Origin of the sequence: Marinobacter excellens LAMA 842 (assembly GCF_001574445.1) — a bacterium.
Taxonomy (GTDB): Bacteria; Pseudomonadota; Gammaproteobacteria; order Pseudomonadales; family Oleiphilaceae; genus Marinobacter; species Marinobacter shengliensis.
The window spans coordinates 14977-72647 of record NZ_LOCO01000005.1 but is presented as its reverse complement, the minus strand read 5'-3'; the positions used below and the strand labels follow the sequence as shown (position 1 = coordinate 72647).

The 57671-nt window shown below is 60.2% G+C and carries 48 protein-coding genes and 1 riboswitch (1 of these 49 running past the window's edge); of the genes, 28 read left to right on the top strand and 20 right to left on the bottom strand.

The window, feature by feature from the left end; all coding sequences use genetic code 11:
* Both J122_RS27280 and J122_RS27275 read right to left on the bottom strand, forming a co-directional pair.
* Nucleotides 1-412, bottom strand: partial view of a 3'-5' exonuclease gene (locus J122_RS27280; protein ID WP_061331231.1) — the 5' portion only. It extends 311 nt beyond the left edge of the window; only the first 412 of its 723 coding nucleotides appear in the window; the start codon lies at nt 410-412; its stop codon lies beyond the left edge, outside the window.
* Nucleotides 405-2282, bottom strand: coding sequence for a putative nucleotidyltransferase substrate binding domain-containing protein (locus J122_RS27275; protein WP_061331230.1), 1878 nt, complete (start codon nt 2280-2282; stop codon nt 405-407). The genes J122_RS27280 and J122_RS27275 overlap by 8 nt, the downstream gene beginning before the upstream one ends.
* Before the next feature lie 139 nt (nt 2283-2421).
* Between J122_RS27275 and cobU the strand changes: the two genes are divergently transcribed.
* The gene (gene cobU, locus J122_RS27270; RefSeq protein WP_061331229.1) at nt 2422-2952 is read left to right on the top strand and encodes a bifunctional adenosylcobinamide kinase/adenosylcobinamide-phosphate guanylyltransferase; all 531 of its coding nucleotides are present in this window, start codon (nt 2422-2424) and stop codon (nt 2950-2952) included.
* Here cobU and J122_RS27265 read toward each other — a convergent pair.
* Nucleotides 2936-3535, bottom strand: a complete 600-nt coding sequence (locus J122_RS27265; RefSeq protein ID WP_061331228.1) for a histidine phosphatase family protein — start codon at nt 3533-3535, stop codon at nt 2936-2938. The genes cobU and J122_RS27265 overlap by 17 nt on opposite strands.
* A 4-nt stretch (nt 3536-3539) precedes the next feature.
* Nucleotides 3540-4598 carry a nicotinate-nucleotide--dimethylbenzimidazole phosphoribosyltransferase gene (cobT, locus tag J122_RS27260; RefSeq protein WP_061331227.1) on the bottom strand — a complete coding sequence of 353 codons (1059 nt, stop codon included), beginning with the start codon at nt 4596-4598 and terminating at the stop codon, nt 3540-3542.
* Between the two features lie 114 nt (nt 4599-4712).
* Here cobT and cbiB point away from each other — a divergent pair, with 114 nt between their 5' ends.
* The 11 genes from cbiB (at nt 4713) to J122_RS27205 (ending at nt 16692) form a co-directional block, all read left to right on the top strand.
* Entirely contained in the window at nt 4713-5672 is a 960-nt protein-coding gene (gene cbiB, locus J122_RS27255) for an adenosylcobinamide-phosphate synthase CbiB (RefSeq protein ID WP_061331226.1), read from the top strand.
* The gene (gene cobD, locus J122_RS27250) at nt 5669-6733 is read left to right on the top strand and encodes a threonine-phosphate decarboxylase CobD (protein ID WP_061331225.1); all 1065 of its coding nucleotides are present in this window, start codon (nt 5669-5671) and stop codon (nt 6731-6733) included. Before cbiB ends, cobD begins: the two co-directional genes overlap by 4 nt.
* 39 nt (nt 6734-6772) lie before the next feature.
* A riboswitch (cobalamin riboswitch) is annotated at nt 6773-6966 on the top strand.
* A 157-nt stretch (nt 6967-7123) separates the two neighbouring features.
* Nucleotides 7124-8953 carry a TonB-dependent receptor domain-containing protein gene (locus J122_RS27245; protein ID WP_061331224.1) on the top strand — a complete coding sequence of 610 codons (1830 nt, stop codon included), beginning with the start codon at nt 7124-7126 and terminating at the stop codon, nt 8951-8953.
* Between the two features lie 68 nt (nt 8954-9021).
* Nucleotides 9022-9873, top strand: a complete 852-nt coding sequence (locus J122_RS27240; protein WP_061331430.1) for a cobalamin-binding protein — start codon at nt 9022-9024, stop codon at nt 9871-9873.
* Between the two features lie 69 nt (nt 9874-9942).
* Nucleotides 9943-10857, top strand: a complete 915-nt coding sequence (locus tag J122_RS27235) for a FecCD family ABC transporter permease (protein ID WP_061331429.1) — start codon at nt 9943-9945, stop codon at nt 10855-10857.
* Nucleotides 10858-10880: 23 nt separating this feature from the next.
* Nucleotides 10881-11651 carry an ABC transporter ATP-binding protein gene (locus J122_RS27230; RefSeq protein ID WP_061331428.1) on the top strand — a complete coding sequence of 257 codons (771 nt, stop codon included), beginning with the start codon at nt 10881-10883 and terminating at the stop codon, nt 11649-11651.
* A gap of 159 nt (nt 11652-11810) precedes the next feature.
* A complete protein-coding gene (locus tag J122_RS27225; RefSeq protein ID WP_061331223.1) occupies nt 11811-13118 on the top strand; it encodes a cobyrinate a,c-diamide synthase in 1308 nt (435 codons plus the stop codon).
* Nucleotides 13119-13152: 34 nt separating this feature from the next.
* Nucleotides 13153-13764, top strand: a complete 612-nt coding sequence (gene cobO, locus J122_RS27220) for a cob(I)yrinic acid a,c-diamide adenosyltransferase (protein WP_061331222.1) — start codon at nt 13153-13155, stop codon at nt 13762-13764.
* Nucleotides 13765-15234 carry a cobyric acid synthase gene (locus J122_RS27215; RefSeq protein ID WP_061331221.1) on the top strand — a complete coding sequence of 490 codons (1470 nt, stop codon included), beginning with the start codon at nt 13765-13767 and terminating at the stop codon, nt 15232-15234.
* Entirely contained in the window at nt 15231-15932 is a 702-nt protein-coding gene (bluB, locus tag J122_RS27210) for a 5,6-dimethylbenzimidazole synthase (protein ID WP_061331220.1), read from the top strand. The genes J122_RS27215 and bluB overlap by 4 nt, the downstream gene beginning before the upstream one ends.
* 91 nt (nt 15933-16023) lie before the next feature.
* Entirely contained in the window at nt 16024-16692 is a 669-nt protein-coding gene (locus tag J122_RS27205; protein ID WP_061331219.1) for a DNA-3-methyladenine glycosylase I, read from the top strand.
* 30 nt (nt 16693-16722) lie between these two features.
* Here the strand turns inward: J122_RS27205 and cobS are convergent, their stop codons facing one another.
* The 3 genes from cobS to J122_RS27190 all read right to left on the bottom strand — a co-directional run bounded on the left by cobS (nt 16723) and on the right by J122_RS27190 (nt 19685).
* Nucleotides 16723-17484: an adenosylcobinamide-GDP ribazoletransferase gene (gene cobS, locus J122_RS27200; RefSeq protein WP_082780509.1), complete on the bottom strand. Its 762-nt coding sequence runs from the start codon at nt 17482-17484 to the stop codon at nt 16723-16725.
* Between the two features lie 99 nt (nt 17485-17583).
* Entirely contained in the window at nt 17584-19008 is a 1425-nt protein-coding gene (locus tag J122_RS27195; RefSeq protein ID WP_061331217.1) for an ATP-binding protein, read from the bottom strand.
* Nucleotides 18999-19685, bottom strand: a complete 687-nt coding sequence (locus J122_RS27190; RefSeq protein WP_061331216.1) for a response regulator transcription factor — start codon at nt 19683-19685, stop codon at nt 18999-19001. Before J122_RS27190 ends, J122_RS27195 begins: the two co-directional genes overlap by 10 nt.
* A 157-nt stretch (nt 19686-19842) precedes the next feature.
* Here J122_RS27190 and J122_RS27185 point away from each other — a divergent pair, with 157 nt between their 5' ends.
* The 8 genes from J122_RS27185 (at nt 19843) to J122_RS27150 (ending at nt 29152) form a co-directional block, all read left to right on the top strand.
* Nucleotides 19843-20553, top strand: a complete 711-nt coding sequence (locus tag J122_RS27185; RefSeq protein ID WP_197463806.1) for a thermostable hemolysin — start codon at nt 19843-19845, stop codon at nt 20551-20553.
* A complete protein-coding gene (locus tag J122_RS27180; protein WP_061331215.1) occupies nt 20537-22744 on the top strand; it encodes an AMP-binding protein in 2208 nt (735 codons plus the stop codon). Before J122_RS27185 ends, J122_RS27180 begins: the two co-directional genes overlap by 17 nt.
* Nucleotides 22731-23510, top strand: coding sequence for an SDR family oxidoreductase (locus J122_RS27175; protein WP_061331214.1), 780 nt, complete (start codon nt 22731-22733; stop codon nt 23508-23510). Before J122_RS27180 ends, J122_RS27175 begins: the two co-directional genes overlap by 14 nt.
* The gene (locus J122_RS27170) at nt 23510-24130 is read left to right on the top strand and encodes a tetratricopeptide repeat protein (RefSeq protein ID WP_061331213.1); all 621 of its coding nucleotides are present in this window, start codon (nt 23510-23512) and stop codon (nt 24128-24130) included. Before J122_RS27175 ends, J122_RS27170 begins: the two co-directional genes overlap by 1 nt.
* 79 nt (nt 24131-24209) lie before the next feature.
* On the top strand, nt 24210-25724 hold the full coding sequence (locus J122_RS27165) for a diguanylate cyclase (RefSeq protein WP_061331212.1): 1515 nt from the start codon (nt 24210-24212) through the stop codon (nt 25722-25724).
* Nucleotides 25725-25809: 85 nt separating this feature from the next.
* The gene (locus J122_RS27160) at nt 25810-26676 is read left to right on the top strand and encodes an MBL fold metallo-hydrolase (RefSeq protein WP_061331211.1); all 867 of its coding nucleotides are present in this window, start codon (nt 25810-25812) and stop codon (nt 26674-26676) included.
* A 7-nt stretch (nt 26677-26683) separates the two neighbouring features.
* Nucleotides 26684-28405 carry a SulP family inorganic anion transporter gene (locus J122_RS27155; RefSeq protein WP_061331210.1) on the top strand — a complete coding sequence of 574 codons (1722 nt, stop codon included), beginning with the start codon at nt 26684-26686 and terminating at the stop codon, nt 28403-28405.
* Nucleotides 28406-28492: 87 nt separating this feature from the next.
* Nucleotides 28493-29152 carry an energy-coupling factor ABC transporter permease gene (locus J122_RS27150; RefSeq protein ID WP_061331209.1) on the top strand — a complete coding sequence of 220 codons (660 nt, stop codon included), beginning with the start codon at nt 28493-28495 and terminating at the stop codon, nt 29150-29152.
* Between the two features lie 7 nt (nt 29153-29159).
* Here J122_RS27150 and J122_RS27145 read toward each other — a convergent pair whose 3' ends face one another.
* From J122_RS27145 to gdhA, 5 genes are all read right to left on the bottom strand, one after another.
* Nucleotides 29160-31289, bottom strand: coding sequence for a putative bifunctional diguanylate cyclase/phosphodiesterase (locus J122_RS27145; protein WP_061331208.1), 2130 nt, complete (start codon nt 31287-31289; stop codon nt 29160-29162).
* 198 nt (nt 31290-31487) lie between these two features.
* Nucleotides 31488-32018: a response regulator transcription factor gene (locus tag J122_RS27140; RefSeq protein WP_061331207.1), complete on the bottom strand. Its 531-nt coding sequence runs from the start codon at nt 32016-32018 to the stop codon at nt 31488-31490.
* Entirely contained in the window at nt 32015-33286 is a 1272-nt protein-coding gene (locus J122_RS27135; RefSeq protein ID WP_061331206.1) for a sensor histidine kinase, read from the bottom strand. Before J122_RS27135 ends, J122_RS27140 begins: the two co-directional genes overlap by 4 nt.
* Nucleotides 33287-33349: 63 nt before the next feature.
* Entirely contained in the window at nt 33350-35926 is a 2577-nt protein-coding gene (locus tag J122_RS27130) for a PEP/pyruvate-binding domain-containing protein (RefSeq protein WP_082780508.1), read from the bottom strand.
* A gap of 7 nt (nt 35927-35933) precedes the next feature.
* Nucleotides 35934-37283 carry an NADP-specific glutamate dehydrogenase gene (gdhA, locus tag J122_RS27125; protein ID WP_061331205.1) on the bottom strand — a complete coding sequence of 450 codons (1350 nt, stop codon included), beginning with the start codon at nt 37281-37283 and terminating at the stop codon, nt 35934-35936.
* A 251-nt stretch (nt 37284-37534) separates the two neighbouring features.
* On the opposite strand from gdhA, the gene J122_RS27120 reads away from it, so the two are divergent.
* The 7 genes from J122_RS27120 to J122_RS27090 all read left to right on the top strand — a co-directional run bounded on the left by J122_RS27120 (nt 37535) and on the right by J122_RS27090 (nt 49965).
* The gene (locus J122_RS27120; protein ID WP_156471719.1) at nt 37535-39559 is read left to right on the top strand and encodes a TonB-dependent receptor domain-containing protein; all 2025 of its coding nucleotides are present in this window, start codon (nt 37535-37537) and stop codon (nt 39557-39559) included.
* A 180-nt stretch (nt 39560-39739) separates the two neighbouring features.
* Entirely contained in the window at nt 39740-41353 is a 1614-nt protein-coding gene (locus tag J122_RS27115; RefSeq protein ID WP_082780507.1) for a BCCT family transporter, read from the top strand.
* A 163-nt stretch (nt 41354-41516) separates the two neighbouring features.
* Nucleotides 41517-42758, top strand: a complete 1242-nt coding sequence (locus J122_RS27110) for an efflux RND transporter periplasmic adaptor subunit (RefSeq protein WP_061331204.1) — start codon at nt 41517-41519, stop codon at nt 42756-42758.
* Nucleotides 42755-45913 (top strand): efflux RND transporter permease subunit, encoded by a 3159-nt coding sequence (locus tag J122_RS27105; RefSeq protein ID WP_061331203.1) that lies wholly within the window; start codon nt 42755-42757, stop codon nt 45911-45913. The genes J122_RS27110 and J122_RS27105 overlap by 4 nt, the downstream gene beginning before the upstream one ends.
* Nucleotides 45914-45952: 39 nt before the next feature.
* Nucleotides 45953-46603, top strand: coding sequence for an ABC transporter ATP-binding protein (locus tag J122_RS27100; protein WP_061331424.1), 651 nt, complete (start codon nt 45953-45955; stop codon nt 46601-46603).
* A gap of 6 nt (nt 46604-46609) precedes the next feature.
* Nucleotides 46610-48868, top strand: a complete 2259-nt coding sequence (locus J122_RS27095; protein ID WP_061331202.1) for an FtsX-like permease family protein — start codon at nt 46610-46612, stop codon at nt 48866-48868.
* Nucleotides 48865-49965, top strand: coding sequence for a lipocalin-like domain-containing protein (locus J122_RS27090; protein WP_061331201.1), 1101 nt, complete (start codon nt 48865-48867; stop codon nt 49963-49965). Before J122_RS27095 ends, J122_RS27090 begins: the two co-directional genes overlap by 4 nt.
* A gap of 4 nt (nt 49966-49969) precedes the next feature.
* Here the strand turns inward: J122_RS27090 and J122_RS27085 are convergent, their stop codons facing one another.
* From J122_RS27085 to J122_RS27055, 7 genes are all read right to left on the bottom strand, one after another.
* A complete protein-coding gene (locus J122_RS27085) occupies nt 49970-50890 on the bottom strand; it encodes a flagellar motor protein MotB (RefSeq protein WP_061331200.1) in 921 nt (306 codons plus the stop codon).
* A gap of 2 nt (nt 50891-50892) precedes the next feature.
* Nucleotides 50893-51669 carry a flagellar motor protein PomA gene (pomA, locus tag J122_RS27080; protein ID WP_061331199.1) on the bottom strand — a complete coding sequence of 259 codons (777 nt, stop codon included), beginning with the start codon at nt 51667-51669 and terminating at the stop codon, nt 50893-50895.
* Between the two features lie 63 nt (nt 51670-51732).
* Nucleotides 51733-52155: a YkvA family protein gene (locus J122_RS27075; protein ID WP_061331198.1), complete on the bottom strand. Its 423-nt coding sequence runs from the start codon at nt 52153-52155 to the stop codon at nt 51733-51735.
* Between the two features lie 56 nt (nt 52156-52211).
* Nucleotides 52212-52469 carry a TIGR03643 family protein gene (locus J122_RS27070; protein ID WP_061331197.1) on the bottom strand — a complete coding sequence of 86 codons (258 nt, stop codon included), beginning with the start codon at nt 52467-52469 and terminating at the stop codon, nt 52212-52214.
* 9 nt (nt 52470-52478) lie between these two features.
* Entirely contained in the window at nt 52479-54122 is a 1644-nt protein-coding gene (locus tag J122_RS27065) for a phytoene desaturase family protein (protein WP_227510083.1), read from the bottom strand.
* Nucleotides 54116-54604 carry a DUF6231 family protein gene (locus J122_RS27060; protein WP_061331195.1) on the bottom strand — a complete coding sequence of 163 codons (489 nt, stop codon included), beginning with the start codon at nt 54602-54604 and terminating at the stop codon, nt 54116-54118. The genes J122_RS27065 and J122_RS27060 overlap by 7 nt, the downstream gene beginning before the upstream one ends.
* Nucleotides 54601-55926, bottom strand: coding sequence for a DASH family cryptochrome (locus tag J122_RS27055; RefSeq protein WP_061331194.1), 1326 nt, complete (start codon nt 55924-55926; stop codon nt 54601-54603). Before J122_RS27055 ends, J122_RS27060 begins: the two co-directional genes overlap by 4 nt.
* Nucleotides 55927-56078: 152 nt before the next feature.
* On the opposite strand from J122_RS27055, the gene J122_RS27050 reads away from it, so the two are divergent.
* Nucleotides 56079-57191: an S-(hydroxymethyl)glutathione dehydrogenase/class III alcohol dehydrogenase gene (locus J122_RS27050; RefSeq protein WP_061331193.1), complete on the top strand. Its 1113-nt coding sequence runs from the start codon at nt 56079-56081 to the stop codon at nt 57189-57191.
* Between the two features lie 77 nt (nt 57192-57268).
* On the opposite strand, the gene J122_RS27045 is transcribed toward J122_RS27050, so the two are convergent.
* Nucleotides 57269-57671: type 1 glutamine amidotransferase domain-containing protein (locus tag J122_RS27045; RefSeq protein ID WP_197463819.1), on the bottom strand; the 403-nt coding region annotated here is incomplete at its 5' end.

The window sequence follows — 57671 nt, the reverse complement described above, 5'->3', positions numbered from 1 at the left end:
GGTAGTGGACCACGGGGATACGGCCGTTGAGGTGTTGGAACAGGGTGTCGAGTACGTCGGTAAGGTCCGGGGCGTGTTCGATTTCGCTGTGGGTGATGCCGTGGATGGTGACGGTGTCTTGCTGCAACGGCAGTTGCGGCCGGACGATCTGGTGCCAGGCTTTGCCGAGTTGAATGCCGCTGAGGGTAAAGGGGACCAGGCCGATGCTGATGATGGAATGGCGGTCGGCATCCAGGCCTGTGGTTTCGAAGTCGAGGGCGACCAGTGGCACCTCTTTAATGGGAGTTTGCGGGTCAGGGCACCCGGCATGGTAGAAAGCTCGGATTCGGGCATCCTTCGCTTTTTCCGCGGCTTTTCGGTAGTTGTCTGGCCAGTCCTGTTTGCTGTTCCCGCTTTTGATGCTGTCAGACATTCCTGGTGGCTCCTCCGGCGTTGTAACGGAAGCGCAGGAACTTCTGGGCGTTGCTGACGATCTGGAAGGCGTCTTTCAGATGACTGCGTTCGAACGGGGACAGGTCTTCCGGGCGTACGTTGTTGTCGGGTTCTCGCCCCTCTTCAATGGCCAGGGCCTGGTGGCGGATGCGGACAATGGAGATGAATTCCAGGGCATCGCGCAGGTTGCCGGCATCGTCTTCCAGCAGCAGCTTGGTTTTGGCAATGTCTTTCAGTCGCTCAAAGGAATTCTGGGAGCGGCTGCCGCATCCCAGGGCGTGTACGCGGATTAAATCGGATAATGGCGCTGTACCCCGGCGCTTGAGGTTGAATGTTTTCTGGTGCTTGCCGTCTTCCTCAAGCACGAAGGTGCGAAAGAAACCGAGCGGTGGTGTGCGGTTCAGGGCGTTCCTGGCCAGGAAGGTAAGGAAGCGCTGACTGCCGCTGGCTTTCTCTACAATCAGGGTTTTCAACTGTTCGGTGAAGTCGGTTTGCCCGTAAATGCCATCCAGGTCGAAGAAGATATTGCTGTTGAGCAGGGCTTCCGCCTTGGGATTTTCGATCCAGTCGGTGAAGTAACCTTTCCACACACTCAGCGGTTGCCGCCATTTCGGGTTGGTGGCCATGATATCGCCGGTGCAGTAGGTGTATCCACACTCGGCCAGGCCGTCGGACACAAACTTGGCAAGGGCGAGGAAATACTCGTCGTGTTCTTCGGGGATGAAACTGTCGTCCAGCACCATGGCGTTGTCCTGGTCGGTAACGACCAGCTGTTCATCCCGGGCCATGGAGCCCAGGGCCATGAAGCAGTAGGGAACCGGTGGCGGGCCGAGTTTTTCTTCACCCAGTTCCAGCAGGCGTTGGCTGAAGCTGCGACCGATACCGGCCATGGCGCTGCCGATCATGTGGGAGTTGGCATCTTCGTTGACCATGCGTACAAAGCTGTCGCGGACTTCCAGGCTGATTCTCTTCAGGCCTTTGACGTCGTTCTGGTGGTAGATGTTGCTCACCAGGTACAGGCTGCTCTGGCTTTCATACTTGACGATGTCAGACAGCGCAATCACGCCGCGCACTTCGTCGCCTTCCATCACCGGCAGGTGGTGCACGTTGTTGTGGAGCATGGTGAGCATGGCTTCGAAGATGAAGGAGCGGGCGCTGATGGTGATCAGCCCTTCCGACATGATGTCGCTGATCGGGGTTTCCGAGGCCAGGGCATGGGTAACCGCACGGGTACGTAGATCCCGGTCGGTGATGATGCCCTGCAATTTCGGGCGTTCGCCGCTTTCATCCATCAACAGCAGCGCCGATACGCCATTGTCTGTCATGATTCTGGCGGCTTCCTGCAGGCGAACGGTGGTCGGAGCGGAAACCGGTTCCCGGGATATCAGGCGGGTAACCTTGGCGGTCATCAGTTCGTTGGATTTCTCTCTACGCGAAACCGCCGAACGCAGTCGGCTGCGGTCTTCAATCTCAACAAAGTCAGCAAAGTTTTCGTCGGTTTCCCACAGATGCTGAAAGGTGGTATCCGGAATCTTGTAGATCAGGCAATCTTCGATGGCTTTGGCGGGGAACCGGACTTTCTTGTTCATCATCAATCCGAACTGGCCAAAGATTTCGCCCTCGCCCACGCGGTTGTACAGCTCACCGGAGCGGCGGAAAATCTCCACGGCGCCGCTGCGGATATAGTGGAGCCAATGATTGGTCTGGCCGAGTTCAAGTATCTGGGTGCCGGCGCGGTAGTAGGCCACCTCAATACCGCTGACAACCCGTTCAAGAAGTTCTTCAGGCATGTCATTGAACGGGGGGTATTGGGCAATGTGGTTGCGGATGTCCAACAGTTCTGCCTGCATGGGCTCTCCAGAGTGACTGAGTCTTGATTAAATGTTTGCGGTTGGCTGACCGGTTATTCCAGAGTCTGGCCAAACTATAGCAGCTGTCTGTTCACTTGGTGTACCTTGGCCACGGTGGGTAAGCACGAGAGAGTGTTTTATGGTCAACAAGTTACTGGTTACCGGTGGTATCCGGTCTGGAAAAACGGGGCTGGCGGAGCAACGGGCACGCGACGCCGGCGCAGACGTGGTCTACGTGGCTACCGCCACCGCCGGTGACGATGAAATGGCCCTGCGGATCCGGCGCCACCAGCAACAACGCCCGGCACACTGGCAGCTGGTTGAGGAGCCCGTTTACCTTGGCCGGGCGCTGTCAGACCTGGCTCACGGGCATGGTACCTCGCCGCTGGTTCTAGTGGACTGCATGAGTCTCTGGTTGAGTAATCTCCTGTTCGCCGACCGTTCGCTGTTTCAGCCTGAACGTGCCGCCTTTCTGACTGCCGTGGAAACTTATCCAGGCCCCTTGGTGATCGTCACCAATGAGGTAGGCCTGGGCACCATCGGCATGGACCCCCTCACCCGTCGCTTTGCCGACGAGCTGGGATGGCTCAACCAGGCACTCGCGCAGCGCTGTGATGAGGTGGTGATGTCGGTGGCTGGTCTGCCACTGACCCTCAAGGCTGGTGGCTGACCAGGCTGCGGAAGGTGCCAAACTCGGATTGGTCTACCTGAATCCGGCTGCGGCAGGCATAGGGTACGGAAAAGCCGGCAAACGATTTCTCCAGAGGAATGCCCAGCACGTTGGCCAGCACCATGCGAATAACGCCACCATGGCAAACCACCAGGATACGCTGACTCGCAAGTTTGTCCTGCCAGCGATCAAACCCGAGGGTGACTCGCTGGTAGAAGTCGGTAATGGCTTCACCGCCGGGCGGGTTGGAGTTTATGGGGTCCTGCCAGAAGCGGCTGAGATGGTCGCCATAACGTTCCTGGACCTGCCGCGAAGTTAACCCCTCCCAGTCACCAAATCCGATTTCCCGCAGGTCATCTTCGATGTGCAGGGGAATCCTGCGTCTTTGCGCGAGCTGTTCTGCAAACAGGCGGCACCGTGTCATTGGCGAGCTGACAATGGCATCCCAATGGTCGTGACCGTGTACGGCGGCTTCCATCTGCTGCCAGCCGACGGGGCTCAGCGGGTCGTCCTTGCTGCCCCGGAACATTTGCCCACCCTCAGGTTCGCCATGGCGCATCAGGTCGATCACGGTGGTTGTCATGGTTCTACTCCCTGGATTTTCCGCTGACGCCGGCGTCCGCAAAGCTGGCCATGTGGTTATGCAGTGCGCAGGCGGCCCGAAGCAAAGGTACGGCAACGGCGGCGCCGCTGCCTTCGCCCAGACGCATGCCCAGGTCCAGCAGCGGAGTGCCATCAAGCGCGTTGAGCACCGCGTCGTGGCCGGGCTCGGCCGACCGGTGCGCAAACATGAGCCAATCACGCGCTCCGGGTTGCTGTTGAACCGCCACAAGCGCGGCGGCCGAGACGATAAAACCATCCACCAATACCGGGATCTTGCGGGCTGCGCAGCCGAGGATGGCACCGGTCAACGCCGCAATCTCGAAGCCGCCGAGAGAAGTCAGCACAGACAAGGCGCTTCGGTCGTCGCCATGCCGGGCCAGTGCTTTGGAGACCACCCGGGCTTTGCGAGTGACTCCCTCGCTGTCAAGGCCGGTGCCCGGCCCGACGAGCCTCTCGGGTGGCAGGTCAAGCAATGCGCAGGCGAGTGCGGCGGCACTGGTTGTGTTGCCGATACCCATGTCGCCACCGATGAACAGCCGACATCCGGCGTTGGCCGACCGCTCGGCTGCCTGGTCGCCACTGGTCAGTGCAGCAGCTACCTGGCCCGGGCCAAGGGCGGATTTTTCGGCCATATTGGCAGTACTGGGGCCGATAATCTGGTGAATGACGCCGGGGAGCATGGGTACCTCTCCGACCGTGCCCAGGTTCACAACTTCCAGGCTGGCGCCGAGTTCCCTGGCCATAACGCTGATGGCTGCGCCACCGCCGGCGAAGTTGGCAACCATCTGGGCGGTGACCTCCTGGGGAAAAGCGGAAACACCTTCAGCACATACGCCATGATCACCGGCAAACACTACCATGCGGACAGGATCAACGGTTGGCCTGTCTGTGCCGTTCAGGGCTGCCAGGGTAATCGCCAGCTGTTCCAGTTGCCCGAGAGAGCCTGGCGGTTTGGTCAGAACCTGCTGTCGCGCTGCGGCAAGCGCGGCGTGTTCGGCTGAGGGGGCGGGGGGCGGTGTTAGCCAGCTTTGAGGCAGGGCCATGACGATGATTCCTTGTGGGCGGAAAACCGAGGATGGTTATACCGGGAGGCGAAGGTGTCAAGATCAGGCTCCACTCGGTTAGACTTGCCAGCATCTGATTCATGGAGCCCACATTTGGAAACGTTTCTGGTTGCGGTGTTGGTATGTGTCGCGGCGGTTGCACTGGACTGGTTGGTTGGTGAACCGCGCCGGTGGCACCCTCTGGCAGGCTTTGGCCGTTGGGCCTCGGTGGCGGAAGCTGGCCTGAATGGCCAGCCGCAGGCCGCCGCAAGGAGCCTGTGCCTGGGTGCGCTGGCAACCGCGATCGTCGTCACGCCGGTGCTGGCACTGGCTGTAGCACTGCAATTCTGGCTGGGCGGCTGGCTATGGTTGGTGGCTCAAGTGGCCGGCGTATGGCTCGCAATGTCGTTACGGGGGCTGGCGGAACATGGCCGGGCGGTGTCCACGGCATTGACTGCGGGCGACGGTGACCAAGCCAGGAGAGCGGTGGGGTGGATTGTCAGCCGGGATGCAGCGGCGCTGTCCGACGAGGGGGTGGCCGCGGCTGCCTCGGAATCCATGCTGGAGAATGGTGCCGATGCGGTGTTCTCGAGTCTGTTCTGGTACCTGCTTGCCGGGCTGCCGGGTGTGGTTTTGCACCGATTGATCAATACCCTGGACGCCATGTGGGGCTATCGCAACTCACGATTTCTTTACTTCGGCCGGTTTGCCGCCAGGCTGGATGACCTCATGAACTGGCTGCCTGCCCGGCTGACAGCCCTCACTTATGCGCTGTTGGGAAGTACCCGGGTGGCGCTCCGTTGTTGGCGTACCCAGGCAAGAGCCTGGGATAGCCCCAATGCCGGGCCAGTGATGTCGGCCGGGGCGGGCGCCCTTGGTGTGACCCTCGGCGGACCGGCGCCCTATGCCAACGGCATCAAGGAACGGCCAGTGTTAGGTCGTGGCCCCGGGGCTTCGGCAGCGACAATCGAAGGTGCTATTGCCCTGGTACAGCGCGGGGTAATGCTCTGGTTGTCGGTGCTGCTCGTCCTCGCCCTTGCCTGCAGCTGGGTGGTGCCTGGAGGTGCCGGATGACGGCTTTCGACCTTCCTGAATCCCCGGAGCATGGCGGGCGGTTACAGGCTGCAATACAGCGTTGGGGCATCCCCCGCGAGCAATGGCTTGATCTGTCCACCGGCATCAATCCGGTACCCTGGCCGGTGCCGGCCATTCCACCGGAGGTATGGCAAAGACTGCCAGAGCCGGACGATGGGCTGGAGGAGATCATCCGTTCCTGGGCAGGTGCGCCCGAGCGGGCCAGCTGCCTGCCGGTGGCGGGATCCCAGGCGGCGATCATGGCCCTGCCCGCCGTGCGCGCCAGGGTGCATGGTCTTGGTCGAGTGGCGGTGCCCGTGCCGGGATATCGCGAGCACGGTCATGCCTGGCGTCGCGCCGGTTTCGAGGTGGTGGCGATTCCTGAGCAGGCAATAGAGCAAGACGATCTGACCTGGCTGGATTCTGTGGACGTGGTGGTGTGGATACAGCCGAATAATCCGACCGGGCAGCTGGTCGATCCGGCCCGTCTTCTGCTATGGCACCAACGATTGCAGGCACGTGGGGGCTGGCTGGTACTTGATCAGGCCTTTGTTGAGGGAGAGCCCGGACACGGTTTGGAACCCTGGGCGGGCGCGCCGGGTCTGATACTTCTGCGATCTCTGGGCAAGTTTTTCGGCCTGGCCGGAATGCGCGCCGGGGCTGTGTTGGCTGAACCTGAGCTGACCCGTGCGCTGGCTTTTGAATTGGGCCCCTGGACCGTCAGTGGCCCGGCGCGTTACCTGATGGCAAGAGCTCTGGCTGACAGGGCATGGCAGATAGAGGCGCTGGGCAGGCTGCAGACGTCACGGCTGCGGATGGACGGCCTGCTCAGGAAATCTGGCATGCCAGCAACCAACGGTACGTTGCTGTTTCGCACGGTCCATCACGAAAACGCAGCACCAATAGCGGATGAGTTGGCTCGTCGTGCCATTCTGGTCAGGCGTTTTGATGAGCCGCCAGCCCTGCGCTTCGGTTTGCCGCCTGATGAGTCCGGTTGGCAACGTCTGGGAAGTGCGTTGTCTGAATTAACATATCTCATTGACCACCCCCACCCGGGTTGATAGTCTTGCCCGCAATTTCAGGTGCTCTGAGCGTTCCAACCGGACTGGCGATAGTCCGGCGAATGCAGTGAGTGAAACGGGAAGCCGGTGAGAGCCCGGCGCTGCCCCCGCAACGGTAATCAGGTGAAAGGCAATCCAATGCGCCACTGTGCCTCTGGCATGGGAAGGTGATTGCCCCGGAGCATCAGCTCCACCTGGAAGCCCGGAGACCGGCCTGGAATTTGGAGCCCATGAGTTCCAGACACCTACGTTGCGGAGGGCAGCGGCGGTGGGTGAACCGGCCAATGCAACTGATCGACGCCCCTCCACCCTCCGTCAATACAGACATTTCTCCTCCGCATGAATCAGTATCAACCGCACGGGTGAGTGCGGTGCGAAGCGAGTGAAGAAATGAAGCGTTCCAAAGTCTTGTCTGCCCTTGTGTTCATGCCTTTTGCCCTACCGGCGAGTGGTTCAGAGTCTGAAGCCGCCCCGGATACTCTTGAACCTATTGTTGTAACTGCCACGCTTGGCCCCCGTACGGTGGGCGAAAGCCTGTCTTCGGTGACGGTCATCGAAGAAGAAACCATCCGTCGTGAGGCGCCTGCCGAGTTTACCGATCTGCTGGCGGCGCAGCCCGGCATTGATCTGGTCACTAACGGGTCATTTGGCAAGAACACCAGTGTATTCACTCGTGGCACTGCGAATGATTCCACGGTCTTTCTGGTTGATGGTGTGCGCCTTCGTTCTGCCACCAGCGGTGGCGCGCCCTGGCAGTATTTTCCAGCTGATCTGGTCGAGCGCGTGGAAATCGTCAGGGGCCCCCGCAGTGCACTCTATGGCGCTGACGCGGTAGGCGGTGTCATTCAGGCATTTACACTGGATCCAAAGCACGGTAACAGAGGGTGGGTTGAAACCGGAGCAGGCAATTTCAACACCCAGAAAACCAGTGCTGGCGCATCGGCGACTCACGGCGCAACCCGGTTCAGCCTCAGCGGGCTGCACAAGGAGACCGATGGCACCAGAATTGTGAAAGATGGCGAGGACAAAGGTTTTCGCAATACCGCTGGCGTCGGGCGTGTTGTGCATGAATTGCCGAGCGGAGGAGAGGCCAGTTTCGTCATCATGCAGTCACAGGGCAATACTGAATTTGACGGTGGCAACACGGATTTTATGATCCGGACCATCGGCGTCACATTGAATAACCCTGTCAGTGATTATTGGGCTACGTCCATCCAGCTTTCAGAATCCGCTGACGAGCAAGAAAGCTTCCGTAGTGCCGGCGATTCTGTATTCAACACCAAAACCCGAACCGCACGATGGGAAAATACGTTCACCGCCGGCGTGCACGAGCTTGCGGTCGGGGGAGAGCTACAATCCGACGAAGTGAAAAGCACCATCGAGTTCGATGAGAACAGTCGCACCAATGCCGCGTTGTTCACCCAACTGCGCTTGAACTTCGGCCCTTCCGATATTCAGTTGTCATTTCGCGGCGACGACAACGAGGCATACGGTCGACAGGAAACCGGTGGCATTGCCCTTGGCCACTCGTTTGACCGTTCCCATCGGGTGCGGCTGAGTTATGGCACCTCTTTCCGGGCGCCCACGTTCAATGATCTTTACTATCCTTTGGAGATCTTCGATTTCGGTGGCAGTTATGCCGGCAACCCGGATCTCAAGCCGGAGGAAGGCGCGTCCGTGGAGCTGGGGCTTAGCGGTCGTTACCAGAACTGGTACTGGGATGCCGCTCTTTATCAGCTGGACGTAGAGAATCTGATTGAACTACAGAGCATCAACGGGGATCTCCGGCCTGCCAACGTAAGTGAAGCCCGTATTCGTGGGGCGGAGCTGACCTCCGGTCTTCGTGCGAACGGTTGGGATCTTGGGGTCAAGCTCACCTTGATGGATCCGCGAGATCGTGACACGGATAACCGCCTGCGTCGTCGCAGTCACCAATCGCTGCGGGTAGACCTGGACCGCCAAATGGGCGCCTGGAGCCTGGGAGGCACCGCTCTGGCCAGTGGTTACCGCTACGACGATGCGAATAATCAGAATCGGTTACCAGGTTACGTCACCTTCAACCTCCGTGCAGGATGGGAGTTTGCTCCGGACTGGACAGCACGGCTGACGCTTCAGAACGTTACGGATAAGGAATACGCGACGGCAACCCGATTTGATGGTTCAGGCTACCTGGCGGCGGGAACCGCAGGGTTTCTTTCGATTCGCTATGACTTCCGATAAAACTGCATAATCTTGCCGGGGAGGCGCCAGTGGGAAAGCTTAAGGGTGTGAGCATACTGCTCGGCTGGATGCTGCTGGCATCTCCGGCCCTGGCATCCTATGTCTGCGCCACGGATGATCTGGGCGAGGAGATATGCCTGGAACACCCGGCAAAACGCATTGCCGCACTTTCGCCTGGGGCGACAGAACTGGCATGGGCGGCGGGCGCCGGTGATCAGGTAGTTGCCGTGGTGGCTTACAGCGATTATCCCCCGGCAGCCCGAGAGGTCGCTTCAGTGGGTAGCCATACCCGCATGGATATGGAACGGCTGCTGGAGCTGCAGCCGGATCTTGTGATTGGCTGGGTAACCGGGAATCCGACGGAGCAGCTGGTCACACTCAAGAATATGGGCGTCCCGGTGTTCTCCATTGAACCCCGGAGTTTTGAAGCTGTCTCCAACACCATTGAGCGCATCTCCATACTGGCAGGTACTGAAGCAGAAGGCTTTGCAGAGGCGGAGCGATTCCGTCAGGGCATTGCCGACTTGCAGGAGGCGTACGCCAAGGCTGATCCGGTGCCGGTGTTTTACCAGGTTTGGGATGAGCCCCTGATGACGGTCAACAGCCAGCACCTGATCGGTGAAATGATTGAACTTTGCGGTGGTGATAACGTGTTTGGTCAGCTGGACCGGCTAGTGCCGAGGATCAGTGCGGAAGCGGTGATTGCGGCGAATCCCGAGGCCATTCTGGCGGGTGGAATGGGTGAGGAGAATCGCCACTGGCTGGCGCGCTGGCAGGCATTCCCCAGTATCACTGCGACAGAGCGAAACAACCTCTTTTTTATTCCGCCGTCACTGGTTCAGCGACCGACTCCGAGAATGCTTGAGGGAACGCAATTGTTTTGCGAGAAACTGGAGGTGGCCCGTGGCCGACGGCCCTAGTGGAGTAGCCGTGTGATACGCCCGATCACCCTGCCCCTCACCGTTCTAGCCGTAGCCGGGCTGATCGCCATGGTGATGTCGGTCGGTATTGGCAGTGTCGCAATTGCACCTGCGGATGTGCTGTTGGTGTTTCTGGGTGAGGGCTCCAACCTGCACCGTACTCTGATTCTTGAGCTCCGGCTACCCAGAACGCTGTCGGCCTTTGCCACCGGAGGTCTGCTGGCGGTGGCCGGGGCATTGATGCAGGTGCTGCTGCGTAACCCGCTTGCCGATCCCTATGTGTTGGGGCTGTCCGGGGGTGCCGCCGTGGGGGCATTGCTGGCGATGTTGGCGGGGCTCGGCGGCGCGGTTATCTCCGGTTCTGCCTTTGCCGGTGCCATGCTGGCCACCTTGATGGTGTTCGGGCTCGCCCACGGCACCGGCAGCTGGACGCCCTCCCGCCTTTTGCTCACGGGGGTTGTGGTGGCGGCTGGCTGGGGGGCGGTCATTACCTTGATGCTGGCCATCAGCCCGGCCAGAGAGTTGCCGGGCATGTTGTACTGGCTCATGGGCGATGTGTCCTACGCCAGGGCACCCTGGCCGGGGCTTGGCGTGCTGGTGCTCGTCTGTGCGCTGGTGGTGCCTCTTGGCCGCAGTCTGAATGTATTGGCCCGTGGCCCCATGCAGGCTGCTGCCCTGGGGATTTCAGTGCGCCCACTGGAATGGCTGATTTACATACTTGCCAGCCTGCTCACGGCCACGGCGGTGACCATGGCCGGAAGCATAGGCTTTGTAGGGCTGGTGGTCCCGCATATGCTTCGGTTGGTGCTTGGTAACGACCAGCGCCTGATTTTACCGGCCTGTGCGTTAGCCGGTGGCACACTGTTGGTGCTGGCGGATACCCTGGCAAGGGTTGTGATCGCTCCGGAGCAACTGCCGGTGGGTGTGATCACCGCGCTGTTGGGCGTTCCCACTTTCCTGTATCTGTTGTACCGGAGTCGCTGATGTCCGGTAATAAACGCTCCCCAATGCAAGCCTTGAGTACCCGGGAACTGGTCATCGATATTCCTGGCCGGGCCGACGGTTACCCTTTGGATCTGACAATAAAATCAGGTCAGGTTTGGGGCGTACTTGGGCCCAACGGGGCCGGCAAGACCACGCTGTTGCACACCCTCGCAGGTCTTCGTGCGCCCCGTGCCGGTGCTTTGTTCCTGAATGATGTGCCTACAACGAAGCTAAAGCGGAGAACCCTCTCCCAACAGTTGGGGCTGGTGTTCCAGGACCGACAGGATGGCTTCCCTGCAACGGTACTGGAAACCGCGCTGATCGGGCGTCATCCGTGGCTGGCACCCTGGCAGATGGAAGGGGCAGACGATCTGGCCATGGCCGAGAGATCACTTGAAGCGCTGGATGTCCTGCATCTGAAAAACCGCCTGGTCAGCACCCTGTCTGGCGGTGAACGCCAGCGAGTGGCGATTGCCACGCTGATGACACAGTCGCCCCACACCTGGCTGCTGGATGAACCGACAAATCACCTGGACCTGCACCACCAGGTGGCCGTCATGAAATTGCTCACTGACCGGGCGGCAGCGGGTAACGCCATTTTCATGTGCCTGCACGACCTGAACCTGGCTGCCCGCTGGTGTGATCATATTTTGCTGATGTACCCCAATGGCGAAACCTGCTGGGGCCCGGCAGAAAGGATGCTGGTGCCGAACGCTCTGGAACGTTTGTATAACCAGCAGCTGGCAACGGTGGAAGTTGATGGCGCGCCTTTTTTCGTGCCAAAACGAGACTAGCTCAGAAGTATCGCGAGGGCAGCGGAGCAGGGCTTTCCGGGACTGTCTGCAGCAGGGATGCTGCAGTCAAGCGTACAGGGATGTATTTACAGCGTGTCCCGGAAAGCCCTGCTCCGCTGCCCGTCTGCACCAAATTCAGACGACAGGGAACAGCAACACATGCCAGACAACAAAATCCCCGCCGCCATGATCACCGCCCCGGGTTCCGGCCAGGGCAAATCCATGGTTACGGCTGCGCTGGCGCGCCTGCATCGGAATGCGGGCCGTAACGTCCGGGTGTTCAAGCATGGGCCGGATTACCTGGACCCCATGGTGCTGGAAGTCGCCTCCGGTAACCCGGTTTACCAATTGCACCCCTGGATGACCGGCGAGGACGAGTGTCGGTGGCGGCTGGCCGAGGCCGCCCAGAGCGCCGACCTGATCCTGGTGGAGGGCTCCATGGGCTTGTTTGATGGCAGCCCCAGTAGCGGCGACCTGGCCAAACTGGCAGGCATTCCGGCCCTGCCCGTGATTGATGCCAAGGGCATGGCTCAGACCTTCGGCGCGGTTGCCCTGGGCTTGGCGAGCTTTGATTCCGAACTCCCTGTTCATCAGGTAATTGCCAACAAGATTGGCAGTTCCTACCACGGCGAGCTGTTACGGGAGAGCCTGCCGGATGGCATCAGCCTTTTGGGCGCGATACCCCGAAACGATGCCATGAATATCCCGGACCGGCACCTTGGGCTGGTCCAGGCGGCAGAAATGGACGACCTCAGTGATCGGCTGGATAGAGCGGCCGAAGTCCTGACATCAGCGGGTCTGGATGTACTTCCCAAGCCCGTACCTTTTCATTTTCAAGCACCACCGAGGCCAGAAACGCTGCTGACCGGGCGCCGGATTGCCGTGGCCAGGGATGCGGCCTTCAGCTTTATCTACCGGGCCAACCTGGATCTTCTCACAGCCATGGGCGCTGAGCTGGTGTATTTTTCGCCCCTGCACGATTCGGAAGTACCGATGGCCGACGCGCTCTGGCTGCCGGGCGGCTATCCGGAACTGCATGCCCGGAGCTTGGCGGAAAACCAGCCTATGCAATTGTCGATCCGCGCCTTCCATCAGGCCGGTAAGCCCATTCTGGCAGAGTGTGGCGGGCTAATGGCCTGTGCCGAAGAACTGGCAGACAAAGACGGCACGGTGCATGGCCTGCTGGGCCTGGTACCCGGGCGCGCTACCATGGCTAACCGTTTGACCGCGCTGGGTCTGCAAAGTCTGGAGACCCAGCTGGGCGGGTTGCGGGGCCATACCTATCACCATTCCAGTCTTGAGACCCCTTGGCAACCTGCGGCCAGGGCGAAGAAGCAGGCCGGCTCTGACGGAGAGGCGGTGTATCGCCACCAGAATCTGGTGGCCAGCTATTTTCACGGCTACTTCCCGTCGTCGCCGGCGTTGGTTGCCGCGATCTTTCGCGGCGAGGAAATCCGGTTTTCCTGATGAATACAAATGCGTGAACCCAAGGAGAGTCATCATGCGTGAACGCGCCAAAGACCCCGAACGCCATGCCAAGCGCATGGCCGCCAAACAGAAAATCATGCAGGAACGTATCGCCCGCGCCCAGAAAGAACAGGGCGTATTGCTGGTGCTGACCGGCCCAGGTAAAGGCAAGAGCAGTTCCGGCTTCGGCATGGTCGCCCGGGCCCTGGGCCATGGTATGAAAGTGGGCATCGTCCAGTTTATCAAGGGCGCTTTCAGCACCGGCGAGGAAGCGTTCTTCCGGAGCCTGCCGAACGTGACCTACCACGTGATGGGACAGGGCTACACCTGGGACACCCAGAACCGGGAACAGGATGTGCAGAGTGCGACTGAAGCGTGGAATATCGCAGCTGACATGCTCAAAGACGACAGCTATGACCTGATTCTGCTGGACGAACTGAATATCGCGCTGAAGTACGACTACATCGATCTGGACCGGGTGCTGGATGACCTGCAGGCCCGGCCGGAGATGCAGCATGTGGTGGTCACCGGCCGTGGTGCTCCCCAGGAACTGATCGACCTGGCCGACACCGTGACCGAAATGGGTGTGGTCAAGCACGCCTTCAAGGATCAGGGCATCAAGGCCCAGAAGGGCGTGGAGCTGTAAATGCCCACCCTGATGGTGCAGGGCACCACCTCGGATGCTGGCAAGACCACGGTGGTGGCGGCCCTGTGCCGCTGGCTGGCGCGTCAGGGGGTGTCGGTGGCACCGTTCAAACCCCAGAACATGGCCCTGAACAGTGCGGTTACCGTGGATGGTGGCGAAATTGGCCGCTCCACGGCGTTGCAGGCACTGGCCTGTGGTCTGGAGCCCCACAGTGACATGAACCCGGTGTTGCTGAAGCCCCAGAGCGATTGCGGGGCCCAGGTGATATTAAGGGGCAAGGTTCATGGCAATATGGATGCCCTGGATTACCACGCCTACAAAGCTGAGGCGATGAATTCGGTGATGGCAAGCTGGCGGGCTCTGAGCACCCGCTTCGATGTGGTCATCGCCGAAGGCGCTGGTAGCCCGGCGGAAATCAACCTGCGGGCCAACGACATTGCCAACATGGGCTTCGCCGAGGCCGCCGATTGCCCGGTGTTGCTGGTAGGGGATATCGACAAAGGCGGGGTTTTCGCCCAGTTGGTGGGCACCCTGGCGTTGATCTCCGACAGTGAACAAGCCAGAACGGCCGGATTTATCATCAATCGGTTCCGGGGTGACATTGCGCTGTTGGAGCCCGGGCTGGACTGGCTGGCAGAACACACTGGCAAGCCGGTGTTCGGGGTCTTGCCCTACCTGCACGGGTTGGTGATAGATTCCGAAGACAGTGTCAGTGCCGCCGGTACCAGCGAGGCCTGCGCCTTGAAAGTGGTGGTGCCGGTACTGCCCAGGATCAGCAACCACAACGATTTTGATCCGTTGCGATTGCACCCGGGTGTAGACCTTGTTTTCGTTGGCCCGGATGAGACCATTCCGCCGGCAGATCTGATTATCCTGCCCGGCAGCAAAAGTACCCGCCACGACCTGCAGTGGCTGAAACAGCAGGGCTGGCCCGAGGCCATCCAGAAACACCTGCGCTATGGTGGCAAGCTGCTGGGTATCTGTGGCGGATTCCAGATGCTGGGACTTCGGGTGGAAGACCCGGACGGGCTGGAAGGCGAAGTTGGCAATACCGAGGGCCTGGCACTGTTCGAGATGGTCACCCGCATGGTGTCGGGTAAGCAGCTCAGACAAGTGACCGGTCGACTATCCCCCGAGGTTACTGAAAGTGGTGTTACGGCGACAATGACCGGCTATGAAATGCACAACGGAGTCACCGAGGGCTCAGCGCTGGCCAGGCCTTTTGCGGAGCTTGATGGTCGACCGGATGGTGCGGTCAGCGCCGACGGTCAGATGGCGGGCACCTATGTGCACGGTCTCTTTGATGAGCCTGCCGCCTGCGATGCCATTCTGTGCTGGGCCGGTCTAAATACACAGAATGCGCGGTCAGTGGACTATCAGAGTCACCGTCTGCAGCAGCTCGACCGCCTGGCAGATCAGGTGGAACAGTGCCTGGACACGGACCGGTTAAGGAGCCTGTTGCAGTTATGAGCAACCAGAACGACCCATTCACGGATGCCCAACGTGAGGGGCTCTACCGGGCCATCTTCGAGCGTCGGGATGTGCGCTCGCAGTTTTTGCCGGATGCCATTCCGGATGAGGTGCTGGCCCGTATTCTGAGGGCAGCCCACCATGCGCCGTCAGTGGGCTTCATGCAGCCCTGGGATTTCATCGTTGTCGACAGCCTGGCGGTGCGCGGGCAGGTGCTGGCCAGCTTCAACGAGGAAAACGGAAAAGCCTCGGAAAATTACACCGGCGAGCGACAGCAAACCTACCGGACACTCAAACTCCAGGGCATTCTGGAGAGTCCGATTAATCTATGCATTACCTGTGACCGGACCCGCGGCGGGCCCCATGTGCTCGGCCGTAACTCCATCATGGAAATGGATCTGTTCAGCACCTGCCTGTCGGTACAAAACCTGTGGCTGGCGGCGCGAGCAGAGGGTATTGGTGTGGGCTGGGTCAGTATTCTGGATCAGGGAATACTGTCTGACATCCTGCAGCTGCCAGATCACGTATACCCTCTTGCGTATCTGTGCCTGGGGTATGTCAGCGAGTTTCTGGAGCAGCCGGAGCTGCAGGCCAAAGGCTGGCGTTCACGGCTGCCGCTGGAAGAGCTGGTGCATGGTAATGGCTGGGGTCAGCCTCTTGAGCATCAGCGTCTGGCAAGTTACCTCGCCGGCAAGTGAAGGGCACCGAAAAAGAACATGATCGTTTTCCTCACAGGTCCTGAATTGGGTACGATCAGACTCGATTTGGGGCTTCTGGTCAGGAGGTGAAATGAAATTTTCCGAGCTCTACCAGCAGGCACTGGCCCGCAAAGGCGGCGAACAGGCCCTGAAATCCATGCTGCCACCGGTCACCGAGAAGCAGCGCCTGGCCAAGATCAGCGACGACCGTTACCTTTCCGAGATCACCCGGTGCATTTTCAAGGCCGGGTTTGTCTGGCGGGTGATCGAGAATAAATGGCCGGATTTTGAGGCGGCGTTCGAAGGGTTTGTGCCCGCCTACTGGCAGCAGGTCCCGCCGGAAGTCCTGGAGCGGCTGGCAACAGACGAGCGGATTGTTCGTAACATGCAGAAGATCCGCACGGTTCCGGAGAATGCCCGGATGATCATGGATGTGGCGAAAGATCATGGTAGCTTTGGCCGGTTTCTGGCGCAGTGGCCGTCAACCGATCAGGTGGGGCTGCTGCTGTACCTGAAACGCAATGGCGAGCGTCTGGGGGGTAATTCCGCCCAGTATTTCCTGCGCCGGGTGGGGTGGGATGGCTTTATCCTGTCTCACGATGTGGTGACCGCACTGACCCGTGCAGGCATTCTGGATGCGTCTCCTGCCAGCAAGAAAGGGCTCACCCAGGCCCAGGAGGCATTTAATCGCTGGCATGAAGAAACCGGGATGCCCATCAGTCAGCTTTCCCGGATAGTGTCATTCACGGTGGATAACTGAGCATTGCCCAGAATCAATGACCGCCTGAGACTACAGAAACAGCAATAGCACCAGTTCACTTAAGACGACGGCCGCGCCCAGGGTATCGCCTGTATAGCCGCCAAGCTGCCTGCGCAGATAGCCTCCCCAGAGCAGGGCAGCCAGAAGTACGGCAGTGACGGTCGCGGGAATAAGCAACGGCTGCCAGAGTGATAACCCCGCTGTAAGCAACATTACAAAGCCGGCCGCCGCCAACAACCGGCTGCGGGAGAAACCGTCCGCCACCGGTTTGGATTTGCTTTTGTCAGGATCGGTGACATAGGGCAGGCAAGCCATCAACACCAGGGGTGTCAGGCGGGAAACCGCAGGTGACACCAGCAACGCGAGCCAGATCAATTGGGCATCGGCCAGCAGGGCCACTTTTAGCAGCAAGGCCATCACCAGCGCCACCGTGCCATAGGTACCAATGCGGCTGTCCTTCATGATCGCCAGCCGTTTTTCTAAGGTATAACCCCCGCCGAGAGCGTCAACACTGTCCGCCAGACCGTCCTCGTGAAAAGCTCCGGTGATAAACAGGTGCAGAATAACCACCAGGATAATGGCGACCACTGGGCTGGCGATCAGTGAAAACAGAAAGAAGGCGGCGCAATAGACCAATCCGAGCAGAAGGCCCACTAGGGGAAAATAGGTGCTGCTCTGATTCATGAGGCGCTGGGAGTAGTCAATCCGCACGAGCATGGGGATGCGTGTAAGGAAGCCGATAGCCAGCCAGAAGGCTTGCCATTCATGGGCAACGCGTGACCTAAGGGGCAAAGGGCGCCTCCATGTTTGAGCCAAAGCGCCATTGTACTTTAGAGCGCCATGAAGTGCTGCCTTGTACGGACGTTTGCTGGTCGGGAGAAAGTGACAGAGTCAGGACGGCGTGTGAATGAGGTCGCTTGAGGCAGGCAGCCAAACGTGTACACAGAGTCCGGGGTGTCCATCTGCTCTATCTAACAGCGTCAACTGGCCGCCATGGAGTTCAGCAATACGTCGGGCAATCGCCAGGCCCAAGCCCGCTCCGCCACCTGCGCGTTGATCCAGTCTTACAAACCTGCTCAGAGCGCGCTCCCGCTCCTTTGAGGGTATGCCTGGTCCCTGGTCGCATACCGAAATGGCATAACCTTCGCCCGCCGGCACCAGCTGGATGGAAATCACGGTATGTGCTGGGCTGTACTGGATGGCATTAGCCAGCACGGTACGCATCAGGGTGTTGATCAACGTGCTGTGGCATCGAACCAGGCCATTGCCGCTGGTTTTATCATCCAGTTCCGGCTCGATGTGCTTTTTCAGGGCCAGCGGGGCAATATCCGCGATGCTCTGTTCCAGCAATTCTGGCAGGTTGTGAATGTCCGGCATTGAGTCGGTGCCCGCGTCTACCCGGCTCAGTAGCAACATCTGTTCTACCAGGTGAACCATCCTGTCCACGGCACCGATCAGTTCGCTGAATTGTTCGGGGTTTTGCTCGCAGGCTTTTTCCAGGTTCAGCCGAAGCACGGTCAGCGGTGTGCGTAGCTCGTGGGCGGCGTCGGCGGAGAACCGGCGCTCACGCTCCAGTGCCTGGTTTAGCCGTTTCAGCAAACCGTTGACGGCCTGAACCAGCCCGGCAACTTCCTTGGGAGCCTGCCGGTCGTCCAGGGGGTGGATGCGTTCCGGGGCCATGTTGCGAACGGGCTTTTCCAGCCGGCGCAGGGGGCGGAAACTGATCTGTATGGCGGCTATTACCGCTAATGCCAGCAATGGCAGGGCCAGCAATAGAGGCAGGATATTGCCCAGCGCCAACTCCTGGCTCAGTTCTTCGCGGATATCCTCACGTTGCGCGGCGCGTATCCAGAATCCGGTGTCCGGGTCCTGCAGGGTAAAGGTGCGCCACCGATAACCGGTAGATTCGGCCCAGGTATAGCCGGGTGTAAGGCCTAAAGAATCGTCGGCATTCAAGGTGTCCAGCAACGGGGAGCCTCCGGGAGTCCAAACCTCAAAAGCCAGTTTTTTCTCGTACTTGTGGCCGGCTCCATCCGGCAGGATCTCATCCCGGTCTGACTCAAGCTCTGCTTCGGTCAGGCCAAGCCCGGGAAGCTGCAGGGTTTCTTCAAGGGTGTCAGAAAGCTGTTCCAGTGATTGGCTGTCGGCCAGGTGCCGGATCAGCCCCTGCACGATCCGGGTGCTTTGGGCCAGCTCCGCGTCGAACAGTTCTTCCAACTCGTGGTTACTCTCAACATAGCTCCAGCCGGCGGCGATCAGGGCGATCAGCAGCACGGCGGATGTAACCAGCAGAGTCAAGGTACGGGTCAGAGACATGCGGGCTCCGCGGCGGCCTGGCTGTCGAGTAGGTAGCCTACACCCCGTACGGTTCGGATGGCTGCCTTGCCAATCCGTCGGCGCAGATGATGGATATGCACCTCCAGGGCATTGCTCTCCGCCCCCGCCTCCCAGCCGTAAAGCTGTTCCTCCAGCCGGCGCCGGGTAGCCACCTGGTCCGGGTTGCGCATCAGGTAATGCAGAATCTGGAACTCGCTGCGGGGCAAGGTGATGGATTCGCCGTCAACGATCAAATGGCCGTTCTCCGGATTCAGGGTCAGGCGCCCTACCGTCAGCCCCGTGGAGGGGCTGGTTGCGGCACCACGGCGGGTCACCGCTCGAATCCGGGCTTTCAGTTCGGCCATGGCGAAGGGTTTGGTCAGGTAGTCATCGGCCCCGGCGTCGAGTCCCTGGAGCTTTTCGTTCAGATCTGCCCGTGCAGTGAGGATGATGACCGGGGTTTGGTTACCCTGCTGGCGGATGTTCCGGACAATGTCCAGGCCGTCCATCCGCGGCAGGGTCAGGTCCAGAATGGCCAAGTCAAAGTGTTCCTGCAGCAGGGCATTCAGGGCCTGCTGGCCATCATCCAGCCAGTCCACCGTGTTCTGGTCTTCCCGCAGCATATTGAGCATGGTGCGGGCAAGGGAGTGGTCATCTTCCACCAACAGTATGCGCATTCACGAGCCCCGTTCTGATATCTGAAAACGAGTTTGCCACAGAAACCTTAAGCCGAGCTTAAGAATTCTTGCGTGTCGTCTTAAGGGAGGTTTAAGGCTCTGACAATACTCTGACAGTTGTAACCCATGGGCCTTGCCCGGCTGTTGGAGAACCCCGATGACTGACCCGCTGACGATGTCCACCTGCTGCCCGCCAGACTCCCCGGAAGTTTTGCCCGTGCTGCGTTGTGCCGGCCGCTGGTTCAGCGAAATCACACCGCACAGTGCCATGGCAGCAACGGTGGCGGCGTTTATCCGTCGCCGTTTTCTGCAGGCCTACGGAGCCGAGCCGAATTTGCGAATTCCCTCCCTGCTTGCGCTGACCACGGCTCAGGGCAGCCTGATGGCGGCGGTGGGTGTACGTAATGCCGGCGACGACACACTGTTCCTGGAGGATTACCTGTCGGTGCCAGTACAAACGCTGATGCCCGAACTCGGCACCGAACGCCGCCGCATTGCCGAAATTGCCCACCTGGCCGGGGTGGAAGCCGGCGTCAGCCGTTATCTGTTTGCTTCTCTTTCGGTGTGGCTGGATGCGGCGGGCTATGACTGGGTGGTGTGCACCGGCACCGACCAGCTGCGCAACAGCTTTCATCGCCTGGGTATTGCTACCCAGGTGCTGGCAGATGCCGACCCTTCAAGGCTGCCGGATGGCGGTGCGGGCTGGGGCCGCTACTACGACCACCACCCGGTAGTGATGACCATTCGCGTGGCCGATGGCATGTCGGCGCTTCGTGAAGCCGGACTTTTGAAACTGGTGCAGCCGGTTGCAGCGGCTGAGGTCGAGCATCAGACGGATTTGGGAGGTGCCTATGGTCGCCTTGCCTGAGCTGTTGTACCGGCGCGTACAGCAGTATCCGGATCACATCGCCCTGCGCGGGCCGGATGACGAATTAACCTACCAGCAGATGTGGCTCGCGGCTCAGGCTGTGTCTGAACAGCTGCGGAATCTGGGCGTCAAACGCATCGGGCTGTGTGGCGACAACACGCCGGCCTGGGTGGTGGCCGATCTCGCCTGCCTGATGGCAGGGGTGGTGTGTGTGCCGGTGCCGGTGTTTTTTTCCAGCAGCCAGACTGAGCACCTGATCCAGCGGGCCGGGCTGGATGCCCTGCTATTCAGCGCTGAGGCAGAACACGCGGAGACCATTGGACAGGGAGTCTGGCTGCGCCGTTTGTCGGTTTTTCCGGGAGCCGCCTGGATGCCGGAGCAAACCGCAAAGATCACCTTCACCTCCGGCAGCACCGGCACGCCGAAGGGCGTATGCCTGTCTGCCGGGCAAATGGTCGCTACCGCGTGTGCCCTGCAGCAACGGCTCGAGGGTGTGGATCTGCAGAAGCACCTGTGCATCCTGCCGCTGGCCACCCTGCTGGAAAACATTGCCGGGGTTTACCTGCCCTTGCTGATAGGCGCCACAGTGACGGTTATGCCGCTGAAAACCCTGGGCATGACCGGCAGCAGCGGGTTGGACGTGGGCCAGCTTGCCCTCGCCCTTAACCGGTTTCAGCCGCATTCAGTGATTCTGGTGCCAGAGCTTGCGATGGCGCTGGTCAATGCCGCTGAGCAGGGCCAATTGTTGGCTGGCGGTTTCCGCTTCCTGGCTGTTGGTGGCGGCCGGGTATCGACGGATTTGCTGGCTCGGGGCCGGGCGGCTGGTTTGCCGCTGTACGAAGGCTATGGCTTGTCTGAGTGTGGCTCGGTGGTGGCGCTGAATGCGCCGGGTTGCGAGTGCGAGGGCACCGTAGGCCTGCCGCTGAATCACGTGCAGGTTCGTGTGGATAGCGACCAGCGGATTCTGGTGCAGGGCAATACCCACCTGGGTTACCTGGGAGATGAGCCGGAGCATGATGGCTGGTTGGACACCGGCGATCTTGGAGCCACAGGCCCGGGCGGATTCCTGGGCGTTAACGGCCGGGCCAAGAACCTGATCATTACCAGTTTCGGCCGTAACATCAGCCCGGAATGGCTGGAAAGCGAGCTGATACAGGCCGTGGGCGCTACCCAGGCCGTGGTGTTCGGTGACGGAGAGCCCCAGCCCCTGGCCCTGTTGGTCATCCGGGATGGTCGTAGCCCCGAGGCTGTGCGTCAGGCCCTGGCGCAGCTCAATGCCGGATTGCCCGACTATGCCCGCCTGCAGGCGGTATACCTGCGCCGGCAACCGCTCACTCAGGCCGAAGGGCATATCACCGCCAACGGCCGCCCGGTGCGGCACCAGATTCAGGCCGACCTGCCCATGCTTTTGGCGGAAGGCTTCCCCCTGTTCATGAACCTCTCGGCGCCATCAAGCGCCTCTTCACAACCCGTAACTACCCAGTTTTCAACGCCAGGAGACTCCAACATGGCATTTTTTGACCGACTGCAATCCGAAACCGAACAGGCCCGGGCCCATGTCACTGGAGCCCCGGTGATTCAGGCTATCCGTGAGGGTCGCTTTGATCTTGACGGATACACCTGGTTCCTGACACAGGCCTACCACCACGTCAAACACACGGTACCGCTGATGATGGCCTGCGGTGGCCGGCTGCCCGAGCGGCTGGAGTTCGTGCGTAAGGCGCTGGTGGAATACATCGAGGAAGAATACGGCCACCATGAGTGGATCCTCAACGATCTTGAAGCCTGCGGTGAAGACAAGGAAACCATTCGCGATGGCCAGCCCGATACCTCCATCGAGTTGATGGTGGCCTACCTGTATGACCGCATCCAGCGGGGTAACCCGGCGGCGTTTTTTGGCATGGTTCAGGTACTGGAAGGCACTTCCATTGAGCTGGCCACGCCGCTGGGTGAAGCCGTCCAGAAGCAGCTGGGCCTGCCGGACCAGGCGTTTAGCTACCTATACTCCCACGGCGCCCTGGACCAGGAACACTTCGAGTTCTTCCGCAACCTGATGAACGACATCACCGACCCGGACGACCAACAGGCCATTATTGAGGCTGCACGCATGGTGTACCGCCTGTACGGCGATATGCTGCACAGCATTCCGCTGCCGGCACGTGGCAAGGAGCAGCGCCATGAGGCTGCATGACCGTACCTTTTTGCTGCTGGGCGGCACCGGCGGCATTGGCCAGGCCCTGATCGGGCCGCTGGTGGAATGCGGTGCCCGGGTGATCGTCGCTACCCGGCATCCGGAGCGGCTGGAAAAGCGTGCGGGCGTTTCTCCGGTGCACCTGGAGCTGGCCAGCCCGAAGCTGGATCAACAGCTGCAACAGTTGAGCAAGGTGTATCCCGATATTGATGGGGTGATTCATTGCGCCGGCCAGAACCGGTTTGCGGCGCTGGATACCATGGCGGTCAGTGACCTGGATGCCCAGCTTATGGTCAACCTGCGTTCCGCCATGCTGGTGGCCCGGCATTTTGCGCCTCGTTTCCGCAAAGCAGGGATGGGCGCGCTGGTGTTTGTCGGCTCCACCTTTGGCAGTATCGGATTTCCCGGCTACACCGCCTATTGCGCCAGCAAGTTCGGCCTGCGCGGCTTCAGCGAAGCCCTGCGCCGGGAGCTGGCGGATACCCCGGTACAGGTGGTGTATGTGGCGCCCAGAGCCACCGCCACAGCCATGAACCCGGCGCCGGTGAACGAGCTGAACCGTGCCCTGGGCAATGCCATGGACGCACCGGAAGCCGTCGCAGCCCAGATTCTTCAAGCCATGGAAAAAGATGAGCGCCGGCGTTTTCTAGGCTGGCCGGAAAAACTGTTTGTGGTACTCAACGGCATCCTGCCGAAGATTGTGGATAAAGCCATGTTGAAACAACTGCCGGTAATCCGGCGCTTTCTGGATTCAGGAGTGGTGTGATGAAGTGGATGATTCTGGTGCTGGTCTCTGTGGCGGCTATGCCACTGTGGGCGCAGGATGTTGAAATTGAGCTGGCGCAAATCCAGCAGCGCTGGGCTGAAATTCAATATCAGGTTCAGGACAGGGACAAAGAGAAAGCATTCGAGAAGCTGGCCGCTGAGGCCGAAGCCTTTGTTGGCCGCTACCCGGGCCGTGCCGAACCGCTGATCTGGCAGGGTATTGTGCTCAGCACCTACGCCGGTGCCAAAGGCGGCCTCGGCGCCCTCGGGCTGGTAAAGCAAGCCCGGGCCTCACTGGAAGCGGCCCTCGACATCGACCCGGAGGCGTTGGATGGCTCCGCTTACACGTCGCTCGGCAGTCTGTACTATCAGGTGCCGGGCTGGCCGCTGGGGTTCGGGGATGATGGCAAGGCGCGGAAGTACCTGCAAAAGTCGCTGGCCATCAATCCCGACGGTATTGATGCCAATTACTTCTTCGGGGATTTTCTGCTGGATCAGGGCGAGCCCCAACGTGCCCGTATTTATCTTGAAAAAGTGTTGGCGGCACCCGACAGGCCAGGCCGCGCGGTGGCTGACCAGGGGCGCCGGGCAGAGGCGCAGGCTCGCCTGAATAATCTGTGATTGCTGGTCGCCGCGCCTGTCTGGCTGGGCTACACTCGTCATTACGTAAGAGTGCAAATGCTAGGGAGACAGGTCATTCATGGCGAGCAATTATGGGGCAGGCCAGCCAGACCGAATGCCGGCTCATTTCTTCCGGAAATTGGCATCAGGAGTTCCGGGAATCCTGTTTACCTATTGGCTCAGCCCGGATGGTCAGTCCCACCGTTACCCCTATGTCAGTGATCAGGTACAGGACCTGTTCGGCATTGAACCCGCCCTGCTTAACGAAGACGCCAGAGCAGTATTCTCGGTAATTCACCCGGAGGACGCGACCGGGGTGGCCAACAGTATTGTGCACTCGGCGCAGACTCTGGAGCCCTGGTGTTACCGGGCGCGTCTGAAGTTGCTGGATGGCCAGTATCAGTGGTTTGAGGCCCATTCGGTGCCGGAGCGCCAACCCGATGGCAGTACCATCTGGTATGGTCAGTTCCACAACATCCAGCACTACAAAGAACTGGAGCAGATCCTGCGGGACAGCGAAGCGGAGTTCCAGTTTCAGGCGGGTTTTCAGAAGCTGATTGCCCGGTTGTCCGGAGAATTTATCCAGCTCGGATTTGGTTCGATCGACGAGTGCATCGACGAGTTACTCCGCTCCATTGGTGGTTTTTTTGGCATTGATCGAGCCTATGTCTATGGGTTTTCGCAAGATCACCTGACGATGACCAATACCCACGAATGGTGTGCGCCGGGGGTGGCTTCCCTGATGGCGGATCAGCAAAGCGTGGCCATTCAGGAATTCCAGTGGTGGCAAGCGCAAATCAACGCGATGAAAAATCTGAATCAGGTGGTTTTTATCGAAGACGTCAAGCGGTTGCCGCCCGAGGCCAACAACGAGCGTGCCCTGTTGGAGTCGCAGGGCGTGAGTTCCATGTTCTGCGTCCCAATCTGGATACGTGGCCAGGTCATGGGCTTTTTTGGCGTTGATTCGTTATCGCATCGATCTTGGCGGCAGGATATGGCAGACCTTCTGATCATTGTCTCCGGGCTTTTGTCCGGTGCCCTTGAGCGCAATCGTCTGGAGGAAGATTTGCTGAACCAGTCGATTCGTGACCCTCTCACCGGCCTTCACAACCGTCGCTACTTAATGCCCAGGCTGGATGAGGTGCTGGCTACCTGCAGTCGTCATGGTGAACGTTTTTGCCTGGCGATGTTTGACATCGATCATTTTAAACGGATTAACGATAACCTGGGCCACCTGGCCGGGGACCAGGTGTTGGTGCGATTTGCCGAACTGCTTCTCGCGAACACGCGGAATACCGATGTGGTTTCCCGATACGGTGGCGAGGAATTTCTCGTAGTTTTCACCGAATTGGCGGATGCGAATGTTCAGCCATTGGTGGAGCGAATCATGCACGCCGTCAGGGCGGAAAAGTTTGTGATTGGTGGTGAGACTTTCGGGATCACGGTAAGTGCTGGTTCTGTCTGTGTGGCGGAGCTTACCGAGGAACCGGTCAGCCCCCACGCATTGATTGGGCTTGCGGACCAGCGGTTGTACCAGGCCAAGCAGGGTGGTCGGGACTGCCTGGTCGATGCATCGGGATTATCACGCATATAAGGAAACAGCATTTCACCTCATATATCCATTTGGTATATTCTTAGATCATAAGATTAGTGATCGGCAGATCTCAGAGGTGAATACCATGACACAGCCCATCGTTCAGCATTTTTTCGACGAGCCCACCAACACGTTCAGTTACGTGGTGCGTGACCCTGACAGCCAGGCTTGCGCCATCCTCGATTCCGTGCTGGATTTCGACTACGCCGCAGGCCGTACCGACGTGCGTTCGGCTGACGACATTATTCAGTACGTTCGCGCCAACAACCTGACCGTAGAGTGGATTCTGGAAACCCACGTGCACGCCGATCATCTTTCGGCTGCCCCGTACTTGCACGAGAAACTGGGTGGCAAGACAGGTATTGGCGCGAAAATCGTCGATGTTCAGGAAATCTTTGGCAAAGCGTTCAATGCCGGCACGGAGTTCGCTCGTGACGGCAGCCAGTTTGACCAGCTGTTCGAAGAGGGAGATACCTTCGCCATCGGCAACCTTGAAGGTCGGGTTTTGCATACCCCGGGCCACACTCCCGCTTGCCTGACCTATGTGATTGGCGACGCCGCTTTCGTTGGCGACACCCTGTTTATGCCGGATTACGGCACCGCTCGCTGCGACTTCCCGGGTGGTGATGCCCGTACCCTGTACCGGTCAATCCAGAAGGTACTGTCGTTGCCGGCCGAGACCCGGATTTTCCTGTGCCACGATTACAAGGCGCCTGGTCGCGATGAGTACCATCACATGACCACGGTCGCGGAACAGCGCGAGGCCAACGTGCATGTGCATGAGGGAATTTCAGAGGACGAATTTGTCAGAATGCGCACCGAGCGTGATGCCACTCTGGACATGCCCCGGCTCATCCTGCCTTCGGTGCAGGTGAACATGCGCGCCGGTCACATGCCGCCGGCTGAGGATAACGGCCAGGTGTACCTGAAAGTTCCGGTTAACCGGTTCTGAGCCCGGCATGAACCTCAAACATTACCTGCCTGTTCTGCAATGGGCGCCAAAGTACAGCCGTGATCAGGCGACCAGTGATCTGGTCGCGGCGGTGATTGTGACCGTCATGCTGATTCCCCAGTCGCTGGCTTACGCTTTGCTGGCGGGGTTGCCGGCGCAGGTCGGGCTGTACGCCAGTATTCTGCCGCTGGTGGTGTATGCGGTGTTCGGCACCAGCAGGACCTTGTCGGTGGGCCCGGTGGCGGTGGTCTCGTTGATGACGGCGGCGGCCCTGGCGCCGCTGGCGGACATGGGAACACCGGAGTACATTGCCGGTGCCGTATTGATTGCGGTGATGTCCGGCCTGATGCTGACGGTGATGGGCATCCTGCGGCTTGGCTTCCTGGCGAATTTCCTCAGCCATCCGGTCATCTCCGGTTTTATTACGGCCTCGGGTATCGTGATTGCGGCGAGTCAGCTCAAACACGTGTTTGGAATCCAGGCCTCGGGCCATAACCTGTGGGAAATTGCGGGCTCCTTGCTGGCATCCCTGCCGGAAACCAACATACCTACCTTGCTGGTGGGGGTTGGCGCGCTGGCATTCCTGCTGTGGTCCCGAGAATTTCTGAAGCCATTGCTGGTCCGGCTGGGCCTGGCCAACAGAAGCGCAGATATCATCACCAAAACCGCTCCGATTCTGGCGGTGGTGGTGACCACGCTGATTGCCTGGTGGCTGAATCTGGACGAAAAAGGCGTTCGCCTGGTGGGCGAGGTTCCGGCAGGATTGCCCTCATTTACCATGCCCACACTGGATATGGCGATCTGGTCGCAGTTGGCGGTCAGTGCCCTGCTGATCAGTGTGGTTGGGTTTGTGGAATCGGTGTCGGTGGGCCAGACCCTGGCGGCGAAACGGCGCCAGAGAATCGATCCGGATCAGGAGTTGATCGGCCTGGGCACTGCGAACCTGGGCTCCGGGCTCTCCGGTGGGATGCCGGTGACCGGAGGCTTTTCCCGTTCGGTGGTGAACTTTGATGCCGGCGCGGAAACTCCGGCGGCCGGTGCTTATACGGCGGTCGGCATTGCCCTGGCCACGTTGTTCCTGACCCCGGCCATCGCCTGGCTGCCCCAGGCCACGTTGGCGGCCACGATCATCGTGGCGGTTGCCACGCTGATCGACCTGCCAGCGCTGGGCCGCACCTTCCGGTATTCACGGACGGATTTCGGCGCCATGCTGGCAACCATTGTGCTGACTCTGGTTCACAGCGTTGAGGCGGGAATCATTGCCGGTGTTGCCCTGTCGATCGGTCTGTTTCTGTACCGCACCAGCCGACCCCACAGTGCCGTGGTGGGCCGGGTGCCGGGCACTGAACACTTCCGGAACATTCTGCGCCACGACGTGGAACTGTGCCCGAAAGTGACCTTTTTGCGGGTGGATGAAAGCCTCTACTTTGCCAATGCCCGCTTCCTTGAAGAGCGAGTGATGGATCTGGTCACCCGGGAACCGGAGCTGACCGACCTGGTGCTGGTCTGCCCGGCGGTGAACCTGGTGGATGCGTCGGCCCTGGAGAGCCTGGAAGCCATCAATGAGCGGCTGACCGATGCCGGGGTGCGGTTGCACCTGTCGGAGGTGAAAGGCCCGGTGATGGACCGGCTGAAGGGTACCGAGCTTATCCGGCACCTCGGTGGTAACGTCTATCTGAGCACTTATGAGGCCTGGCAGTCCCTGACCGGGCGTACTGCCCTGGAGTGACCGGGGTCAAGTGATCCCATTGACCGGCCGGGGGGTATCAGTAAACACTGCCCCGCGCATCCGATGCTTTGGTAACCGGTGACTTTGATGGGAATGACAGAAAATCTGCTTTCAACCAGCCAGTGGTTGCTGACCGCGTCGATTTTTGTGCTGGTGTTGCTGGCAGCTTTGCGCTCAGTGGATTGGCAGGCGCTGAGGAAAGATAACGCCACCCAGCACTCGCTGTTTGGTGCGGCGGTGGTGTTGGGCTTTGTCTGGCAGTTACGGGCGGGCATCTCGCCCGGGCTGGCTATCCACATTTTTGGCATCACCGTGATCACCCTGATGCTTGGCTGGGCGTTGGCCGTTATCAGCGGTCTGTTAGCGCTGGTGATCACCGTTATTACCGGCCGCGAGCCTCTGGTGATGTTTGCCGCCAACGGCCTGGTGACGGTGATGGTGCCGGCTCTGGTTACCCACGCCATCATGCTGTGGGAGCGGCGCAGGGATTTCCGCAACTTCTTTGCCTACATTTTCTTTTGCGGTTTTTTTGGTGCCGGGCTGTCGGTGGCCGCAGCCGGTGTTCTGATGTGTCTGATGCTGTGGTCCAGCGGCGTTTATACCTTCGAGACCCTGGTGCACGAATACCTGCGCTACCTGCCACTGTTCATGATTCCGGAAGGCTTTGTGAACGGCGTTTTTGTGACCGGCCTGATGGTGTTTCACCCAGACCGGCTCAGCACCCTGGATCAGCGACGATACCGGTAACGCCCGGTCAGATGCCTCCGCCCTGGACGGAGGTTTGTTCATGTTTGCCCAGGCTGTGATGTCGGCTCACCTGATCGCGCCACTGTGCCAGCCAGGGCAGCAAGGCCTTCGCTTGCATTGGGCGGGCGATGCCATAACCCTGAATCAGATTGCACCCCATGTCCCTCAAGGCGCGAGCATGTTCCATGGTTTCCACGCCTTCAGCAAGAACCGGGTGGTCGAAGCGTTGCGCAAGGAAAATCACGCTCTCCACAATCGCGCGGTCACTGGCATCGGTGAGCATGTTGCGGACGAAACTTTGGTCGATCTTGATCACATCCACCGGCAGGGTGCGCAGGTAAGTTAATGACGAGAAACCGGTACCGAAGTCGTCCAGTGCCACCTGTAACCCCAGGGACTGGCAGCGAGCCAACACATTGCTCGCGCGCTTGGTGTCTTCCAGCGCGGTGGATTCCAGAACCTCCAGGGTGATTTGCCCGGGGCGCACATCCGGATGGCTGTGCAAGTAGCTTTCCAGGTAATCGGCAAAACTGCGGTCCATCAGGTGAGGTGCGCTGATGTTGATGCTGACGGCGAGCGATTCGTCCGCCTCATGCCACAGATTCATCTGATGGATGGCTTCCTTGAGTACCCACTGGCCCAGCGGAATCTCCAGATGGCTGTTGGCGACAGCTGGCAAGAACTCACCGGGGCCAAGCATTCCTTTGTCCGGATGATTCCAGCGAATCAGCGCCTCAAACGCGATCACCTGGTAGTCGACCATCCGAACCTGGGGCTGGAAATAGAGTTCAAACTCTTCGTTCTCCAGCGCCTGGGAAATCTGCATCAGTTGGTCCCGGCGCTGCCGACGATGAGCGTCCAGGCCCGGGTCGAAGATGTGGAACTGGTTTCGGCCTTTCTCCTTGGCGGCATACATGGCCTGGTCTGCGTGGCGAATCAGGCCCTCTGCATCGGTGTCGTCATCCGGATAGAGTGTAACGCCCAGGCTGGCGGTAAGGGAGATGGTCTGGTTGGCGATCTGCAGGGGCTCGCTGACACTGGAGAGAATGCGGGAATACACCGGTTCGGCGTTGTCGCTCTGCAGCAACAGCACGAACTCATCGCCGCCGATGCGGGCGATGGTGTCGCCACTGCGCAGGGCGCGGGTCAGGCGCTCGGCGGTTGCCCGCAGCGCCTGGTCGCCGATGTCATGGCCCAGCTGGTCGTTAATGGTTTTAAAGCCATCCAGGTCCAGGTAGCAGATGGACAGCACCCGCTTCTGACGGTCCGCGTGGGTGCGGGCCGAGCGAAGACGCTCTTCCAACAGTTGCCGGTTGGGCAGCCCGGTCAGCTCGTCATAGTTGGCGGCGCGGTCCAGTTCCTTAGCATGATTTTTCAGAGCAGTGATATCTGAGAACGCGGCCACATGGTAGAAACGCCCCGGCTCTTCAAGGTGAACGCGGCTGATCGACAGCAGCTCTGCATATTCTTCCCCGCTTTTCCGGCGGTTCCAGATTTCGCCTCGCCAGTGATCGGTCTTCTCAATCGACGTCCACATGGACTGGTAGTATTCGCGGGAGTGGCGACCGGAGCTGAGGATGGAAGGATTCAATCCAAGTACTTCCGGGCGACTGTATCCGGTGATACGGGAGAAAGCCGGGTTGACGTCGATAATCCGATTGAAGTGATCAGTAATGACAATGGCTTCGTGGCTCCGATCAAACACGCTGGCGGCGATGCGCAGGCCGCGTTCACTATTCTTCCGGTCGGATATATTGGTCTGAATGACTACGAAGCCGGGCTCGACACCCTCGCTTTCGCCAACAGGCATACAGTAGGTGTGTACCCAGTAGGGCGTGCCATCCGCCGAATAATTGAGAACGTCTTCCTCGAACACTTCGCCACGGAACAGGTGTTGGCGAATACGGCGGACGGTCTCGGTGTCGGTGTCCGGCCCGTAGAGGAGTTCGCCGGGGTTCTTTCCAACTATGGTGTCGAGGTGAAAGCCGGTATGACGTTCGAAAGCGGCATTCACCCATTCGATGCGACCACCAGCATCCAGAATGAGCACCAGATTGCGGGTGGCAGAGGCCACCAGTGCCAGGCGCTTGGGGTCAATATCCGGTGATGTATTGTTGGAATCAGGGGCATTCGACATGTGTCGGGTGTTCCGGGTAACGGTGGCTTGGGTGTTTCTCTCCTCCCTGTGAGAGGGTGTGTCCGTTTATTGCAATCTCACAACGGGGCACGATGCTAGCCTATCTGGCCCGTTAAGACATTGGACCAAAGCGGTGTATGGTTGACGGAAGTCAATTTTCGGAAACATTCCTTGGCGGTGTCAGGCGGCAAGGACGTATCAGCGCCAGCGGGAGTGTTTTTGCAATTTGCGTTGCAGGGTCCGCCGGTGCATGTTCAGGGCCCGGGCGGTGGCGGAAATGTTGCCATCGTGTTCGTTCAGCACGCGCTGGATGTGTTCCCATTCCATTTCTTCCACAGACGGCGGTTCGGGCCTCAGGTCCGGTGGTGCGTCCAGCGGTTCAAAGCCATTCATCAACTGGTTCACGGTAACCGGCTTGCACAGGTAGTTGGCGGCGCCGCGGCGCATGGCTTCCACCGCCGTGGCAATACTGCCGTAACCAGTCAGCACCAGTACGTCCAGATCTGGCTTCTGCTCGAGAAGTTCCGGCAACAGTTGCAGGCCACTTTCCCCGGCCAGGTTGAGATCCAGAACACACCGGTTCACCGGCCTGGCACGGATGGCCTCCAGAGCGCTGTCAGCATCGCTGGCGCAGAGTGTTTCGATGCCCTGGCGAGACAGGGATCGGGCCAGCACCTGGAGAAACGCCTGGTCATCGTCGACCAGCAGCCAGAGTTCCTGAGTCGTCATGGTTGTATCTCCCCGCCTAGGGGCTGGGAAACCGGTAAATCGATCACCATGGTGGTGCCTGTTTCACTGGCCTTGGCCCGGAGATTGCCGCCAAGCCTCTGGATCGTGGCATTGGAAAGGAACAACCCAACCCCAAGACCATGGTGGGAGTCGACAATGTCCTCACCCGGCGTGCCCTGCAGAGCCGTTTCCAGGCCGTCACCCTGGTCCTCGACAACCACCTCCACCCGACCGGATTCCGACAACTGACTTCTGACGGCGACCCAGGACGGGCTCGCTGTCAGGGCATTTGCCAGCAGGTTGAGCACCGCCTGGTCCAGAGTGGCATCCACGGCCACCGAGACGTCGGGGTGGGCGCCTGGCCATTGAATCGGCCCTGACGGCCATAACAGCGTGGCCGACTCCCTCAGCCTGGCGAGCCAGTCTTTGACCGTCAGTATTTCCAGTTGCGCTGTGCGGGCTTCAATCGCCGCCTTGGTTAGTTGCTGCAAATGCTGGCTGCACAGGTTCAACTGCTGACCCATCAGGTCGAGATCTTCCGTCAGAGCCACGGAGGCCTGGCCTTCGGTGTGGGAACGGATTTCGTCCAGTAACAGGGTCATGGTATTCAGCGGGGTACCTAGCCGGTGGGCAACGGCGGCCGAAGACAGACCGAGGGCGATGATCTGTTCATCCCGCAAACGGTTTTCCCGGAATTGCGAAAGCTGGGACTGTTGCAGTCTTAGCCTGCGGGATAGGGTGCCAACCACCAGTAGCAGAATGGCGGCGGTCAGGGCAAAGGTCACCCACATGCCCACCAGATGCAGCCTGGCCAGGTCTGCCGAGTGGTGATCATGCATAACCGGGGTGTGCCAGAGCACCAGCGCTGTATACACCGCAACGCCGGTGACGGTAAGGACAATGCTCTGGCGGCTGGGGACCAGAATGATGGCGACGGCAATGGGCAGCAGCAGCAAGGACACCAGGGGGTTGGTGTAGCCGCCGGTGAAATACAGCCACCAGCCGATCAGGAACAGATCTGTGGCCAGGGTCAGGCTGACCGGTGCGAACGTTTCGGGGGGCCTACGGCTGAACCACAGCCAGGCCAGCGTGGCCAGAACGGCATAAAGCAGGCTGAGGATCAGGGCCTCGGCCCGGTGGGCCAGTGTTACGGTGGTTTCGGCAACAGCGATCGCGACCAGTTGCGTGGCAATAATGGCCAGCCGCATACCCAGAAGATAACGGGCAGCCTGGCGAAAACCGGTTTGAGAGTGTGTGAGCCATTCCATAGACGGCATTCTAGCAGCATGCCATCGGCCATGGTGGTGAAAACGGCGTTTGTTTGCGACGGGTCAATCGGTGAAATAACAGACCAGTTGCTGGCGCACCACATCACCGGTCAGTTGCAGGTGTTGCGCCTGCAGATCATGCACCTGAACCGCACGGTTGACCGCAGATTCGGTGCTGGTGGGCGTCGGGGCCCCGGGCAGGCGTTCAGGGTGATATCGGCAATGCTGGATGTCGGGAAACAGCGCCGCGTAGGCGATGCCGGTTTCTACCAGGTCCTGGAAAAAGTGAGAACCGTAGGACAGGTCTGGCACCATCTCGCCGGCCTTTTCTGAGACCTCGACCAGGGCGGCGACCCCGGCAATGTCCGCAAAGCGAACCGGAACGCCAAGATCCGGGCTGCTGGTGCCCCAGCGGCCCGGGCCGATCAGCAGGGTGGGCACACCGGATGCGCGGACAGCTTCGCCGACACGGCGGGCAACGTCATAGCGCTGGCTGGTGGACAGCCCGGCGTAGACCGACGCGTCGACCCGGATCACCCGTTCGATGGCCAGGTTGATGTTGCCGCCCATGAAGTGGCCCTGGGTTCTGAACAGTAGCTTACGCTCAGGCAAGTCGCCGGGCAGAGCCACCGGCCCGGTCTCGCCGATGGTCGCCAGCGGGCGGCATTGCACCAGGTTGAAGGCGGGGTTGCCCTGTTGGTCCAGGTGCAGGGTGAATTCCACATCCACCGGGTGCCGGTAGCCCGCTTCCAGGGTTTGCAGCAGATGCGACAGCCGGCTGATAAACGGAGTGCGCTGCACCAAAGGGCGGAAGGTCAGCCGCCACACCGGGCCTTGCAAGCCAATCTGCTCGGCCCGGGTACTGGCCGCCCGATCCACCTCGGCCAGGTGATCCATGGGCAGATCGTTGGTGGTTTCCAGCAACTGGCTCAGGGGCCGGGTGTCGAGCTTTCCATCCTGTAGGTCCAGCAAATCCACCAGGTGCTGGGAATACCGGTAGCTTTCGTCCTGGTTGCGGAACGGCTGGCGCATGGGATGGTCCAGCGCCATCACGCAGGCGTGATCGCCTTCAATGCGGTCAACCGCCCGGGTGCCCAGGCCCATCACCAGCCGGACCATCCCCGCTTCCGGGTCCATGCTGCTGTCCCAGGCGAAGGTGTTGCGCGACACCCCTACCCCGGCGGCATCGGGCAGGTAATAGCGACCATGAAACCGCCCGTTGACCCGCTGGATCAGCAGCGCCATGGGCTCTTCCCGCTGGTCCAGGCCCCGCTGTTTGCGGTACACCAGGGCATCTTCACTCATGGATGACGCGTACACCTGGCGGATTGCGTCTTCCAGTGCCGACAGCCGTTGTTCCGGTGCCCCCTGGTTGACCAGGAACACGCTGTCGTATTTACCGGCAAAAGCATTGCCAAAGCCGTCTTCCTGCAGGCTCGACGAGCGCACCAGGATAGGGTACTGGCCGTAATGGTCCAGCAGTCGCTCCAGCTCGGCCTGTATCTCGTGGGGAAACTTGCCGGCCAGGATCGCGGCTCTGAGCGCGGGCGCCTCACTCAGGTAACCCTCCCCGGAGCGTTGCCGCATGATCGCCGGCCAGAGCCCGTTATGGACCAGGAAAGCGTAATAGGCGTCGGTGCCCAGATAACTGGAATCGTGGGGCTCCAGCTGGCTTTGCCATGGCTCGGTGGCGTCTTTTAACAGAATGTTGCGGGCAATCAGCATGCCGGTGGCCTTGCCGCCGATATAGCCGCTGCCGACCAGGCGGCTGCGAATGCCCAGCAGGTCCTCCAGCGACAGGTAACGCCGTGCCAGTTCCAGTATCCGGGAATCGCGGCTGATCATTACCTGCAGTACTTGCTCCTGCAGGTCGTCGATACAGTCGGTGTCCTGGTCGGACAAAGCCCTGCTGGCTTCCTGGAACAATCGGTCCCAATAGTCCAGCAGGGGCTGGCGGTGCAGGTGTTCAAGCTCCAGGCTGGCTTGCAGTCGGGTGGCATCACTGCTGTCGGTTATGGGTTGAAACTGTCCATCATGCTCCCGGTGCGGCAGAAACATGGTGGGCGATTGCCGCCGCCAGGCCTTGATCGGATGAATCTGCACGTCATCGCCGTGGCGATGCACATCAATCATCACCTGGGTGGTCTGGCGAATCCGGTCCAGGGTCATCCGGGAGTGTCTTTCCGGGTGCAGGGCAAACCAGGCCACGGTGTCCAGTTCAAACAGAAACGGGCACACCACCCGGAAGAAATTACCGACCATGGCATCGGTTGCCCAGGCGTTGAGCAGCTCGCTCAGGCTGTCGCAGACATAAAAGGCGCCACGGCCATGCTGTTCGATCAGGTGCCAGACTCGACTGGTAAAGCTTTCAAAGCCACCGAGGGCGTCGATGGTGATGGTTCGAACCGACGGGTGGTCCCGGATAATCGGGGCATGGTCACCAAAGCGAAGGTAGATAATCTGCCGGCCGGCGTCAGAAGCGGCGTCTACGAAGGGAAGAACAAATCGGCGATAGTCGTCCAGGTCGGAAACCCGCCAGACCACGTTATCGCCGATTCGAAGGCCATCCAGAACCTCATCCAGCCCACTCAGGCCGGTGGAAACCCGGTCATCAGGCTGGAGAGGTTCGTTGCTGATCATGGCCGGATCAGATCACACCCATGGCGTTCATCGCCTTGGCAACGCGCAGGAAGCCATTGATATTGGCGCCCAGCACGTAGTTGCCCTCGGCACCGAACTCGGCGGCGGTCTCGTAGCAGTTCTTGTGGATATCGATCATGATCTCCTCAAGGCGCTTCTGGGTGTAATCGAAGGTCCAGGAGTCGCGGCTGGCGTTCTGCTGCATTTCCAGGGCGGACGTGGCAACACCGCCGGCGTTGGCGGCCTTGCCAGGGCCATAGGCAATCTTGGCATCCTGAAACACGATAATGCCTTCAGGCGTGGTCGGCATATTGGCGCCTTCGGCCACGGCAACACAGCCGTTTTCGACCAGCATCTTGGCGTCTTTGCCGTTCAGCTCGTTCTGGGTTGCGCAGGGCAGCGCCACATCGCAAGGCACGCTCCAGATGTTGCCGTCTTCCACATACTTGGCGTCTTTGTGGTATTCAGTGTAGGCGCTGATCCGGCGACGCTCCACTTCCTTGATGCGCTTCAGGGTCTGCAGGTCGATGCCCTTCTCATGGACGATCATGCCCTGGGAATCGGAGCAGGCAATGACCTTGGCGCCCAGCTCGTGGGCTTTCTCGATGGCGTAAATGGCCACGTTGCCGGAACCGGAAACCACCACGGTTTTGCCTTCCAGCGAGTCACCACGGGCTTTCAGCATTTCGTGGGTGAAGAACACCGTGCCGTAACCGGTGGCTTCAGTACGGGCGCGGCTGCCGCCCCAGTCCAGGCCCTTGCCGGTAAACACGCCGGACTCGTAACGGTTGGTGATGCGCTTGTACTGGCCGAACAGGTAACCGATTTCACGACCACCTACGCCGATATCGCCGGCAGGTACGTCGGTGTACTCGCCCAGGTGGCGGTACAGCTCGGTCATCATGCTCTGGCAGAAACGCATGATTTCGTCGTCGGACTTGCCCTTGGGGTCAAAGTCACTGCCGCCTTTACCGCCGCCAATGGGCAGGCCGGTCAGGGCGTTCTTGAAAATCTGTTCAAAGCCCAGGAACTTGATGATGCCGAGGTACACGGACGGGTGGAAGCGCATGCCACCTTTATAGGGCCCCAGGGCGCTGTTGAATTCGACGCGGAAGGCGCGGTTGATATGAATCTCGCCGCTGTCGTCCTGCCAGGGCACACGGAAGATGATCTGGCGCTCGGGCTCACAGATACGCTGGATGATCTTCTTGTCGGCAAACTCCGGGTACTTCACCAGAACCGGCCCGAGGGTTTCCAGAACTTCGTGAACCGCCTGGTGGAATTCACTCTCACCCGGGTTGCGGTGCAGCACGTCCTGGAAAATCGGTTCGAGTTTTTCGTCGAGTTTAACTGTCATGGCAAGGCCCTCGGAATACGCGTATTGAAAACCGCAAAAATGCGGATGCCCAAAAAAAGGGCAGTGATTGCACCACATTGGCGCGTTAGTTGGCAAGTCGGTCGCGCAAAATTTATTCACCCTTTGCCTTCCGGGATACCTCCTTCGGGGTGCGGCATTGTGTCTCAAGCCAGCAATGCCCTCGCCCTTTAAAATTGCCAAAAATCATCATTCCCGCCGTTTGAAATGCGCTGTTAAAAGGAACGCCCTTCATGCTCAAGAAACGTCTGGCTCGCAGTATCAGCCTGGTGTTGGCTGGCTTTACCCTCACTCCCGCCGTTCACGCCCAGATGGAAGGAGAAGATTCGTTGCTGATACGGGTGACGGAGGGGCAATCTGCGGAGGCGGCAAGGCTTTCGGCTGCCGCGGTGCAGTCGGAGCCGGCACAGCGGTTGTCGGGCAGCGCGTCGGTGTCTCTGTCTCGAATGGGGGGGCGGGGGCTTGACCCGGTGATTCGAGGTCAGAACGAGGAACGGGTAGACGTGCTGCTGGATGGCATGCGGGTTGAAGGTGCCTGCCCAAGCCGGATGGACCCGCCCACCAGTCGATTGAGTACCTCGCTGGCACCGGTGCTGGAAGTGCGCACCAGTAATCGCACCCTGCGTTGGGGGCCGATTGCCGGGGGGCAGGTAGTGGCGACCACGGCGGCTCCGGAATTCGCGGATGACAACCTGACCACCGGGCACCTGACTCTGGGTGGTGCAGACAATGGTGATGGCAAGTTAATGAATGGCAGTGTAGCTGTTGGCAGTAAAGCCTCCTACCTGCGGATGGCCGCCGGCTATGACGAAGCCAACGATTATGAGGACGGCGACGGCAACAAGGTTCGCAGTTCCTATGAGAACACTGAGGGCCGGGTGGATGCTGCCTGGACCGCAGACAACGGCTTTTATATCAAAGGCCTGGTCAGCCGGCAGGAAGAGCGGGATGTGAAGTTCCCGGGCCGTGGCATGGATGCGCCAAAAACCGATACTGACCTCTATCGGATGGAAATCGGCGCACCGGTGGCCGAGGGTGGCTGGAGCCTGATGGCCTGGCAGGCAGACGTGGACCATGTGATGGATAACTTCAGCCTGCGGGAGTCTGCCATGAAAATGCAGACCGACTCGCAAACCCGCACCCAGGGTGCCCGTCTGGTGCTGGACCAGACCATCAACTTTACCAAAGACATCGCCATTGGTTTGGACGTGGAACGTAATGAGTGGGATGCCACCATGTACAACGGCATGAATCTGGACAACCCGGCGTCGTTGATGTGGCCGGGTGTGGAGCGGGACCGTGTTGGTGTCTTCGTGGAGGCATTTCACCGGATTCGGGTCAATACCCGCCTGGGTGCCGGTATCCGCTATGACCGGGTTGAAATGGATGCCACCCGCGCCGGAGACAGCTTCCGGATGATGCCCGGGGCGCCCATGACCATGACCCCGGCGATGCTGTATATGAGCGCCTATGGAGTCACGGACACCAAGGCCGACGATAACAATGTCAGCGGCTTTATCACCGGCGAGTGGCGTTTGTCTCCGGCCAACACTCTGGAAGCCACCGCTTCCCACAGTGTTCGTTCCCCCAGCGTGAACGAGCGCTACGTTGCCCAGAGAACGATGCGAGGCTCCTGGATTGGTAATCCGGATCTGGAAACCGAAAAGCACAACAAGCTGGAAGTGAGCCTGTCTGGCCGTGATGGCAACTGGAGCTGGCGCCCGGCGGTCTGGGTAGACCAGGTGGAAGATTATGTTTATCGATTTGATACCCGCAATCCCGATGGCACGGTGGATACCCGGTACGCCAACATAGATGCCCGGTTACTGGGTGTGGAAGGTCTGGTTGGCTGGAGCAACGGCACCTGGAGTACCAGCAGCAAACTCGCCTCCGTTCGCGGTGAGAACCGGGATGCCGACAAGGCGTTGCCTCGCATTCCGCCAGTTCAGTTTATCCAGACCCTCGGGTGGCAGCATCAGGGCCATACCATCGAAGCGGAATGGCAACTGGCGCGCCGGCAGGACCGGGTAGATCTGGAGTCCGGCCTGGACCCAAGCACCTCTCCGGGCTATGGCGTTATTAATCTCTCTGGCACCCATCCATTGATGGCGAACCTGAGCTTCACTTGGGCACTGGATAATCTGTTTGATAACACCTGGGCGTATCATGTCAGCAAGGACAACCTGGCAGACAGCGGTGTGTTCAGGGTTAATGAACCTGGTCGTACCGTACGCGCCGCGCTGACCGCGCGTTGGTGACATCGATTATGGCGGTTGCCCGCTTCTCATAGCCGGCGGGTGATCTTGTGCCCCGGGCAGACAGCCAGTCTGCCCGGGGCCTTTTTTTGAGGAGGTGGTCCGGGATTCGGAATGGCTGGACGAATGTGGCTAGAATGAAAGCGCTTTCGTTTTTAAAGTCATCGGATTATCAGGTTTGTTATGAGTCATCGACCCGGCTGGGTGTTCTACTGTTCTTTCGTGCTGCTGGTTTTGTTTGTGGTGGCCGGGGGCCTGATGCCCGCCGAGTTGTTACGCTATGCCAATGAGGCACTGGATTTCACCACCCTGCATTTTGGCTGGCTGTATCTGTTTGCCACTTCTGGATTTCTGGTGTTCTGCATTGCCGTTGCTGCCGGTAATTACGGCAAGATTCGCCTGGGTGCCGATGGTGAGGCACCGGAGTTTTCCTATCTGACCTGGCTGGGCATGATCTTTTCCGCCGGTATGGGTGTTGGCCTGGTGTTCTGGGCCGTGGCCGAGCCCATGAGCCATTTTGTGGCGCCCCCGTTTGACTCGGCTGAGCCCCGTGGCCCACAGGCCGCGAGCATGGCGATGCGGTATTCCTTGTTTCACTGGGGCTTTCACCAGTGGGCCAACTTTGCCCTGGTGGGTCTGGCCATTGCCTATGTGCGCTTCCGCCTGCAACGCCCCGGTTTGATCAGTGAAGCCTTCCGCTCCACTCTGGGTAACCGGGTGGACTCGGGTATCGGACATTCCATCAATATCCTCGCCGTTGTCTCCACCGTGTTCGGGGTGGCGACCACCCTAGGCCTGGGCGTCATCCAGATCAACAGTGGTTTGGGGGCGGTGGCCGGTACCGCGTTCGGCGTCACCCAACAACTGTTCATTCTGGCCGGCGTTGCGGTTGTGTTCCTGCTGTGTTCCCTGGCGCCACTGGAGAGCGGGATTCGCTATGTGAGTGATGCCAACATGCTGCTGGCGGCAGGGTTGCTGGTGTTCGTGTTCTTTATGGGCCCAACAGACTTCATTACCGCCGCCATGACCAATGCCATTGGTGACTATTTCGCCAACATGGTCGGCATGAGCCTGGTGATGACGCCCTACACCGGCGATGACTGGGTGGAGCGATGGACCATCTTCTACTGGGCCTGGGGGCTGTCCTGGGCACCCTTTGTCGGTAGTTTTATTGCCCGGATCTCCCGGGGCCGAACCATCCGGGAGTTCGTGTTCGGGGTGATTGGCATGCCGGTGTTGCTCAGTATTGTCTGGTTCTCCACCTTTGGCGGCTCCGCGTTGTATTTCGAACTGTTTGAGGGGGCCGCCCTGGGTGACGCCGTGCTGGCGGAGATGAGCTCGGCCCTGTTCGCCACCCTGAACTACCTGCCGGGCACTACCATTATTGGCGGCCTGATGCTGGTGCTGATCGTGCTGTTCGTTATTACTTCCGCCAACTCGGCTACCTTTGTGCTGGGTATGTTTACCAGTAAAGGGGTTCTGAACCCGAAACGCTGGTCCCGCTTGACCTGGGGCATAGTGCAGGTGTCGGTGGCCGGGGTACTGTTGCTCAGTGGCGGACTGGAAGCGCTCCAGACCATTTCAATACTGGCTGCCTTCCCGTTCATGGTGTTGATGATTTTTATGGCTGTTGCCCTGTTGAAATCACTGCGAAACGAGCAGCGGCAGATCGAGTTGCACGAGGCCATGACCAGAGAGCGCTTGCTGCGCCTGCTGGCAGAAAACGATCACCTTGGTGATGAGCGGGCTGGCTCTGAACCCGGGTTGAAGCCCGAGGAGCCCGGGAAAAACGAATGATCATCCGTTGAATGGTACCGGATGGATTTTCTGATGTTGGCTGACTGTCGGTTGTGGCTGTGAATATTTGTCGCACCCTGTTAACAATCCGAATACGGTAACGGGTTGTATAGTAACTTTGCGCGAAAGCGCGACTCAACCATCCTGAGCGTAGACACTACCCATGTACAAACGTTTTGTTCCTCTCCTGATTCTGGCCGCGGGTATTGCGGGCTTCATTGTGCTCAAGGCAACGCGCCCCGAGCCTGCCCAAGTGGCCGCCACCGAACGTAGCTGGCGGGTAGAGGTTCAGGTCGTGGCTCCTGCCACCGGAGTGCCTGTGTTGCCGTTGTACGGTGAAGTGGTGGCGCCTGACCAGCAAACGGTGGCTGCCACCATGGCTGGCCGCATTGCCGAGCGCCCGGCAGCGGAGGGTGCCCGGGTGAACCGTGGTGACCTTTTGTTGGCCCTGGACGAAGCAGACATTGAGCCGGCTCTTGCCCAGGCGCGGGCTCAGGTTCAGGATTTGCAGGCCCAGATCCGCTCGGAGCAGGTTCGCCATCGGAACGACCAGCGGGCTTTAGAAAGTGAACAGGCCATCGCCGACAACGCCCGCCGTCAGTTTGAACGGATTGAAGCCCTGGTGGGTCGGAACCTGGCTTCCCGGGAGAACCTGGAAGCGGCAACCGACGCCCTGGCCCGGGCGGAACTGACCGTCAGTACCCGGGAGCGGGCCATCGATGAACACCCGGCCCGGTTGCAAAGCTTGCAGGCCAGATTACTGCAAGCCACCGCTAACCTGACGGCCACAGAACGGGACGGTGACAGGGCCCGCGTCGTCGCGCCCTTTGATGGTGTGGTTACCAACGTGCAGGTGGCTGTGGGTGATCAGGTATCCCGCAATCAGTCGCTGTTGTCGATTTATCCGCTGGCCGGGCTCGAAGTGCGCGCCAGGGTGCCGGAAGTCTTCCAGCGGGAATTGATCGGGGCGCTGGAGCGGGGTGACACCCTCAACGCCTACAGCCGCAACCGGGAGCATCGGTTCACGTTAACCCGCTTTGCCGGGATTGCTGACCCCGCAGGCACCGAAGCGGTGTTGACGCTCGACGGGGCGCCGGCGGGCTTGAGGCCGGGTGCGCTGCTGCCGCTGACCCTTGAGCGACCCGCCCGGGAACAGGCGGTGGAAGTGCCATTCAGTGCCCTGTACGGCGCCGATAGCATCTATCTGATGACCGACGATCAGCGCATGCAGCGGGTGCAGGTGGAGCGCATCGGCGAGGCGATAGCCAGTAACGGCGAGCGTCGTTTGCTGATCGCCGGCGAGCAGCTTACGCCAGGCGCCCGCCTGATCATTACCCACCTCCCCAATGCCATGACCGGCCTGAAAGTTGAAGTGGCCGGTGACAACGGGGAGTCGTCAGAGTGAGGCGCAGGAAAGGCATTATCGGTTTCTTCGTCCACCACCGGGTAGCCGGCAATCTGGTTATGCTGGTGATGATTCTTGGTGGTGTGCTGGCCCTGAGCCGGATGAACATCCAGTTCTTTCCTACCTTTGCGTTGGATGTGGTCAGTGTGCGGGTGGTCTGGAGCGGTGCGTCTGCCGAGGACGTCGAACGGGGGATCACGGACCCTCTGGAGCAACGGCTCCGAAGTGTCGATGGCCTGAAGAAAATGACGTCTACCTCCGCTCAGGGCATCTCTTCCATCACCCTGGAATTCCATGAGGGCACCGATCCGATTCAGGCGGTGGACGACGTGCGCCAGCAGGTGGACGAGTTCAATAACCTGCCGGCTGACGCTGAAGAACCGCAGGTAGCCCGCATCGAACGTTATGAGCCGGTAGCCCGCCTGTTGATCTATGGCGACGTGGACCGCAGTGAACTGCGCAATCTGGTTTACCGGTTTGAAGACGAGCTGTTGGACCGGGGCATTGACCGCATCGCTATCCGTGGTTTACCGGAGCAGCAGATCAGTATCGATGTGCCGGCGGAACGGCTGGAAACCCTCGGTCTCTCGCTTGAACAGATTGCCGACCGGGTAGCCTCCCTGTCACGGGATTTGCCAGCGGGTATGATGGCGCAGCAGGACGCTACCCGGGAACTTCGCTCCATCGAGCAACGGCGCAGCCCGCAGGCCTTTGAAACCGTTCCGGTGCTCAGTGGTGACCGGGTGCGGATGCAGCTGGGCGATATCGCTATCATCCGCCAGGAAGCCCGTGACAACCAGACGGTGATGGAGAACCATGGCGTGCCTGCGGTGGAACTACAGCTGCAGCGCTCGGAAAACGGCAACTCTCTGGCCGCCGCCAAGGTGCTGGAAATTTGGCTGGAAGACACCCGGCCGGTGCTGCCGGATTCCATCAAAATGGAAGTGTATGACGAAACCTGGCAGCTGTTGCAGGATCGTATCTCCCTGTTGGTCAACAACGGCCTGGGTGGTCTGGTGCTGGTGGTGGGGTTGCTGTACCTGTTCCTGCCGGGGCGCGTGGCCATGTGGGTGGCGATCGGAATTCCCACCGCCTTTCTGGCCGCGCTGGCGGTGCTCTGGCTGATTGGTGGCTCCATCAACATGATTTCCCTGTTTGCCCTGATCATGGCGCTGGGGGTGATTGTGGATGACGCCATCGTGGTGGGTGAGGATGCCGATGCCCATGCGCGGATGGGCGAGGAATCCATTTATGCCTCCGAGGGTGCCGCCAAGCGCATGGTTTGGCCGGTGCTGGCATCGTCTCTGACCACGGTAGCGGCGTTTATGCCGTTGCTGGTGGTGGGGGGCGTGATTGGCAACATCCTGGGCGACATCCCCTTGGTGATGATCTGTGTCCTGATTGCCTCGCTGGTGGAGTGCTTCATTGTGCTGCCGGCGCACTTGCGCCACGCCTTCAAGCGTAAAACTGAAAAGGCGGGCCAGCCGGCGCCTGCAAAGCGTCAGCCAAACCCGGTCACTCGGCTTCGCAATGGCTTTGAGCGGCGGTTTGATGCTTTTCGCGATGGCCCGTTCCGGCGATTTTCTCGCTACAGCCTGAAGCATCGCGGCGTGACGGTGGCCAGCGCTCTGGCCCTGGCAATCCTCACCGTCGGTCTGCTGGCTGGCGGTCGTCTGGGCTTCAATTTTTTCCCGACACCGGAGCCCTCGGTGTTCTATGCCAACGCCAGTTTTGTCGCCGGTACCGATAAACGCGAGGTGGCGGATTTCATGCGCGAGATGCAGCGCACGCTGAATGAAACAGAGCAGGCGCTGGGTGGCAACCTGATTCTTCATGCGGTCACCACCTACGGTGCCACCCAGGGAGCCGAGGGCAGTTCCCGCAACGACGATGAGTTGGGCTCGATGCTGGTGGAACTGGTGCCGTCGGATCGGCGCGACGTCCGCAACCCGGAGTTCATTGAGCAATGGCGCAAGCGCCTTCCGTTACCCGCAGGGCTGGATTCGCTCAACATCAGTGAGCGCCAGTCCGGACCGCCGGGGCGGGATGTGAACATTCGCCTGACCGGCGACAGCGCCGATAACCTCAAACGCGCGGCCGACGAAGTGGCCCAGGCTCTCAGTACCCTGCCGGGCGTGCTGGATGTGGAAGACGACATGCCCTGGGGCCGGGAGCAGTTGATCTATCAGGTTAGCCCCTATGGTGAAGCCCTGGGCCTGACCACCGTGGATCTCGGGCGTCAGCTGCGGGCAGCCTTTGATGGCCGGATTGCCCAGATCTATCAGGACGGCCGTGACGAGATCGAAGTGCGGGTGCAGCTACCCCGCGATCAACGGGAGCGGTATTCCACCCTCGAGCAAATGACGGTGCGTATTCCGGATGGCCGATTCGTGCCGTTGACCCAGGTAATGAACCTGGACCACCGCCAGGGTTTCCAGGCCCTGCGCCATGCCGACGGCAAACTGGCGGTGGAGGTGACCTCGGCCCTGAATACCCGGGTGGCCACCACCGATCAGGTACTGGAAAGCCTGCAGGCCGGCGCCCTGCCGGATATCGCCAGTCGGTACGGTGTGCGTTACAGCTTTGAGGGGCGGTCTGCCGATCAGCGGGAGACCATGGATGACATGAAAACCGGGTTAATGATCGGGTTGGCGCTGATGTACGTGGTGCTGGCCTGGGTGTTTGCCTCCTGGAGTCTGCCGCTGATCGTAATGGCGATCATTCCCTTTGCCCTGGTGGGTGCCTTGTTGGGGCATTGGCTGATGGGGTTGCAGCTCACCATTCTGTCGTTGTTCGGGCTGTTTGGCTTGTCCGGTATTGTGGTCAACAACGCGATTATTCTGGTGTCGTTCTATAACCAGCAGCGCCAGAAAGGACTGGGTATTACCGATGCCCTCAATGAGGCGGCCGTGCAGCGGGTTCGAGCGGTACTGTTGACCTCCCTCACCACCATTGGTGGCTTGCTGCCGCTGTTGTTTGAAACCTCCCTGCAGGCGCAGTTCCTGATTCCCATGGCGACGTCCATCGCCTTTGGCCTGGGCCTGTCCACTTTCCTGGTGTTGCTGGTGATACCGGCACTGTTGTCGTGGCTGGAGCAGTTCCGGGAATGGCGTGCGCAGCGCCATGGCGAAACGCCGGAACCCCTGCAGGGTTGAACGTTGGGGGGCGAATTGGCCAACGGGGAGAACGTTAAGGTGCACAGTGCAGTAAACGTCAGCGGTTTACGTAAAACCTTCGGCCAGGGCGATTCGGCCGTTGCCGTGTTGTCTGACCTGGGCTTTGATCTGCCTGCCGGCAGTTCGTTGGCCCTGATGGGGCGTTCCGGCTCTGGCAAGTCCACCTTGCTGAATATTCTGTGTGGGCTAGAGCAAGTGGATGCCGGCACCGTGACATTGTTTGGCGAGTGCGGCCGGACCGCAGACTGGCCACGCCTGCGCCGCGAGCGAATCGGTGTGGTGTTTCAGGAAGCCAACCTGATGCCCACCTTGTCGCTGCTGGATAACGTGCGCTTTCGCGCTTCGCTGGCCGGCCAGCCGGAAACCCGTTGCCAACATTGGCTGGAGGTGCTTGATATCGGGGAGCTCGGCCACCGGTTTCCGGACCAGGTGTCTGGCGGCCAGCGCCAGCGGGCCGCGCTGGCCATGGTCTTCGCCATGGCGCCGGATCTGATTCTGGCAGACGAACCCACCGGCAGCCTGGATCGCAACACGGCCAACGAGGTGGCTGATGAGCTGTTCAGGCTCCAGGGCGATACCGGTTGCAGCCTGATTCTCGCTACCCACGACCCGGAGCTGGCTGCCCGCTGCCAGCAGACGCTGGACCTTGGCCATCGGTCCGGGGGCTGAGCGCCCATGACGGTGTTTACCGCCCTATTCAGCCACTATCGCCGGCACCCCTGGCAGGGCGCCGCGCTGGCCCTTCTGATGCTGCTGGCCACCGCCTTGTGGACCGGTATTCACCACCTCACCAGCCAGGCCCGCGACAGCCTCGGCCAGAGTGAACGGCTGGTGGAGGTGCGTGAACAAGTGCAGCGAGTTGATGGCGCAGCGCTCACGGTGGAGGATTTTGTCTTGCTTCGCCGCCAGGGCCTGTGCGTGATGCCTTGGCTGGAAGTCTTGCCGGAGGGGCAGTCCCGCCGGGTGATTGGCGTCGACCCTTTGGCAGCCCTGTGTTTTCAGGGCCAGGCTGATGTCGCCAGCTTCGATGGCCAGCCACTGGTCGGCCAGCCGTTTCTGGATATCGCCGACGCAGCTTCTCTAACGGCCGCCGAACAGCAGCTGTTCCTGATCCTGGCCGCGGGCGAGGGTCCTTTGCCCTCGGCCTATCGCGTGGCCCCTTTCGCTTTGTCACCGGATACCGGTCAGCTGGGCGACAGTTTCCTGCTGAACCTGGATGCCTTGAGTGTGCTGGTGTTGCTGATTACCGGGTTGCTCCTGCGCAGTGTCTATCTGTTGTCGTTGTCCCAGCGCCGGGACAGTTTCGCGCTCCTGGCCCGCTTTGGGGTGTCTGGCCGGCGGGTGCGCGGGCATCTGCTATTGGAGCTTCTGTGTCTTGCCGCTCTCACCCTGATTCCCGGTATCTGGCTGGGCCAGGCGCTGGCATCGGTACTGGAAGGTGGCTTCACCAATGTCATGGAAGGACTGTTTGATAGCCGTCAGTTAGCGACCGGCGGCAATCACTGGCGGGTGCCCGCATTGGTGATGACCGTGCTGCTGCTCGCCGTGGCCATGGTGGATTGGCTGATGCCGATGGTTGCCCGCGTCACGCCGGGCAGCCGCCTGCGGCCCGCAGCGGCCACATTGTTGGTGTCGGTTGGCCTGGCTGGTGTGTGGCTGGCTAATGCCTTGTGGCTGCTGTTTGTGGCACTGGCACTGGTGTTAGCCGGTATCGGGTGGTTAATGCCCCGGGGTCTGTCCTTGATCTCTGGTGCAGGTGTGCGTGCCAGCGCGCAACCGGGTTGGCGCTGGTGGTGGGCCGAGTTTGGCGTGTTGTGCCGGCGCCTGGCGTTGCCCCTGGTGGCGTTACAGTTCTCCCTGGCCATGGTGTTGGCCGTGCAGGCTTTGGTGATTACCTTTGAAGATACCTTTGATCGCTGGCTGAGCCAGCGATTGTCGGCGGATGTCTACGTGCAGGTGCCCGAGGGCGCGGACAGCGCACTGGCTGCCAACTGGCTGACGGAGCATCTCCCAAGCGCATACGAAGGGCTTTGGCACCATGTCCAGCGTGGCTTGGGCCGCTTCCGGCATGGGCAAGCCTGGCAGGATGTGGATATCTTTGCCGTGGCACCGGTTGGCCCATTGATGACCGGCTGGGGCCTGCTTGAGCAGACATCACAGCCCTGGCAGACACTGGCGTCTGGTGCCGGTGTGATGGTTAACGAGCAGCTCGCCTACCGCCTGGACTTGTCCGTGGGCGAAGAGCTGGAGCTGGTGCTGGCGGAGCAGGCCCTTAACTTGCCGGTGCTGGGTATCTACCCGGATTACGGCCGGCCTGCGGGGGAAGTGCTGATTGCAGGGCAAATTCTACCGGCGGACTTTGAGGTGACCTTCGAGAGCTTCTCGATCTCCCCGGCCAGTGTCCCTATTGAAACCATCACTGACGCGTTGCGGGCACTCTGGGCCGAGCCGGCATTGACCATCCGGGACAATCGTGCCATTCAGGACCTGGCCAACCGGGTGTTCGAGCAGACCTTTATGCTGACCCGTGCCATGACGGTGCTGACCCTGGCCCTGGCGGCGGTTGCCCTGTTACTGATGGGCTGGGTATTTCTGTCCACCCGCCTGTGGTACTTCCGGCTGCTGGAAGTCTGGGGTATGACTAAAGCAGAAATCTTCCGGAAACTCCTGCTGTTGGCGCTGGCAGTGACCCTGAGTGCAGCGGCGCTGGCTTTACCGCTGGGTGTTGGCCTGACCTGGGTGCTGGTGCAGCGCATCAACCCCCTGGCCTTCGGCTGGTCACTGCCGATGGCTGTCTATCCGGTTTTCTGGTTGGAATTGCTGGCCCTGGCGTTGCTCATCGGCGGCTGTATTGCCTTGCTGATGCGCCGGCAGTTGGGGCGCCCTGCGGTTCGCCCATCGGTGGCCGGTAGCGTGACGGGAGAAGAGCGATGAGGCTTCGTTGGCTGACCATGATGCTTGTCTACGGGCTGCTTGCAGGCTGCAGCGAGCCGGGCACAGACGCGGGTTTTGCCGGCCTGGGCGGAACGGCCGGCACCGACGGCGGATTCGAGCAGCCGGGACCGGGCACGGAACTGGTATTCCCCCGGGACTTCGGCCCTCATACGGCCCATCGCATCGAATGGTGGTACCTCACCGCGAATTTGGAAACGGACGCTGGCGAACCGCTGGGCTTGCAATGGACCCAGTTCCGCCAGGCCATCGAGCCCCGGGATTATGAATCCCCGTCACCGGAGCCCTCGGCCTGGCCATTGCAGGCGGCCTGGATGGCCCATGCCGCCGTCAGCTACCGGGAGCAGCATTGGTTCGGTGAACGCCTGGCCCGGGGTGATCTGGGCCAGGCGGGTGCCACCGCGGAGCCCTTCCAGGTCTGGCTCGACCACTGGCAACTGAGCACGGGCGAGTCCCCGAACCAGTGGCAGGTACAGGTCAGTCATGGGCAGCCCGATACGGAGAACTACTGGGCGTTTGACCTTGAACTGACCGTGCGGGGGGCGCCGGTGGCCCACGGGGTTGACGGGTTTAGTGCCAAGTCGGCCAGCGGTGAAGGGTCCATGTATTTCAGCCTGGTGGACATCGAGGTGACCGGACAGGTGAGGTTAGGGCGTGAAACGCTGCCGGTAAGGGGCAAGGCCTGGTTCGACCGGGAGTGGAGTAGCCAGTTTCTGAAAGCGGGCCAGCAGGGCTGGGACTGGTTTGCCCTGCACCTGGACTCCGGCGACAAACTGATGGCATTCCAGCTTCGGGAGCAGCAAGATCATTTCCGCTCTGGCACCTGGATACCGGCGGGTGGTGAGCCGATTGCCCTGGCTCCGGGCCAGTTGCAGTTGGAACCGGGCACCGGCGCGGAGCCTGTGCCCACCCGGTGGCGCTTGGCGGTGCCGGACCATGATATTGATCTGACGCTGTCGGCTCCACCAGGTAACTACACCAACGATGGTTTGTATCCCTACTGGGAAAGCCCGGTAACGGTGACTGGCAGTCACACAGGGGCAGGGTATATGGAGCTTACGGGCTACTCCGAGCCGTAGCGCTTTACCAGACCAGGTCGCCGGATGGTGAAGCCTGCTCAGACCGCAGATCAATAATTGCTTCCTGGCTTTGCTGCTCGGCTTCAATCAGCTCCCGCAGCCGGATTTCCTGTTCTTCCAGGGGGCCGGACAGATCAATGATGATTTCCACGCGCCGGTTCTTGGCCCGGTTGTCTGCGGTGGTGTTTGCGACCCGGGGGCGGGTATCGGCCAGGCCGGTTACTCGCAGGCGCTCGGGCGACACCTGATCCCGCGCCAGCAGCACATTCGCCACGGCGGCTGCCCGGGCCGCTGACAGGTCCCAGTTGCTGAAGAATCTTTCCGTGCGGATCGGGATGTTGTCGGTGTGGCCTTCCACCGCCAGATCGCCGGGCATGTCGGCCAGTACCTCTGCCATGTCAAGCAGCAAGCCCTCGAATTCCCAGGTCAGCTGAGCAGACCCGGACGGGAACGAGCCCTTCTCTTCGACCCGGATTACAATTCGGCGCTGGTCTTCCGAGACATTAATGCGCCCGTCCATAATCGCCGGCTCCAGCACTTCCAGGATCTCTGCCAGGTTGGCATCCATCTGTTCCTGAATGGCGTCCTGCACCGCCTGCTCGGTGGGGTCGTTAAGTGTCTGCAGTTGCGGCTGCTGATCGGTGGTGGTCTGGCGTATTTCATTGACCACGGTCGGCTCCGGCGGTGCCGGTGAGAACTTGTCGAAGATCGGGCTGGTGCCCATGGGGATTTCGAGGGCCGGAATTTCGCGCTGAACACCGAAGGCTTTGGACAGTTCACCGGCAATCTGCTTGAACTTCTGGGCGTCGATTTCGGAGAACGACAGCAGTAACACGAAGAAGCACATCAGCAACGACATCAGGTCGGCAAAGGTGACCACCCAGGCCGGTATCGCGCGCTTTTCCTCTTCCGGTAACTCGTCCATGGTCAGTCGCTTGCCGTCTCCGCTTCACCGTTCTTTGCGCGTTCTTTCGGGGGCAGGTAAGAAGACAGCATCTGTTCAATGATTCGGGGGTTGGTGCCTTCCTGTATGGCCACCAGCGCATCAATGTAGAGGGACTGCATACGGGCTTCTTCGGTCATTCGCAGCGACAGTTTGTCGGCGATGGGCGTGGCAATCATGGTGGCGATCATGGCGCCGTAAAGCGTGGTGAGGAGCGCCACCGCCATGGCCGGGCCGATGGATTTCGGGTCTTCCATGTTCGACAGCATCTGCACCAGGCCGATCAAGGTACCGATCATACCCATGGCCGGCGCCACATCAGCCAGGGCGTTGAACACCTTGGCCCCGGAACGGTTGTGGTCCAGGGTCATCAACCGCTCTTTGTTAAGCAGTTGCTTGATGGTGTTGGCGTCCTGGCCATCCACCAGCATCTGAATGCCCTGGGCCAGAAACGGCGAGCTGACGTCCCGGCCCTCAAGCCCCAGAACACCCTGTTTGCGGGCAATCTGGGCGACTTCAACCAGCTCGTCTATGCTGGCCTGGGTTTCCGGTAGCTTGAACTTGAACGCCCGGGCAGCCACCTTGAAGGCATCAAGAAACTGGAAAAAGCTGAATTTGGCTAGAACCACCAGCAGGCTGCCGCCCACTACAATCAGTAGTGACGCCGGGTTTAAAAATACCTCGGGAGACACGCCCAGTATCACCGCCGATGCGATAAGCATGATGGCGCCGACCAGGCCGATCAGGGTGGCAAAATCCACGGTTACTCCGTTAACTGCTGGGGGTTGAAGTCAGGGGGCGAGAGAATACCCTTTGATTATTCCTTAATCAATTGTCACCGTGGTGACATCGTCGGATTCCCGGTGTTCTTTCCAGGCGGCGTAGCGATGCAGGTCTGATTCCACCAGTTTCAGGCACAGTGCCACTACGCCGGCGTCGTCCAGAAAGCCGATGCCGAAAATGATGTCCGGAATCAGATCGATGGGGTTCAGCACATACAACAGCGCGCCGGCGATGGCGGCAATGCTTTTCCAGGGAATGGCCCGGTAATCGCCCCGCCAGTAATCCCGTATCAGGGAAAACATCAGCCGCACGTCGGTGGCGAACCGTTGCAGCCGGCCACTGCCCCGAACCTTTTCCTCAATGGCTTTCTGCCGTTCCAGCAGCGGCTTCAGGTCTTCCTTGGCGACCTTATCTGCTTCCTGTTTCAGTTGCGTTGCTGCTGCTCTTTCAGAGAACAATGCCATAGCTGTGCTCAATGGTTATCCGATGACTGTAACGGTAACGAAAGTCGTCCATGTCGTCATCTGTGTTTGTACTGGGTCGGGCAGTAAGCCCGCAAAACACCCTCCGGCCTCAACCGGGCATGCTTTGTGTTACGCCCGCTGACACGCTTGCGCCAAAGCCGGAAGCTGCCTGCTTTCAGCTCCCGACGCATTAGCCTGATGACTTCTTTCTCCGGCAGCCCAAAGCAGGCTTCGATGGCCTCAAAGGGTGTGCGGTCTTCCCAGGCCATTTCGATAACCCGAGACACGTCTTCAGGTGTCAGTGTGGAGCTCATCGCAGCACCTCAGCCCACAAAGATCCGTTTGGCCAGGCCTGCGCCTTTCAGACCTCGGATCGCCAGGGTGGTCACCAGCCCGCCAATCATCGCGCCCACCACACCGCAGGTGAGTATGTCCTGCCCGGTCAGGTACAGGCCGGGGATGTCGGTTTTCGGCCGCAGCCAGCGTTGTTCAAAGCGTTCCGGTGTGTGGTCCAGGCCATAGAGTTCGCCTTGCTCGTAACGGCAGAACCAGGCAGTCGACAGCGGTGTGGAGGTTTCCACATAGTCCACCTTGCCCCGGAGCTGGGGCAGCTTCTCATACATCACCTCCAGCAACTGGTCGGTGATCCGGGCTTTCACTGTCTCGTAATCATCACCTCGTTTGCCCCAGGTGGAGCCCTGCCAGGGCTCGAACATCTCCCAGGTGGTGGGCGCCACAATCTCGATGGTGGACGTGCCCGGCCAGCGATTCTGGTAATCCGGGTCTTTGGCCGCAGGGAAGGAGATGTAGACAACCGGGAATGGGGTGCTTTCCGGGGCTTCCAGAAACGCCTCCACATTGCCATCGTGATCAGCACTGGGGTAGATCCAGAAATTGGTGCGGGGCAGGCCCAGCTCGTCGGGGGTACCCTTCAGGCCAATATAGAGGCCAATGTGTGGCATGGAAGGTTTGATGTGCTCCCGGTTGCGGGCATAGCCAATCCGCTCCGCCTCGGATGCCGGTAACAGCCGTTCGAAGGTATTGATCACCCCCGCATTGCTGATCACCAGTGGGGCGCGGATGTCGTGGCCGTCGGCCATACGCACGCCAACGGCCTTGCCCTTCTCGATCAGGATTTCCTTCACGTCGGCGTAGGTGAGCACATCGCCACCGCCGGCCTGAATCACCGGGATGATGGTTTTGGCAATTTCCGAGGCGCCGCCCACCGGGTAGAAGCCACCATACAGGTAATGCTTGGCAATCAGCGCGTGCACCATAAAGCTGGAATGTTTGGGCGTCACGCCGCAATCGCCCCACTGGCCGGTGATGGCGCCAATCAGCTCCTGGTTGTCGGTCAGGTCGCTTAATACCTCGTAGGTGGTCCGGTTAAAGCAGTCCGGGAGGACGGTTTTCAGGCCCCGGGAAACCAGCGGGCCGGCCAGGGCCGGGGACAGTTTGGACAGGGTGTACCACTGCATGCCGTCGGCAACTTTTCCGAGCAGGGCCAGGTAGCGATCGATGGCTTCGCTTTCGTTCGGGAACGAGGCCAACAGGGAATGCCGCAGGCCCGCCTTGCCGGCCCGAAGGTTGACGACCTTGTCGCCCAGGAAGAAACGGTCGTAGTTCTCGTCCATGGGCGCCCATTCGAGCTTGCCATCGGTGATGTAATCGAACAGCCGGCGGCCAAGAGTATGGCGGGCGCCCATGTCACCAATGTAGTGCACACCCACGTCCCATTCATAGCCGTTGCGGGCATAGCTGTGGGTGTAGCCGCCAGCGGTGTAATGCTGTTCCAGAACCAGCACCTTGTAGCCGGCCTTGGACAGGCAGGCGGCGGTGGTCAGGCCGCCAATACCAGAGCCGATCACCAGGGCGTCATAAGGGCCTTTCAAACGGCTGGCCCGATAGCGGGTGCCGATACGGATGGAGCTGGGTGTCAGTGTTTTTGAGGTTGTTTTCTTTACCACCACGATTTTCCCCACATGTGCGGATTGGCCCAGTTATCGGGATTGTTCCAGGCCCGTTTATGGTTGTAAGTATCCAGATTGTAGGTGTAAAGCGTGAGTGCGCCGTTCTCGGTTTCCAGCTCTGCGTGGCGCTGGAAACCCAAAGCGATGAAATCGGTAAAGCCCCAATCGGAGGACTGGGGCATAACGACGGCAATCTGGTGGGCGCCGTAGTTCCTCAGCTGGCCCAGTAACAGGGCGCCTTCTTCATAGGGAAGGTGCTCAAGGGTGTCGGTGATCAGGGCCAGATCCGGTGTCTGGGCCGGTGGCAGGTGGGCGTTTGGGTCTTTGGTGTCCAGAGTCAGTAACTGGCACCCTGCCTGCTGCTTCCAGACTGCTGCAACGTCGTTGGCGGTGCTTCCGCAAGAAAGCAGGGTTTGGGGTTGGCTGGTGTCGATGATTCGTGCCAGAACCTTGGCCGGGCTGTCCGCTGATGTGCTCATAGAATGGGCCAGTCTGCTGCGTCCACGGTATGCAGGCCCACCGGTTGTGAAGACCTGCCCTGCCATCGCTCAACGAAGGCTCCATCAGGATCGTATTGTTGCGCCTGCTTGTCCAGATTGAATTGCCGCAAGCCTCGCGGGTCTGCGCCCACGCCGGCCAGGTACTGCCAGTTGCCGTAGTTGCTGGCGACATCGTAATCCACCAACTGCTGCTCAAACCAGGCTGCGCCGTAGCGCCAGTCCAGCTCCAGTTCATGCACGAAGCAACTGGCGACCAATTGCCTGGCCCGGTTGCTCATGTAGCCGGTTTCGCGCAGTTGGTTCATGGCGGCGTTGACGATGGGATACTGGGTGTTTCCTTCACACCAGGCCTTAAAACGATGGCCATAGAAGGTCACCTGCCGATGCTTGCGTTGCACACCATCCCGGCGGAACAGGTGGCTGCCGTGTTTGAGCGCGTACCAGTAGAAGTATTCGCGCCAGAGCAGTTCGAACCAGAGCCAGTAGGTGGAATCGTTACGGGTGTGCTGGCGTTCGTAATCTTCGATGGTGGCAGCCACCTCCCGCGCCGACAGGCTGCCATTGGCCAGCCAGGGGGAAAACTTGGAGGACGATTCCCAGTCATCCAGGGCGTTGCGGGTTTCCTTGTAGGTGGCAATGCCGTGGTTGCCAAAACAATACTCTTGCAGGCGCGCGAGCCCTGCAGTCTCTCCGCCCGTAAACGTCAGCGCCGGTGAGGGCTCCGGGATGGGCGGGCATTCGCCCCGGTTGTCTTCCGGGAACCCGGGCGGCGGTGGCAGGGCGGTCAGCGTGCGAATACGCAGAAGATCGGGGCCCCGGTCGCCCTGCTTCTCGATCTGCTTGCGGAACTGGGAAAAGGTTCCGGGCAGCTCGCTGACAGGCATAGGCAGCGAGCCTTCCGTATACAGGCTCAGTGTTTCGAACTCCTGAAACAGAGTGTTTGGCAGCTTCTGTTGAAGCGTCTGCCACTGTTGCGCTTCGATGGTGCCGGGCTGGCGTGAGCGAATAACGCGATCAACGGAATGCTGGTGAACCAGCCCGGGGAGTGCCTGCTCCGGTTCTCCGAAGGCAATGTGCAGGCGCTGCCCCAGGGCCCGCAGGCTGCGCTCCAGGTCGGTCAGGCTTTGCCACAGAAACCGCCATCGATGCTCACCCATCGCCCGGCACTGGAATGGCCCGTTGGCAAACCACCGGGGATCCACCACGTACACGCACAGCAACATGTCAGAGCGGGCTGCCGCCAATAGTGCAGCGTTGTCGTGCATTCGCAGGTCGCGGGTAAACCAGTAAAGCGTTTTCAAAGTATTACACCCTCAGGATATTCCCCTGTTCATACGTCAGTAATTGCCCGGAGGATTGGCATCTGTTTCAGGCCCTGAGGGCACTGACGTGCTAAAGTCCAAGGTTAATGCTGGCAGGCAATTCGACTCAACCGGATACCAGGAGATTGAAAGTGATTAAATCCCGCGCGGCTGTAGCGTTTGAGGCTAACAAGCCACTGGAAATTGTGGAAGTGGATGTGGCGCCGCCTCAAGAGGGCGAAGTGCTGGTGAAGATTGTCGCCACCGGTGTGTGCCATACCGATGCCTACACTCTGTCTGGTGCCGACCCGGAGGGCCTGTTCCCGACGATTCTGGGCCATGAAGGTGGGGGCATTGTGGAAGCGGTTGGCCCGGGCGTGAAAGACCTGAAGGTAGGTGACCATGTCATCCCTCTGTACACCGCTGAGTGTGGCGAGTGTAAGTTCTGTACCTCTGGCAAGACCAACCTGTGCGGTGCGGTGCGGGCGACCCAGGGCAAAGGCGTGATGCCGGATGGTACTTCCCGTTTCTCGTACAAGGGCCAGCCGCTGTACCACTACATGGGCTGCTCTACCTTCTCCGAATACACCGTGCTACCGGAAATTTCCCTGGCCAAGATTCCCAAAGAAGCACCGTTGGAAAAGGTGTGCCTGCTGGGTTGTGGCGTCACCACCGGTATCGGTGCGGTGATGAACACCGCAAAGGTGGAAGAGGGTGCCACTGTGGCCATCTTCGGCCTGGGGGGTATTGGCCTGGCAGCGATCATCGGCGCCACCATGGCCAAGGCCAGCCGAATCATCGCCATCGACATCAACCCGGGCAAGTTTGATATCGCCAGGCAGTTGGGTGCCACCGACGTGGTCAACCCCAACGACTACGACAAGCCGATTCAGGAAGTCATTGTCGAGATGACCGACGGCGGCGTGGACTATTCCTTTGAATGCATCGGTAACGTCAAGGTGATGCGTGCAGCCCTGGAATGCTGCCACAAGGGCTGGGGTGAATCCATCATCATAGGCGTGGCCGGTGCCGGCGAAGAAATCAGCACCCGCCCGTTCCAGCTGGTGACCGGTCGGGTCTGGAAAGGCTCAGCGTTTGGTGGCGTAAAAGGCCGTACCGAGCTGCCGTCTTATGTCGAAAAAGCCAAAACCGGTGAGATTCCGCTGGATGTGTTCATCACCCATGAAATGCCGCTGGAAGACATCAACAAGGCGTTTGATCTGATGCACGAAGGCAAGAGCATTCGTACGGTGATTCACTTCTGATCAGGGGGGTACTCAGGTCAGAATGTCAAAGGGGAGGCCGCCGGCCTCCCCTTTTTTACAGTCATAGACTTAGCCAGTCAGCTGGCCCGTAAGGCCTGGACTACGGCCTTGGCGGTGCCCTCGGAAGACGCCGGGTTCTGCCCGGTGATCAAATTGCCGTCTACCACAATGTGCGGTGCCCAGTCATCGCCGCGGCTGTAACGTGCGTTGTTCTGCTTGAGCATGTCTTCCAGCAGAAACGGCACGATGTTGGTGAGCTGAACGGCGTCTTCTTCGGTATTACTGAAACCGGTGACTTCCCGGCCGCCTACGATGTTCTGATCCGGCTTGACGAACACGTTCTTGAAAACCGCCGGGGCGTGGCAAACAGCGCCAATCACCTTGTCCTGCTCGTAGGCCGTCTTGATCAGGGCGATGGACTTTTGATCCTCTGCCAGATCCCACAGCGGGCCGTGGCCACCGGGGTAGAAAATGGCATCG

Coding starts and splice junctions, on each gene's coding strand:
- J122_RS27275 (WP_061331230.1), bottom strand. CDS start 2,282: ATGCAGGCAGAACTGTTGGACATCCGCAACCACATTGCCCAATACCCC.
- cobU (WP_061331229.1), top strand. CDS start 2,422: ATGGTCAACAAGTTACTGGTTACCGGTGGTATCCGGTCTGGAAAAACG.
- J122_RS27265 (WP_061331228.1), bottom strand. CDS start 3,535: ATGACAACCACCGTGATCGACCTGATGCGCCATGGCGAACCTGAGGGT.
- cobT (WP_061331227.1), bottom strand. CDS start 4,598: ATGGCCCTGCCTCAAAGCTGGCTAACACCGCCCCCCGCCCCCTCAGCC.
- cobD (WP_061331225.1), top strand. CDS start 5,669: ATGACGGCTTTCGACCTTCCTGAATCCCCGGAGCATGGCGGGCGGTTA.
- J122_RS27245 (WP_061331224.1), top strand. CDS start 7,124: ATGAAGCGTTCCAAAGTCTTGTCTGCCCTTGTGTTCATGCCTTTTGCC.
- J122_RS27240 (WP_061331430.1), top strand. CDS start 9,022: ATGCTGCTGGCATCTCCGGCCCTGGCATCCTATGTCTGCGCCACGGAT.
- J122_RS27235 (WP_061331429.1), top strand. CDS start 9,943: ATGGTGATGTCGGTCGGTATTGGCAGTGTCGCAATTGCACCTGCGGAT.
- J122_RS27230 (WP_061331428.1), top strand. CDS start 10,881: ATGCAAGCCTTGAGTACCCGGGAACTGGTCATCGATATTCCTGGCCGG.
- J122_RS27225 (WP_061331223.1), top strand. CDS start 11,811: ATGCCAGACAACAAAATCCCCGCCGCCATGATCACCGCCCCGGGTTCC.
- cobO (WP_061331222.1), top strand. CDS start 13,153: ATGCGTGAACGCGCCAAAGACCCCGAACGCCATGCCAAGCGCATGGCC.
- J122_RS27215 (WP_061331221.1), top strand. CDS start 13,765: ATGCCCACCCTGATGGTGCAGGGCACCACCTCGGATGCTGGCAAGACC.
- bluB (WP_061331220.1), top strand. CDS start 15,231: ATGAGCAACCAGAACGACCCATTCACGGATGCCCAACGTGAGGGGCTC.
- J122_RS27205 (WP_061331219.1), top strand. CDS start 16,024: ATGAAATTTTCCGAGCTCTACCAGCAGGCACTGGCCCGCAAAGGCGGC.
- J122_RS27195 (WP_061331217.1), bottom strand. CDS start 19,008: ATGTCTCTGACCCGTACCTTGACTCTGCTGGTTACATCCGCCGTGCTG.
- J122_RS27190 (WP_061331216.1), bottom strand. CDS start 19,685: ATGCGCATACTGTTGGTGGAAGATGACCACTCCCTTGCCCGCACCATG.
- J122_RS27185 (WP_197463806.1), top strand. CDS start 19,843: ATGACTGACCCGCTGACGATGTCCACCTGCTGCCCGCCAGACTCCCCG.
- J122_RS27180 (WP_061331215.1), top strand. CDS start 20,537: ATGGTCGCCTTGCCTGAGCTGTTGTACCGGCGCGTACAGCAGTATCCG.
- J122_RS27175 (WP_061331214.1), top strand. CDS start 22,731: ATGAGGCTGCATGACCGTACCTTTTTGCTGCTGGGCGGCACCGGCGGC.
- J122_RS27170 (WP_061331213.1), top strand. CDS start 23,510: ATGAAGTGGATGATTCTGGTGCTGGTCTCTGTGGCGGCTATGCCACTG.
- J122_RS27165 (WP_061331212.1), top strand. CDS start 24,210: ATGGCGAGCAATTATGGGGCAGGCCAGCCAGACCGAATGCCGGCTCAT.
- J122_RS27160 (WP_061331211.1), top strand. CDS start 25,810: ATGACACAGCCCATCGTTCAGCATTTTTTCGACGAGCCCACCAACACG.
- J122_RS27155 (WP_061331210.1), top strand. CDS start 26,684: ATGAACCTCAAACATTACCTGCCTGTTCTGCAATGGGCGCCAAAGTAC.
- J122_RS27150 (WP_061331209.1), top strand. CDS start 28,493: ATGGGAATGACAGAAAATCTGCTTTCAACCAGCCAGTGGTTGCTGACC.
- J122_RS27145 (WP_061331208.1), bottom strand. CDS start 31,289: ATGTCGAATGCCCCTGATTCCAACAATACATCACCGGATATTGACCCC.
- J122_RS27140 (WP_061331207.1), bottom strand. CDS start 32,018: ATGACGACTCAGGAACTCTGGCTGCTGGTCGACGATGACCAGGCGTTT.
- J122_RS27135 (WP_061331206.1), bottom strand. CDS start 33,286: ATGGAATGGCTCACACACTCTCAAACCGGTTTTCGCCAGGCTGCCCGT.
- J122_RS27130 (WP_082780508.1), bottom strand. CDS start 35,926: ATGATCAGCAACGAACCTCTCCAGCCTGATGACCGGGTTTCCACCGGC.
- gdhA (WP_061331205.1), bottom strand. CDS start 37,283: ATGACAGTTAAACTCGACGAAAAACTCGAACCGATTTTCCAGGACGTG.
- J122_RS27120 (WP_156471719.1), top strand. CDS start 37,535: ATGCTCAAGAAACGTCTGGCTCGCAGTATCAGCCTGGTGTTGGCTGGC.
- J122_RS27115 (WP_082780507.1), top strand. CDS start 39,740: ATGAGTCATCGACCCGGCTGGGTGTTCTACTGTTCTTTCGTGCTGCTG.
- J122_RS27110 (WP_061331204.1), top strand. CDS start 41,517: ATGTACAAACGTTTTGTTCCTCTCCTGATTCTGGCCGCGGGTATTGCG.
- J122_RS27095 (WP_061331202.1), top strand. CDS start 46,610: ATGACGGTGTTTACCGCCCTATTCAGCCACTATCGCCGGCACCCCTGG.
- J122_RS27090 (WP_061331201.1), top strand. CDS start 48,865: ATGAGGCTTCGTTGGCTGACCATGATGCTTGTCTACGGGCTGCTTGCA.
- J122_RS27085 (WP_061331200.1), bottom strand. CDS start 50,890: ATGGACGAGTTACCGGAAGAGGAAAAGCGCGCGATACCGGCCTGGGTG.
- J122_RS27075 (WP_061331198.1), bottom strand. CDS start 52,155: ATGGCATTGTTCTCTGAAAGAGCAGCAGCAACGCAACTGAAACAGGAA.
- J122_RS27070 (WP_061331197.1), bottom strand. CDS start 52,469: ATGAGCTCCACACTGACACCTGAAGACGTGTCTCGGGTTATCGAAATG.
- J122_RS27060 (WP_061331195.1), bottom strand. CDS start 54,604: ATGAGCACATCAGCGGACAGCCCGGCCAAGGTTCTGGCACGAATCATC.